General features: G+C 35.6%; 40 protein-coding genes, 1 tRNA gene and 1 pseudogene (1 of these 42 only partly in view). 17 read left to right on the plus strand and 25 right to left on the minus strand.

Features of this window, described 5'->3' with window-relative positions:
• A protein-coding gene (locus ACFINI_RS03405; protein WP_375645814.1) for a homoserine dehydrogenase crosses the window boundary here: on the minus strand, positions 1-431 show its 5' end (the start). Its footprint begins 886 nt before the window's first position; only the first 431 of its 1,317 coding nucleotides appear in the window; it begins with the start codon at positions 429-431; its stop codon lies off the left edge, out of view.
• A 1,343-nt stretch (positions 432-1,774) separates the two neighbouring features.
• Here ACFINI_RS03405 and ACFINI_RS03410 point away from each other — a divergent pair.
• The 3 genes from ACFINI_RS03410 to ACFINI_RS03420 all read left to right on the plus strand — a co-directional run bounded on the left by ACFINI_RS03410 (position 1,775) and on the right by ACFINI_RS03420 (position 5,401).
• Positions 1,775-1,849: transfer RNA gene (locus ACFINI_RS03410), tRNA-Glu, on the plus strand.
• 791 nt (positions 1,850-2,640) lie between these two features.
• Positions 2,641-3,855, plus strand: coding sequence for an NADP-dependent isocitrate dehydrogenase (locus tag ACFINI_RS03415; protein ID WP_375645818.1), 1,215 nt, complete (start codon positions 2,641-2,643; stop codon positions 3,853-3,855).
• Between the two features lie 118 nt (positions 3,856-3,973).
• Positions 3,974-5,401, plus strand: a complete 1,428-nt coding sequence (locus ACFINI_RS03420; protein WP_375621399.1) for an MFS transporter — start codon at positions 3,974-3,976, stop codon at positions 5,399-5,401.
• A gap of 44 nt (positions 5,402-5,445) precedes the next feature.
• Here the strand turns inward: ACFINI_RS03420 and ACFINI_RS03425 are convergent, their stop codons facing one another.
• From ACFINI_RS03425 to ssb, 7 genes are all read right to left on the minus strand, one after another.
• Positions 5,446-6,645 (minus strand): MFS transporter, encoded by a 1,200-nt coding sequence (locus ACFINI_RS03425; protein ID WP_375645822.1) that lies wholly within the window; start codon positions 6,643-6,645, stop codon positions 5,446-5,448.
• 1,290 nt (positions 6,646-7,935) lie between these two features.
• Positions 7,936-9,054, minus strand: coding sequence for a tRNA guanosine(34) transglycosylase Tgt (gene tgt, locus ACFINI_RS03430; protein WP_375645826.1), 1,119 nt, complete (start codon positions 9,052-9,054; stop codon positions 7,936-7,938).
• 1,462 nt (positions 9,055-10,516) lie between these two features.
• A complete protein-coding gene (locus tag ACFINI_RS03435; RefSeq protein WP_375611520.1) occupies positions 10,517-11,029 on the minus strand; it encodes a peptidylprolyl isomerase in 513 nt (170 codons plus the stop codon).
• An 18-nt stretch (positions 11,030-11,047) separates the two neighbouring features.
• A complete protein-coding gene (locus ACFINI_RS03440; protein WP_375645830.1) occupies positions 11,048-11,641 on the minus strand; it encodes a peptidylprolyl isomerase in 594 nt (197 codons plus the stop codon).
• A gap of 2 nt (positions 11,642-11,643) precedes the next feature.
• Entirely contained in the window at positions 11,644-12,150 is a 507-nt protein-coding gene (coaD, locus tag ACFINI_RS03445; RefSeq protein WP_375611518.1) for a pantetheine-phosphate adenylyltransferase, read from the minus strand.
• A 24-nt stretch (positions 12,151-12,174) separates the two neighbouring features.
• Positions 12,175-14,958 (minus strand): DNA gyrase subunit A, encoded by a 2,784-nt coding sequence (gene gyrA / locus ACFINI_RS03450; RefSeq protein WP_375645835.1) that lies wholly within the window; start codon positions 14,956-14,958, stop codon positions 12,175-12,177.
• A gap of 230 nt (positions 14,959-15,188) precedes the next feature.
• Positions 15,189-15,695, minus strand: a complete 507-nt coding sequence (gene ssb, locus ACFINI_RS03455; RefSeq protein ID WP_273791491.1) for a single-stranded DNA-binding protein — start codon at positions 15,693-15,695, stop codon at positions 15,189-15,191.
• Positions 15,696-16,024: 329 nt separating this feature from the next.
• Between ssb and uvrA the strand changes: the two genes are divergently transcribed.
• From uvrA to ACFINI_RS03475, 4 genes are all read left to right on the plus strand, one after another.
• On the plus strand, positions 16,025-18,940 hold the full coding sequence (gene uvrA / locus ACFINI_RS03460) for an excinuclease ABC subunit UvrA (RefSeq protein ID WP_375645842.1): 2,916 nt from the start codon (positions 16,025-16,027) through the stop codon (positions 18,938-18,940).
• Positions 18,941-20,007: 1,067 nt separating this feature from the next.
• Positions 20,008-20,346 (plus strand): P-II family nitrogen regulator, encoded by a 339-nt coding sequence (locus tag ACFINI_RS03465; protein WP_015856528.1) that lies wholly within the window; start codon positions 20,008-20,010, stop codon positions 20,344-20,346.
• A gap of 59 nt (positions 20,347-20,405) precedes the next feature.
• Positions 20,406-21,815, plus strand: a complete 1,410-nt coding sequence (glnA, locus tag ACFINI_RS03470) for a type I glutamate--ammonia ligase (protein WP_273791493.1) — start codon at positions 20,406-20,408, stop codon at positions 21,813-21,815.
• Positions 21,816-21,971: 156 nt separating this feature from the next.
• A complete protein-coding gene (locus ACFINI_RS03475; protein WP_375645851.1) occupies positions 21,972-22,517 on the plus strand; it encodes a hypothetical protein in 546 nt (181 codons plus the stop codon).
• 34 nt (positions 22,518-22,551) lie between these two features.
• On the opposite strand, the gene ACFINI_RS03480 is transcribed toward ACFINI_RS03475, so the two are convergent.
• Positions 22,552-23,334 (minus strand): ATP12 family chaperone protein, encoded by a 783-nt coding sequence (locus tag ACFINI_RS03480; RefSeq protein WP_375645855.1) that lies wholly within the window; start codon positions 23,332-23,334, stop codon positions 22,552-22,554.
• Between the two features lie 896 nt (positions 23,335-24,230).
• Between ACFINI_RS03480 and ACFINI_RS03485 the strand changes: the two genes are divergently transcribed.
• From ACFINI_RS03485 to ACFINI_RS03500, 4 genes are read left to right on the plus strand one after another with little or no spacing between them, the layout of a single operon-like run.
• Positions 24,231-24,542, plus strand: a complete 312-nt coding sequence (locus ACFINI_RS03485) for a prephenate dehydratase domain-containing protein (protein ID WP_375645860.1) — start codon at positions 24,231-24,233, stop codon at positions 24,540-24,542.
• On the plus strand, positions 24,529-25,734 hold the full coding sequence (locus tag ACFINI_RS03490; RefSeq protein WP_375645864.1) for a DUF6421 family protein: 1,206 nt from the start codon (positions 24,529-24,531) through the stop codon (positions 25,732-25,734). Before ACFINI_RS03485 ends, ACFINI_RS03490 begins: the two co-directional genes overlap by 14 nt.
• The gene (locus tag ACFINI_RS03495; protein WP_375645869.1) at positions 25,731-26,678 is read left to right on the plus strand and encodes a DMT family transporter; all 948 of its coding nucleotides are present in this window, start codon (positions 25,731-25,733) and stop codon (positions 26,676-26,678) included. The genes ACFINI_RS03490 and ACFINI_RS03495 overlap by 4 nt, the downstream gene beginning before the upstream one ends.
• Complete coding sequence (locus tag ACFINI_RS03500) at positions 26,675-27,937, plus strand: acetyl-CoA carboxylase biotin carboxylase subunit family protein (protein WP_375645873.1); 1,263 nt, start codon at positions 26,675-26,677, stop codon at positions 27,935-27,937. The genes ACFINI_RS03495 and ACFINI_RS03500 overlap by 4 nt, the downstream gene beginning before the upstream one ends.
• Positions 27,938-28,195: 258 nt before the next feature.
• On the opposite strand, the gene ACFINI_RS03505 is transcribed toward ACFINI_RS03500, so the two are convergent.
• The 9 genes and pseudogenes from ACFINI_RS03505 to ACFINI_RS03545 all read right to left on the minus strand — a co-directional run bounded on the left by ACFINI_RS03505 (position 28,196) and on the right by ACFINI_RS03545 (position 41,168).
• Positions 28,196-30,949, minus strand: coding sequence for an autotransporter outer membrane beta-barrel domain-containing protein (locus ACFINI_RS03505; protein WP_375645876.1), 2,754 nt, complete (start codon positions 30,947-30,949; stop codon positions 28,196-28,198).
• Between the two features lie 945 nt (positions 30,950-31,894).
• Positions 31,895-32,344 carry a hypothetical protein gene (locus ACFINI_RS03510; RefSeq protein WP_375611505.1) on the minus strand — a complete coding sequence of 150 codons (450 nt, stop codon included), beginning with the start codon at positions 32,342-32,344 and terminating at the stop codon, positions 31,895-31,897.
• Between the two features lie 161 nt (positions 32,345-32,505).
• The gene (locus ACFINI_RS03515; protein ID WP_375645879.1) at positions 32,506-32,907 is read right to left on the minus strand and encodes a hypothetical protein; all 402 of its coding nucleotides are present in this window, start codon (positions 32,905-32,907) and stop codon (positions 32,506-32,508) included.
• Between the two features lie 362 nt (positions 32,908-33,269).
• Positions 33,270-33,683 carry a hypothetical protein gene (locus ACFINI_RS03520; RefSeq protein ID WP_375611503.1) on the minus strand — a complete coding sequence of 138 codons (414 nt, stop codon included), beginning with the start codon at positions 33,681-33,683 and terminating at the stop codon, positions 33,270-33,272.
• Between the two features lie 222 nt (positions 33,684-33,905).
• Positions 33,906-34,193, minus strand: a pseudogene (locus ACFINI_RS03525) (hypothetical protein); the annotation flags it as partial.
• Positions 34,194-34,912: 719 nt separating this feature from the next.
• On the minus strand, positions 34,913-36,295 hold the full coding sequence (locus tag ACFINI_RS03530; protein WP_375611502.1) for an amino acid permease: 1,383 nt from the start codon (positions 36,293-36,295) through the stop codon (positions 34,913-34,915).
• Between the two features lie 487 nt (positions 36,296-36,782).
• A complete protein-coding gene (locus tag ACFINI_RS03535) occupies positions 36,783-37,142 on the minus strand; it encodes a hypothetical protein (protein WP_375645883.1) in 360 nt (119 codons plus the stop codon).
• Between the two features lie 397 nt (positions 37,143-37,539).
• Positions 37,540-39,078, minus strand: a complete 1,539-nt coding sequence (hutH, locus tag ACFINI_RS03540) for a histidine ammonia-lyase (protein WP_375645888.1) — start codon at positions 39,076-39,078, stop codon at positions 37,540-37,542.
• A 1,313-nt stretch (positions 39,079-40,391) separates the two neighbouring features.
• A complete protein-coding gene (locus tag ACFINI_RS03545; RefSeq protein ID WP_375645892.1) occupies positions 40,392-41,168 on the minus strand; it encodes a class I SAM-dependent methyltransferase in 777 nt (258 codons plus the stop codon).
• A gap of 420 nt (positions 41,169-41,588) precedes the next feature.
• Between ACFINI_RS03545 and ACFINI_RS03550 the strand changes: the two genes are divergently transcribed.
• From ACFINI_RS03550 to parE, 4 genes are all read left to right on the plus strand, one after another.
• Positions 41,589-42,215 (plus strand): LemA family protein, encoded by a 627-nt coding sequence (locus ACFINI_RS03550; protein WP_375611498.1) that lies wholly within the window; start codon positions 41,589-41,591, stop codon positions 42,213-42,215.
• On the plus strand, positions 42,215-43,066 hold the full coding sequence (locus tag ACFINI_RS03555; protein ID WP_375611497.1) for a TPM domain-containing protein: 852 nt from the start codon (positions 42,215-42,217) through the stop codon (positions 43,064-43,066). The genes ACFINI_RS03550 and ACFINI_RS03555 overlap by 1 nt, the downstream gene beginning before the upstream one ends.
• A gap of 147 nt (positions 43,067-43,213) precedes the next feature.
• On the plus strand, positions 43,214-43,951 hold the full coding sequence (lipB, locus tag ACFINI_RS03560) for a lipoyl(octanoyl) transferase LipB (protein ID WP_375611496.1): 738 nt from the start codon (positions 43,214-43,216) through the stop codon (positions 43,949-43,951).
• 81 nt (positions 43,952-44,032) lie between these two features.
• A complete protein-coding gene (parE, locus tag ACFINI_RS03565) occupies positions 44,033-46,099 on the plus strand; it encodes a DNA topoisomerase IV subunit B (RefSeq protein WP_375632404.1) in 2,067 nt (688 codons plus the stop codon).
• A 17-nt stretch (positions 46,100-46,116) separates the two neighbouring features.
• On the opposite strand, the gene recJ is transcribed toward parE, so the two are convergent.
• Positions 46,117-47,901, minus strand: a complete 1,785-nt coding sequence (gene recJ, locus ACFINI_RS03570; RefSeq protein ID WP_375640501.1) for a single-stranded-DNA-specific exonuclease RecJ — start codon at positions 47,899-47,901, stop codon at positions 46,117-46,119.
• A 296-nt stretch (positions 47,902-48,197) separates the two neighbouring features.
• Here recJ and rplM point away from each other — a divergent pair, with 296 nt between their 5' ends.
• Entirely contained in the window at positions 48,198-48,662 is a 465-nt protein-coding gene (gene rplM, locus ACFINI_RS03575) for a 50S ribosomal protein L13 (protein WP_015856544.1), read from the plus strand.
• Between the two features lie 2 nt (positions 48,663-48,664).
• Complete coding sequence (gene rpsI, locus ACFINI_RS03580; RefSeq protein ID WP_015856545.1) at positions 48,665-49,150, plus strand: 30S ribosomal protein S9; 486 nt, start codon at positions 48,665-48,667, stop codon at positions 49,148-49,150.
• A 311-nt stretch (positions 49,151-49,461) separates the two neighbouring features.
• Here rpsI and ACFINI_RS03585 read toward each other — a convergent pair whose 3' ends face one another.
• The 6 genes from ACFINI_RS03585 to ACFINI_RS03610 form a co-directional block, all read right to left on the minus strand.
• Positions 49,462-49,827, minus strand: coding sequence for a response regulator (locus ACFINI_RS03585; protein ID WP_273724078.1), 366 nt, complete (start codon positions 49,825-49,827; stop codon positions 49,462-49,464).
• A 544-nt stretch (positions 49,828-50,371) separates the two neighbouring features.
• On the minus strand, positions 50,372-50,731 hold the full coding sequence (locus ACFINI_RS03590) for a hypothetical protein (protein WP_375645896.1): 360 nt from the start codon (positions 50,729-50,731) through the stop codon (positions 50,372-50,374).
• 2,436 nt (positions 50,732-53,167) lie between these two features.
• Positions 53,168-53,956 carry an ABC-2 family transporter protein gene (locus ACFINI_RS03595; RefSeq protein ID WP_375645900.1) on the minus strand — a complete coding sequence of 263 codons (789 nt, stop codon included), beginning with the start codon at positions 53,954-53,956 and terminating at the stop codon, positions 53,168-53,170.
• Positions 53,940-54,764: an ABC-2 family transporter protein gene (locus ACFINI_RS03600; protein WP_375629019.1), complete on the minus strand. Its 825-nt coding sequence runs from the start codon at positions 54,762-54,764 to the stop codon at positions 53,940-53,942. The genes ACFINI_RS03595 and ACFINI_RS03600 overlap by 17 nt, the downstream gene beginning before the upstream one ends.
• The gene (locus tag ACFINI_RS03605) at positions 54,739-55,758 is read right to left on the minus strand and encodes an ATP-binding cassette domain-containing protein (protein ID WP_375645904.1); all 1,020 of its coding nucleotides are present in this window, start codon (positions 55,756-55,758) and stop codon (positions 54,739-54,741) included. Before ACFINI_RS03605 ends, ACFINI_RS03600 begins: the two co-directional genes overlap by 26 nt.
• 796 nt (positions 55,759-56,554) lie before the next feature.
• Positions 56,555-57,538 (minus strand): RluA family pseudouridine synthase, encoded by a 984-nt coding sequence (locus ACFINI_RS03610; protein ID WP_375645908.1) that lies wholly within the window; start codon positions 57,536-57,538, stop codon positions 56,555-56,557.
• Between the last annotated feature and the right edge of the window lie 133 nt (positions 57,539-57,671).

The following is a 57,671-nucleotide window of genomic DNA, read 5'->3' on the forward strand; positions in this document are numbered from 1 at the left end:
ATCGCTTTGATAACAGGAATCCCCCCTGCAACAGCTGCTTCAAAATGAAGAAAAACACCTTTTTTTTCTGCAATTATAGCCAGCTCTACTCCATGTCGAGCAAGAAGAGCTTTATTGGCTGTTACAACATGATGTCCCGCCTCAAGCGCTCTCTTAACAGCGGTATACACCACATCCAATTCACCACCAATTAACTCTACAAAAACATCAATCTCATCAGAAGCAGCCAACTCCACAGGTGAATCAAACCATTTTATACCACTAAGATCAATTCCACGATTGCGACCTTTATCACGCGCACTAACAGCAACAACTTTGATGAATCGCCCACATTGACAAGCTAAACTATTCGCTTTTTCAAATAGAGTTCGAACAACTGAAGTACCAACTGTACCAAGTCCCGCAACGCCAACTTTTAAAGCTTCTGCCATATTCTAACCACTGATCCCTATCTTCATTGAAGAATCGTTTAAATGATGTGCCAATCAACACAAAGAATATCTATATCCATAAGAACAAAAGAAATATCCCGCTCTATTCACTTTATTTTCTCCAATAGAATTATCCCCGCTTATTCAATCAACATTCCTAAAAATATAATATTTATTGTCTTCAAAGATTTCAGAATCTTATAAAATATTTAATTCAGAATGAAAATCTGTAAAACTGATAAATGCAAGTTGCCATAAAGAAAAGTTCTAAAAAATAATCAATAACAAGTTAAAGAATATTGAAGACTTAGTAAGAAAGAATAAAAATATCTCTTCTAAATCGACAAATATGGAACAAAAAACATTCTTTCATATGATAAATTAAGAGAATGGATAAAATAAAGTAGTTCAGTCAATAATAACACATTCCTTCCTACCATTCCATAGCTTAAACTATAAATCTTTAATGCAAAAATATTAATGAACCCATATATCAAAATAGAACCTTACATTAAATTAAAAAACAAGAATTAATATGTGTATACCATAATTCTGAAATATTATGAATATGGAGAATAAATTTACAAAACTCGAATATTTTATCTAAACTTATTGCCACCTCTCTGAAAAACTAGCGAATTGAAATGAGAAAAAACTCAATCTACCCTTTATCCACGCTAATTCATTTTCAAATCAAGAACCTTCTCAATATGTAAAAGAGCAAATGAATGGTTTTTAATTTTAAAAATTTTACAGACATGTAAAAGTAAATATAAAAAAATATTTTTTTCATATATTCTATAAAAATTGCTTTAATATTTTCATTTTTATCATACAGATATCTATTTATATTTTGTTAAACTGCAAATAATTTATGGATTATTCATCAAAAAAACTTTTGTATGATTCGTATTATTTATTAATTTTGTAATAAATATTGTATTTCTACTTCAGAAATTATACAGTTTTTGTTTTATGATAAGCTCAAATGAGAAATCTTCTGTATAAAGGCTCTTTCAAGCAAGTTAAATAATATTCTCATGTGGTGAGCAAAGATAACAAGCGATAAAATATGCAAAAAATAAATACATTTAAAATGCTGTTTTGATCATTTTTGCCTACTCCTCAAACTGAAAATATCATTCCCTGAGATAATACCCACATCAAAATTTTCTATCAATCATGATAACTTTATATTTTTTCTACAAAAAATCTTAGAAAATAAAATGATCCAAACAGGAATCGCTCAAAAATTATTCAATAAAACACACTTTTTTCAAAAAAAATGACACAGAGGGCTTGCGAAGTAAAAAGATCCTCTCTATAAGCCTCATCATTGGTTTGCGCCCATCGTCTAGCGGTTAGGACATCGCCCTTTCACGGCGGAAACAGGGGTTCGATTCCCCTTGGGCGTACCATGTTTCTTTTTTATATGTGTAATATATTCATTTTATTTGTGTTTTTAAAAATGAGGGATGCATAAATAAAAATGAGGGAATAAGATTTTAAAAGGAATCTCCTTCGTAAAAAGGATACAAGAATCATTAGGTGATTAATTTCTTTGTTGCATTTCGAGGATAGTGCTTTACTGCACACAGTTAATAACAATAAGAATCGATAAAACATAAGAATTAGAAGATTCTAGCTCGCGATACGGTAATTTATAAGTCATATTTTCGCATCTGCTGTTAATTTTTAAATTAAAACCAGCCGCATCATTTATACGTTTTTTTCAACCTTCAAAATTGAAGTTTATCTCAAACGCATTTTATATGAAGCATTTCTAATTACAGTGCCTTTGTTATCACATTAAACTTTTTATAAACAAACAGACCGTAAGCTTAGAATTGAAATAGCAATATAAAAATAGTTTCTTATTCACCTAACACAACAAATCAAGAAACTATAATTCAGAATACGATCAACTTATTAAATGAAATCTCTGATAATAAAAATGCATAATCCCCGTCCCCCGGTGATCTAACTACCTTATCTATTAAACAGATTCTTCATCAATCATCGAATAATTATAGATTTGCAAACACATCACTTCTTTTCAAAAATTAAACCCTCCAACAAAATTTTACACTCTATTGATAATATATTCTAAAAGCTCATATTTGAATGCTTTTTTCCCTTGTTTTTACTTTTCATTATAAACTTGAAAGTGTTATACAAGTAGTATCGCTTAAAAGAAAAAGGATTTCTAATGGTAAAGATCAAAGTAGAAAACCCCGTTGTTGAACTTGATGGGGATGAGATGACCCGCATCATCTGGAAATATATCAAAGATAAATTAATCCATCCCTACCTCGACATTGATCTAAAATATTATGATCTTTCCGTCGTAAATCGTGATGCAACCAATGATCAGGTAACTATCGATTCTGCCAATGCTATCAAAAAATATGGGGTTGGTATAAAATGCGCAACCATCACACCTGATGAGGCACGCGTTAAAGAATTTAACCTAAAAAAAATGTGGAAATCACCTAATGGCACAATCCGCAATATTTTAGGAGGAGTCATTTTTCGCGAACCCATTATCTGTAAAAATGTCCCTCGCCTTGTTCCTAACTGGACAAAGCCAATTATTATCGGACGTCACGCTTTTGGTGATCAATACAAGGCAACAGATTTTAAATTTCCAGGAAAAGGGAAATTAAGTATTAAATTTGTCGGTGATGATAATCAAGTTATTGAACATGATGTTTTTGATGCTCCAAGCGCAGGGGTTGCCATGGCTATGTATAACCTTGATGAGTCAATTCGTGATTTTGCCCGCGCATCCTTTAATTATGGACTACAACGGAATGTTCCAGTTTATCTTTCAACAAAAAATACCATTCTAAAAACTTACGATGGTCGTTTTAAAGATATCTTTCAAGAAATATTCGATACGGAATTTAAAACTGAATTTGAAAACCGTAAATTATATTACGAACACCGTCTTATTGATGATATGGTTGCTTCTGCATTAAAGTGGTCAGGTGGATACATATGGGCATGTAAAAACTATGATGGTGATGTCCAATCTGATATTGTTGCCCAAGGCTTTGGTTCTCTGGGTCTCATGACTTCTGTTCTCATGACACCTGACGGCAAAATTGTTGAAGCAGAGGCAGCACACGGCACTGTAACACGCCATTATCGTCAGCATCAAAAGAATGAAGAAACATCAACGAACTCTATTGCATCTATTTTTGCATGGACGCGTGGACTAGCGCACCGTGCTAAACTAGATAACAATGAGAAGTTAAAAAACTTTTCCACGACATTGGAAGAAGTTTGTATTAAAACCGTCGAAGAAGGTTTTATGACCAAAGATCTCGCACTTTTGATTGGGCCTAAACAAAAGTGGCTTTCTACAACAGGTTTCCTCGATAAAATTGATGAGAATCTCAAAAAAGCAATGGGCAGTTAAGTTATTACTTAAATTAAAATTCAAAGCTCTAAACAGAGCTTTGAATTTCTCTTGGCAAATTCAAAGAAGTACCTTATAAGTAAAAAGAGGATAGATTTTTATTAAATAGCAAAAAACAGTGAAAAAACAGGGCTGGTCTGCGCTTTTATTGGGTAAAAATGGTCTTTGCTTTTTAACGTTTACAGGTGGAGTTGTGTTACATGCCACCAACGTTTATATTGTTATTACTATTTTACCCTCTCTTATGAATCATATTGGCAGTGAAATATATTATTCTTGGGTGGCTACTGTCTTTATTACAGCTTCACTCGTGGGTACTTCACTTGCAACAAAAATATTAGGGAAATTAGGTCCTCGCAATGCGTATGTTATTTCTGGACTTATCTTCACCCTAGGCACTTTTATGTGCAGCATTTCTTCATCTATGCCATTGTTTTTAATAGGACGATTTATCCAAGGATTTGGAAGTGGTTCTTTGTTATCCCTATCCTATTCCATGGTACGGATTGTTTTCAGCCCATCTTTATGGTCACATGCATTAAGTATTATCTCTGGAATGTGGGGAATATCAACCTTGTTAGGACCAGCAATCGGGGGGCTTTCTGTATATTATGGGCTATGGCGAGCATCCTTTTTGATCATTGGCGTATTAGCTATATTTTTCTCACTCATCGCCTTTAAATTTTTACCAAAAAAGAATGAAAACGATGTTCCAACACCCCCTCTTCCTCTTCTCCAGCTTTTCACACTCACCTTATTGATTTTTATTATTTCTGTTGGAGGGGCTATGGAGTCTACAATAGCAAAAATTTGCGGATTAGTTATCGGACTTAGTCTTCTCTTTGTTCTAGCAAAAATCGAATCATCTACCCCTCATCCTATGTTGCCCCGCAAATCCTTTTCTTTCTCTTCTGAAATCTTTTCTGTTTACGCATTGATACTTGTTATGACAACAGTCGTATACAGTATAGAACTTTATTTTCCACTTTTTCTTCAAGAGCTTCATGGGCAAGCTCCACTTGTTGCTGGTTATATAGCAGCACTTATGAGCCTAGGGTGGACATGTGGAGCCATCTCAAGTGCTGGTGTCTCCACAAAAAAAATTCGCAACATCATTGTATACTCGCCCCTATTAAAACTGTTAGGCATAGTGATTCTTTTATGGCTCATCCCAACAGAAGTTTCCGCGCTTGAATATATTTTTATTATTTGCTTAGCACTGTTTTCTATTGGAATCAGTGCGGGCATAGCATGGCCACATTTGCTCACAAGGATCTTACAATGTGCAAATGATGAAGATGCTCTCCGTGCCAGTGAATCCCTTACCTCTGTACAACTATTTTCAGCGGCCTTAAGTGCAACTCTAGCAGGAGTCATCACCAATCTTGCTGGCCTCTTTAATCCTGGAGGAACAATAGGAATGATCTTAGCAGCAAAAACTCTTCTTATAGTGCTCATGGGTCTTTTATTTTGTCTTGCTATTCCATTAGCACTGCGCATTTCTTACTGCATATTGAAAAATCCAACAGGACATTCCAATAACTAAAAATAAATAGAAAAATTCCTTCTTCATTTAAAAAATGAAAAATATTAAGCATGCTTCTCCATATACCATGAGACGCAAAAAACCATTAATCCACACAAAGTTAGAACACTTCCTAAAACAGCTGTATATTCATAACTATAGCCCAATTTTAAAACTAATGCTCCAGATTCTGCACCAAGAGCGTTGGCAATATTAAAAGCAGACTGCATTAATGCTCCTGCCAAAATCTGCCCCTGTAGTGCAACATCCATAATTTTTGTTTGTATAGAAGGCATAGCAGCAAAAGAAGTTCCAACAAAAAAGCATCCTATTGCCGCTGTTAACGGAGCATAGGATAAAAAGAAAAAAAGAAAAAAAACAAATACGCTCCAAAGCATAGAAAAAAATATCATCGGCGAAATACCAATTTTAACGGCCAATTTAGGCCCCAAGAGATTTCCTACCACCATACCCAATCCAACTAACGGCATGATAAATGGTACCAACTCAAGTGAAACACCAGAAATATGCATTAATGTTGGCTTGATATAAGTGAAAACAGAAAATAATCCTGACGCTCCCACCGACACCATCAACAAAAGAAGCCACACCTGCTTTTGCTTTAATGCACCCATTTCTTGCAAAGGATTCGTTTTTGGAAAACTTGAATTACAAGGAAAAAAATTCCAAACAAGCAAACAACATAATAAAGCGATCATCCCCACAAGGACAAAAGCAATCTGCCAACCAATAAGTTGACCAATCCAAGTAGCACTGGGTGCTCCCAAAACGGTTGCAATTGTTAAGCCAAGCATAACATATCCAACAGCTTTAGAACGTTCTTTCATTTCTACCATTGAAGAGGCAACCATAGCCGCAAGTCCAAAATAGATTCCATGAGGAAGTCCACTGAGAAAGCGTAATACTACTAATATGCTAAAATCAGAAACAAAGGCACTAGCAATATTTGCTAAGGCATAAAAAAGCATCAAGCCTATCAAAACAGTTTTGCGTGATACCTGAGCTGTTGCCACAGCTAAAAGAGGTGCTCCAATCACAACTCCTAATGCATAAGCAGAAATATATTGACCAGCGGTAGAAATATCAACATAGGAACTTCGTGCCATCTCTGGCAGTAGCCCCATTGCAACAAACTCTGCAGTACCAATAGCAAAACTACCCACGGCAAGAGCTAAAATTATTAAACGTCGTATTCTCGAATCAATTCCCAATACAAGAACCTTTTGTTGATAAGAATCCCTCATATCATCACTTCTGAATAGGAGTTTTAACTGTAAATATCTGTAATACACACAAACAAAAATTCAAAACATTGTTATACGCATGCCCAATAGTCCCCAATAAAGTTTTAGAAATATTTTGATATATAAAGCATTTTATGGAGTTTTAAGTAAGATTCTTTAATGGAAAATCTTTGAAAACCTCAAGATCATAGACGTATTCACCTATTTCTATCAGATCTGCCAGATAATAAACTTTGTCTCCTCTTTTCAGCCATTGTAATTTTACAGTGAAAGCTTTATTTTAAAACGATATAATATACCCTATAAATAATTCTAAAATTTGCTGAATAATGCATTTCAAACAAGTGAACAATATCTCATCATTATCTTGATACAAAGATAAAACCTCTCCCCCAATTATTGTTGCTTTATTTTTGCTATCTAAATGCAGATCCCCCAAATCGATAAGTTATAATTTCAACTTTAGGCCATTCTTATAAATTATTATAGAGTCTTTTAAAAATTCTCATGATAATAGTGCTTGGTTTCTAGATTTATTAAATACCCTCTTTTAGACATCTTTACCCCTCCCTCATCTAACAGAGGAATCGCATCAGATATCTAACTCACTATCTGTAAATTAAAATATTCACGTAAATATATTATGATTATTTTCAGATAAATTCTATAAACAAAGCAAAAAACAAATATAACAAATTTTGTATAAGTATATTTATTGATATTTTATAAATAAGACAATTACCGTGATTAATATTTAATTTATTATGACATTATATCTATATTTTTATTATAATTAATAATATTACATAAATCTATTTTAAAGAATATTTAAATTTATATATAAAAACTTAAAAAATAAAATTATAACATTTTAAATGTTGTAATTTTATTTTAGTTTTATTTTAATTTTTCTAAAAATTTATCTGTTCGATTGTATATAACCCATTCTTTACCTTTAGTAATAAAAAACACAAAGTAGCTCATAAAAGTACAATTTTCATACTTCTTTAAGAGTTCGCTAACGCCTCATTAACATTGTTGCTGTAAACAGTCATCAGAAACAGAAAAACTGTTTTTCTCCGGATCAGGTAGCGCGTACCGGAGTAACAGTTTCTGTTTTATATAGTAATTAGAAAAGAATATGTACCCTATAAAACCGCACTGTTATATCTTAAGATAGTGGAATTTTATAATTTTGGAAGATGTTTCTAATTTCATATTTTTAGCTAAATTTGTAAGTGCGAGAATAAATTCAATAAAAAAATGAGGTGCTATATTACGATTAATATTTTAGCGTCCTTGTGCCCATAGAGCACGCGTTTCAGCGCAAAAATCAGCATAACAGCCTTCCTCAATGGCATCACGAATTCCCTGCATAAGTTGTTGATAATAAAAAAGATTATTCCACGTCAACAACATCCCCCCAAGAGATTCACCAGATTTAATCAAATGATGCAAATAAGCACAACTATAATTATGTGCTGCTGGACAAAGTGACTGTGGATCAAGAGGAAGTGGATCTTCTGCATAACGCGCATTACGCAAATTAATTCTACCAAAGCGGGTAAAAGCTAAACCATGACGTCCTGCACGCGTCGGCATAACACAATCAAACATATCAACACCACGAGCAACACTTTGTAAAATATCATCAGGTGTCCCTACTCCCATAAGATAGCGTGGTTTATCCTCTGGTAAAATCGGACAAGTAGTATCCAATACTGCTGTCATAACACTCTGCGGCTCACCAACAGCAAGCCCTCCAATAGCGTAACCTTTTAAATCTATTTCTTTTAATGCTTGAGCAGAACGTTCACGCAGTTTCATATTATCACCACCTTGAACAATCCCAAACAATGCTTTATCTGGCTGATCTCCAAAAGCTGTTTTACAACGCAGCGCCCACCGCAATGAAAGTTCCATAGCTTCTTCCATTTCTTTTTCAGTTGCGGGTAATGCAATACATTGATCCAACTGCATCTGGATATCCGCACCAAGAAGTTCTTGAATTTCGATAGAACGCTCTGGACTCATTTCATAGTAAGCTCCATTAATGTAAGAACGAAAAATCACACCTTGTTCAGTAATTTTACGGATTCCCGCCAATGACATAACCTGAAAGCCACCAGAATCGGTTAAAATAGGTCCGCTCCAGCGTGAAAATTCATGTAATCCTCCCAAACGCGCAACACGTTCAGCTCCTGGACGTAACATTAAATGATAAGTATTCCCCAAAATGATATCTGCACCAAGATCACGAATTTGATCCATATACATAGCCTTAACGGTTCCTGCCGTCCCAACAGGCATAAATGCGGGTGTACGAACACATCCTCGCCCCGTTATAATTTCGCCTCGACGTGCATACCCATCTTGAGCAATTTTTCTATAATGAAATGTCTTTATCATAACTCTCGTCTTTTTGATTCCATCAATGCATATCTCTATAGAAAGAAAAAAGATATCCCCTTACGAGCATTGTCAAAAGCTTTATGAATTAATTTTTGATTCGCTCAATATTGTAACCAGCATCAAAAATTAAACGAGATAAAAGAACATTTCTTGTTAAGAAATCACCATAATAAAAGTGATAATCTAACTCTAGAAAAATAGTAAAATCCTTATAATATCATACCACAAAATACCTACGCTTAACGCACTAAAGCCTTAACAGAACTGCAAAATTATTATCACAATAATTTCATCTTCACATACTTCCATAAGCAGTAACTTTGTACCCATAGAAGAAAATTTTGAACGCATTGTACAGCTTACATATTCTTTAACTTTTACAGATAAAAATTTTTCATCTACTGGACACAGCGATCCTCACGCTTAATAAAAGCGCAAATGAGCATAGTCACTTATCCACTCACAATATTGAGATAGCTCTTAGCATTTAAGATAATTCACAAAAGAAATTAACGTGTAAATAAAAATACTTTAAAAAACTAAAAATGCTTTTTGTAAAGATTCTCAAATACCAAAAGCTCTATCGTACCATTAGAGGCTGAAAAAGCGTATGATGGTACCCGCTTGCTCCGTCATAAGCTTTAAAGAAGGTGGTGCATAATAGATTTTATACTATTTATAGCTTTAAAACTATACATGCCATGAATATCATCGTGGAAGTGAACGTTGATATGTACTGAGAAATGCTTCTTAAAAAAACACGTAAATACGCAACACAAGTGTATTCCGTTTGGAGCATTCCTCTATTAAAAAACGAGAAAAATAAAAGCGTAAGTCCATGCATAATCTTCATTATTTAAAAGATATTGCGTTAGATACTTTTAAAAAAGTAAAGTTGAATTAAAAAGGAGATGGCAAGACTAGCCATTTGTTTCACTTCTGCGCCTTTATTATATTCTTCTAAGATTAAACCGTCTTCTTATTTTAAAGATTACGCCAATATATATAAATGCTGGTTTTCCACCTTGCTAGGAAAACTGGATGAGCTAGTAAAGCTCTTATCCGTCTTAATATGTGTTTCAAACATGCTTCTGCATTAGGATTGGATGTTGATTTACGAGCAGAAACAAAAGCACACGCTCTCTTAGGAAAGTAACATCATAAAACCATTAAGACCGACAATGGATTGAAGAGAAATGCCGAATTTTTTATAAAACACTTTGCCAAACAACAACCATAATACAACAGACTTTGCGTTTTCTTATTCTGACAGGTGTTTGTACAAATCCGTTGCGTTATATTCTTCAGGAAGATCCGATTGAAGAAAATATATGGACAATGCTTAGCTCGAAATTATAAAAGGTAAGCGTGATACTACAAAAGAGTTTCGTGTGCCTTTATTGATCAGAAAAGAGTATTTTTTCTTAGAAACTTACAATTGAAATCAGTATAGTTTATACTATTCTACATCTGCAGCAATAATGGCTTTGGTAATTGAATCTGGATCTGCAACAGGTTCACCACGTTTAATTTTATCAACATTTTCCATACCTTCAACAACCTGCCCCCATATGGAATATTGACGATCAAGCCACGGAGCATCTGCAAAACAAATAAAAAACTGAGAGTTAGCAGAATTTGGATTCTGACTCCGTGCCATAGAAACTGTACCACGCTTATGAGAAAGATTTGAAAACTCTGCTGTTAAATTTGGTTTTTCTGCCCCCCCCATACCAGCACGTGATAAATTGAATTTTTCACTATCCTTCTTTCCAAATTGCACATCCCCTGTTTGCGCCATAAAACCATCAATAACGCGATGGAAAATAACATTATCATAAGCACCTTCCCGTACCAGTTCTTTAATACGTGCAACATGACAAGGTGCCAAATCAGCAAAAAGCTCAATAACAACTCTGCCCTTTGTTGTTTCAAGAATTAAAGTATTCTCTGGATTTTTATTCTCAGCCATATGGAAAGCTCCCTTGATTCATTTCTCAACTTGTAAAGTAGCAGCATTAATAACATCAGGATTTTTTACAGATCCATTATTACTTGTCGTACCTTTTTTTATTTTATCAACAACATCCATCCCCTTTATAACCTCTCCAACAACCGTATACTGACCGTTTAAAAAAGCAGCATCCTCAAAACAAATGAAGAATTGAGAATTCGCGGAATCCGGATCTTGTGATCGTGCCATCCCAACTGTACCACGCTTAAACGGCTGTTTTGAAAACTCTGCCGGTATATTGGGATAATTTGAGCCACCCATACCAACGCGTTTCAGATCAAAATCTCTACTGCCTTTTTTTCCAAATTCTACATCACCAGTTTGCGCCATGAAATTAGGAATAACGCGATGAAACACAACATTATTATAGGCCCCCTCCTCTGTTAATCTTTTGATTTGCGCAATATGTTTTGGCGCCAAGTCAGGACGCAGACGAATAATGACATCACCATCTTTGAGAGATAAAATAAGAAGATTTGCGTCATTTGCTGGGCTAGAATTACCAGCGACAGCGAACAATGAAAAAAAACAAAACACACATATCAAAACAGCAAAAATTCTACGAGACACACTTATTCTCCCCTAAAAGATTGGTATTTCGAGCTTAAAGCTTGTGCAACATTGGGCGGTACAAATGGTGTCACATCACCTCCCATAGAGGCAATTTGGCGTACCAATGTAGAAGTTATCGCGCGCCCAGAAACACTTGCCGGCAAAAAAACAGTTTGCAATTCAGGAGCCATAACACCATTCATTCCTGCCATTTGCATTTCATAATCAAGATCAGTACCATCACGCAATCCACGAATGAGAAATGAAGCACCAACTTCACGCGCCTTCTCAATGAGAAGGTTGCTAAATGAAAGAACCTGCAATCGATTAGAATCTGCACCAAATAAGTCTTTCCCTACCTGCGTAATGAAATCAACACGCTCTTCGAAGCTAAAGAGTGTTTTTTTGTCAGCCTGTATCCCTATAGCGACAACCACCTTATCAGCTAACACAAAACACCCTTTCAAAACATCAAGATGACCATTTGTAAGAGGATCAAAAGAACCCGCGTAAAGAGCAATTTTCATGACTTTACTCCTTCCTCTTAAAAATTATTTTTCTTCGCTCATATCAACTGTATCAGAATGCTTCTCACCTTCATCATCTAATGAACTCGTATCATCTTCAGGTTCAGAAATACGTTCAACCGATACGACTCTTTCACCTTTGGCTGTATTAAAAATTGTGACTCCCTTAGTTGAGCGCCCAGCAGTACGAATTCCCTCAACAGGGACACGAATAAGCTGCCCCCCATCTGATACCAACATAATTTGATCTTGCGCCTTCACCGGAAAAGCCGCTACTAATTTACCAATTTCAGCTGTTTTAGATGGATCTGTTGCGCGAATCCCCTTTCCGCCACGTCCCGAAATCCGGAACTCATAGGAAGAAGAACGTTTACCATAACCAAACTCACTCACTGTCAAAAGCATTTGTTCACGTGCATGAAGTTCTGCATAACGTTCATCTGTTAACTCTGTTTCAGCACCCCCATCTTCTTCATCAAAAGTTATAACATCTTCAACATCAGCATCTGCACCAGAAGCACGCCGTTCATTCATGACACGTTTAATATAAGCAGAACGCTCAATGGACGTCGCCTCGACATGCTCTAAAATTGTCATCGAAATGACTTTATCGCCTTTAGCTAAATTGATACCACGAACTCCCACAGAATTACGCCCAGCAAAGACCCGAACATCAACAACTGGAAAACGGATACATTGTCCATTGGCTGTTGTTAGAACAACATCATCATGTTCTGTACAGGTTTCAACAGAAAGAATTTCATCTTCTTCATCAAGTTTCATTGCAATTTTACCATTACGATTAACCTGAACGAAATCTGATAATTTATTGCGACGCACAGTTCCACGTGTTGTCGCAAACATAATATCTAATGCACTCCAGCTCGCTTCATCTTCAGGCAAAGGCATAATCGTTGTAATACGCTCACCTTGTTGTAAAGGAAGCATATTGATCAAAGCCCGCCCACGCGATTGGGGTGTCCCCAGCGGCAGTCGCCAAACTTTTTCCTTATAAACAATCCCACGTGATGAAAAGAAAAGAACCGGAGTATGCGTATTGGCAACAAACAACCGCGTTACAAAATCCTCATCCTTCGTGGACATACCAGAACGCCCCTTACCACCACGTCGCTGTGCACGATAGGTATTAAGAGGCACACGCTTAATATAGCCACTATGGCTTACCGTTACCACCATATCCTCTGGTGCGATCAGATCTTCACTCTCCATCTCAGCGCTACCAAAACCAAATACGGTACGTCGCGGCGTTGCAAATTCCTCACGAAGAGCACTCAACTCATCCTTAACAATAGACATAATGCGTACGCGTGATGCCAAGATCTCAAGATAGTCAGCGATATCCACGCCAATTTTATTCAATTCATCAGCGATTTCATCACGCCCAAGGGCTGTCAATCGTTGCAAACGCAATTCTAAAATAGCACGCGCCTGTTCTTCAGAGAGGTTATAAGTACCATCCTCATGAATAATATGACGAGGATCATCAATAAGTTTAATCAAAGGCGCGACATCCATCGCTGGCCAGCGTCGCTCCATTAACTGTGCACGTGCTGTCTGCGGATCAGGAGCTTTGCGAATAAGCGCTATAATTTCATCAATATTGGCAACAGCAAGGGCAAGGCCAACCAAAACATGTGCTCGCTCACGCGCTTTACGCAAAAGATATTTTGTTCGCCGACTGACAACTTCTTCCCGAAAAGAAACAAATGCACGAAGCATATCAAGCAACGTCATCTGTTCGGGTTTTCCCCCATTCAAAGCAACCATATTACAACCAAAGGAAGTTTGTAGCGGCGTATACCGATATAATTGGTTTAAAACAACTTCCGCAACAACATCTTTCTTCAGCTCAATAACAACCCGATATCCATCACGATCAGATTCGTCACGCAAATCAGAGATTCCCTCAATGCGTTTATCGCGCACCAATTCAGCCATTTTCTCAATCATTGTTGCCTTATTAACTTGATAAGGGATCTCACTCACAATAATTGCTTGTCGACCACTGCGAATTTCTTCGATCTCAACTTTAGCACGCATAATGATTGAGCCACGCCCTGTTTCATAAGCTGCACGAACACCAGAGTGGCCAAGGATAATACCCCCTGTAGGAAAATCCGGACCAGGAATAATTTCAATTATTTTATCGAGTGTGATATCGGGATTATCAATCAAAGCGATACAACCATCAACGACTTCACCAAGATTATGGGGAGGAATATTGGTTGCCATTCCCACAGCAATCCCCCCTGATCCATTAACCAAAAGATTGGGAAAACGCGCTGGTAAGACAACCGGTTCACGCTCACGCCCATCGTAATTATCCTGAAAATCAACAGTATCTTTATCAATATCAGCTAAAAGTTCTTCTGAAACTTTTTCTAAACGACACTCAGTATAACGCATAGCCGCGGGTGGATCACCATCAACGGAACCAAAATTTCCCTGACCATCAATTAATGGATTTCTTAAAGAAAAGTCCTGCGCCATACGCACTAATGCATCGTAAATTGAAGCATCACCATGGGGATGAAATTTCCCCATAACCTCACCAACAACACCAGCAGATTTACGATACGACTTATTGAAAGAAAGCCCCATCTCATTCATAGCATGAAGGATACGTCGATGAACAGGCTTAAGACCATCACGGACATCAGGGAGTGCACGTGAAACAATCACGCTCATCGCATAATCGAGATAGGAGCGTTGCATTTCATCAATAATACTGATTGGTTCAATACCGGTTAGCACATCACGTTCTGGGTGTGGAGTAAGATCGGTCACAATTTCAAAACTTTCAAAAAAGAATCATTTCACTTTATTTATAGCGAAAAATACACCAAAATGCTAATTTCTCTCCCATGACAAAAAAGAAATTTAACAATATTTTTCAAGATGTTATTAATTTATATTTTAAATTACCAATAATAATTAACAATTTTCACTTCGCTAAACTTCAAAAATCTGAAACAAGCAAACCATAAAATGATCATAATACTGCAATTTAAAGACTCTTAAAAAGGGACATCATCATCTAATTTGTGTGAAAAACTTTCTCCCAATTGATTATTATTTTGACCAAAAGTGTTTCTCTGATTTGAGTGACTATCGGCAAAGCCACCACTATAACTCCCTCCTTGACTTGCTCCTTGCTCCCCGCTCGCAGCTCCCCGCCCATCAAGCATTTGTAATTCGCCACGGTACTTTTGCAAAACAATCTCTGTTGTATAACGGTCATTTCCATTTTGATCTTGCCATTTTCGTGTCTGTAACTGCCCCTCAATATAAATTTTGCTGCCTTTTTTTAAATATTGCTCTGCAACTTTGACAAGGTTTTCATTAAAAATAACAATACTATGCCACTCAGTGCGTTCTTTTCGCTCATTTGTATTCCGATCGCGCCAACTTTCTGAAGTAGCAATACGCAGATTTGCCACTTGATCACCAGAATTCAAACGGCGGATTTCAGGATCGGCACCAAGATTACCAATCAAAATAACTTTATTAAGGCTACCAGCCATCGTATAAACTCCAAAATTTTAATTCGTAAAGTACTCTGTTCTATAACAGTTATAACCATCTTGACCTTCAATTTACATGTCGCAATTGACCATCAATATGGGTATGCTATCCTTTCTCAATACTGTATTGAGTGTAATTATACCAAAAGATGATAAAAACACATAGTTTATTCCACCACGAGAGAATAAAAAGCTGCTCATTTGTATTTTTTTCACAAAACTTATACCTTCCTTTTGCATTAAAGCAGTTAAACACATTGTAATTCTAAAAAAACAGTTTTATTCCATTTTAGGTGCTCAATTTTTGCCACATATGCCAAGGATAAAGTATGACTCATCAAAAATATATCTCCATTCGCGGTGCACGTGAACATAACCTTAAAAATATTGATCTTGATCTGCCTCGTGACAAACTCATTGTTATAACAGGACTTTCTGGATCAGGGAAATCATCTTTAGCGTTTGATACAATTTACGCTGAAGGACAACGTCGCTATGTCGAAAGCCTTTCAGCCTATGCACGCCAATTTTTGGAAGTCATGCAAAAACCCGATGTCGACCGCATAGACGGTCTCTCTCCAGCTATCTCCATTGAACAAAAAACAACCAGTCGCAACCCTCGTTCAACGGTAGGTACCGTTACTGAAATCCACGATTACATGCGTCTTCTCTTTGCACGTATTGGTATTCCTCATTCTCCTGCAACAGGACTTCCTATTGAAAGCCAGACAGTAAGTCAAATGGTGGATCAAATTATGTCCTTACCAGAAGGAACACGAATTTTTATTATGGCACCCTTAGTGCGAGGACGAAAGGGAGAATATAAAAAAGAGCTAACAGAACTTTTAAAAAGAGGATTTCAACGCGCTAAAGTTGATGGAAAATTCTATGAAATCGCTGATATTCCACCTCTTGATAAAAAATATAAACACGACATCGATGTCGTGGTAGACCGCATTGTTGTACAGAAGGATATCACCTCTCGCTTGGCTGATAGTATAGAAACCTGTTTACAGCTAGCAAATGGGCTTGCCATTGCTGAAATGGCAGACCAACCCTTGACACAAAAAGAAACGACAAAGGAATCTGCTCATAAATCAAAAAATGATACACACAAACGGATCATTTTTTCAGAAAAATTTTCCTGCCCTGTATCGGGTTTCTCTATCCCTGAAATTGAACCACGCCTTTTTTCGTTCAATAATCCTTTTGGCGCCTGTCCTCTCTGCGATGGACTGGGCATCAAAAAAGCAATAGATCCACTGAAAATTGTGCCCAATAAAAATCTTACCCTCAAGAATGGCGCCATTGCCCCTTGGGCTAAATCAGATTCACTTTACTATAAACAAACCTTAGAATCATTAGGAAAAGCTTACGGTTTCAAACTCACAGATCAATGGTGTGAACTCTCTAATGAAGCACAACAAGCTATTCTCTACGGTTCAAAAAGAGATGAAATTTCTTTTATTTATAAAAATCATTCTGGTTCGCATAAAACGACCCAACCCTTTGAAGGAATCATCCCTAATATGGAGAGACGCTGGAAAGAAACCGATTCTGCTTGGTCTCGAGAAGAAATCGAACGTTATATGTCTTCTTCGCCCTGCCCAGCTTGTCACGGTTATCGTTTAAAACCAGAGGCACTTGCTGTAAAAATAAACGGAATGCATATTGGGCAAATATCAGATCTTTCTATTCTAAAGGCAGATGATTGGTTTGCCAATGTTCATCAATATCTCACAAAAAAACAACGTAATATCGCCGTACGTATTTTAAAAGAAATTCGTGAACGCTTGGCTTTTTTAAATCATGTAGGATTGGAATATCTTACCTTGTCTCGAAATTCAGGAACGCTTTCAGGGGGAGAAAGCCAACGTATTCGGTTGGCATCCCAAATTGGTTCTGGTCTTACAGGCGTTCTTTATATTTTAGATGAACCATCTATCGGTTTACACCAACGCGATAATGAACGGCTGTTGGAAATGCTGCGCCATTTGCGTAATCTTGGCAATACAGTTATTGTTGTTGAACATGATGAAGATGCTATTCTCACAGCAGACTATGTTGTCGATATGGGGCCTGCCGCAGGCGTTCATGGTGGAGAAATCATAGCGCAAGGAACACCGCAGGAAATTATAGAAAATTCAGCCTCTCTCACAGGCCAATACCTTTCAGGAAAAATGGCTGTTAAAATGCCGACAGAGCGACGCAAAATATCAAAAACGAAAACACTTAAAATCATCGGCGCCAAAGGCAATAACCTCAAAAATATCAATGCGAATATTCCTCTTGGAACCTTCACATGCATAACTGGTGTTTCTGGAGGAGGAAAATCAACATTTCTTATTGAAACGCTTTTCAAAGCAGCATCACATCATATCATGGGCTCTCATCACAGCCCTGCCAGCTATGACAAAATTGAAGGATTAGAATTTCTTGATAAAGTCATCGATATCAACCAGTCTCCTATTGGACGCACCCCACGCTCTAATCCCGCAACCTATACAGGTGCTTTTACACCGATTCGTGAGTGGTTTGCCGATCTTCCAGAATCAAAAGCCCGCGGTTACAAAGCTGGGCGTTTTTCATTTAATGTTAAAGGAGGACGGTGCGAAGCATGTCAAGGTGATGGAGTCATCAAAATTGAAATGCACTTTTTACCTGATGTCTATGTTACTTGCGATGTCTGTAAAGGAAAACGCTATAACCGAGAAACACTAGAAATAAAATTCAAAGGACAGTCTATAGCCGATATTTTGGATATGACAATTGAAAAGGCAGAGGAATTTTTCCAAGCTATTCCCGCTATTCATAATAAAATGGAAACTCTCATTAAAGTAGGATTGGGTTACATAAAAGTAGGACAGCAAGCAACCACACTTTCTGGTGGGGAAGCACAACGTGTAAAACTTGCGAAAGAACTTTCACGTAAAACAACGGGACGTACACTCTATATTTTGGATGAACCGACAACAGGTTTACATTTTCATGATATTTCCAAACTTCTTGAAGTGCTTCACGAACTAGTCGAGCAGGGCAACACAGTTATAGTCATTGAACATAACCTTGATGTTATAAAGACAGCCGATTGGATTATTGATTTAGGACCAGAAGGTGGAGATCGCGGTGGTGAAATTGTTGCAATTGGACGCCCTGAAGACATCATTAAGGTTCCAGCTTCCTATACGGGAAAATTTCTAAAAGATGTTTTACTACGCTCATCTCTCTATAATTCCAATTCTTAAAAACGCTTTTTATTGTAAAATACAGCATACTAACAAAGCCTGTACTTTTATTATTACCTGTAAACCAACACCTAAAATTCCAGTGGTGCAACATGTTTGAAGCAAAGACTAAAAACAATTTAGCGCTTTATAAGCTGTTTTAGTTGTCGTATTGCCAAATAGGAACGCGCACATAATTGCGTATTTATTCTCTGTTTTGTTTATACCTAAAACGACCAGACAGCCTAAACTGGGAAGAATACGAAGTTTTAAGGGTATAAATAAGTTCCTATCTTTCTATTTCCTTTTAATTTATTATGATTTTCAAAGGCATCCACAGCAATATCTTATAATGAAGATTGCCATTGCTTCACGCTTTTGTTTATCGCATTCCTTAATGGGATCATATTCCTCACGAAGGGATAAAACGCCCCAAACGGAATATATTTGCGTTGCCAATTCCCACATCTGTTTTAAAGAAACATTTCTCAATGCTCCCAAGCCCATTTCACAACAGCAGCTATGAATGCTATAATGATAAACTCATTTATTGTACACCACCATTTTTACGTTTATGAAGAAGCATAATCAGCAGCATCACACTCTTTTCCAATATTTATCTCCCCTACTCCCTAATATTGTAAAGCCTTTAGTTATCGAAAGCTTTCATAAAAAGCATTTTATTTTTTTTTCAAATGTTGTTACCCACACACTCGTACTATTTATGATATATAAAGGTATTGTTTTGATTGATTGACGACAAAAAGATCTAAATGAGAAAATCCTACGCTATTAGAGTTTCTCATTTAATGTAGAAAACGTCTAATTATCCTTATAAGTCAATGTGTTATCTAAAAAAAGAAACAAAACTTTTTTATTATATTATTTTAATTTTTGTAAAAAAATTGTAAGGTTTTTTCCCAAAAAACAGTATTTGGCTGTATTCTACAAAAGAAACTCCCCTAAAAGAGCTAGATTGTCATTATTTTCGACTTTTTGTGCACAAAGTATCTGTTGGACATCTTACAGTTGTCAATATAATGTGATGCAGTCTAAAAAGACAAAATAACGTTGGAGATAATTTCAGCATGAAAAAAATTGAAGCCATTATAAAACCTTTCAAACTTGATGAAGTGAAAGAAGCGCTTCAAAAAATTGGGTTACATGGTATTACAGTAACAGAAGCGAAAGGTTTTGGTCGTCAAAGGGAACATACAGAACTTTATCGTGGTACGAAATATGTTGTTGACTTTCTACCTAAAGTAAAGATTGAAATTGTTGTGTCCGATGAAAAACTGGAACAAACTGTTGATGCAATACGTAAAGCAGCTCAAACCAAACATATAGGAGATGGAAAAATATTTGTCTTTTCCATTGATGATGCAATTCGTATAGGCACGGACGAAACCGGTATCGATGCCCTTTAATAAATAACGAGAAAATTCACTTTTTTATCCACCTCAACGCCACATTAAGGAAATTGAATATGACAACCGCATCAGATATTATCAAACAGATTACAGACAACGAAATCCGTTTTGTTGATTTACGTTTTACTGATCCACGAGGAAAATTGCATCACATTACAATGGATATCGCAGAGATCAGCGAGGATACTTTTAGTGATGGTGTCATGTTTGATGGTTCTTCAATTGCTGGTTGGAAAACAATTAATGAATCTGACATGGTTTTAATGCCAGATCCAGAAACAGCACATATTGATCCTTTTTTTGCTCAATCTACTTTGGTCATATTTTGTGATGTACTTGATCCTGTCTCTGGTGAGTTTTATCGTAGAGATCCTCGTTCTATCGCCAAAAGGGCTGAGGTTTATATGAAATCTTTAGGCATTGGAGATACAATCAATGTAGGTCCAGAAGCAGAGTTTTTTATCTTTGATGATGTGCGCTATAAAACGGACCCTTACAACACAGGGTTTAAACTCGATTCAAGTGAACTTCCCTCCAATGATGATACGGAATATGAAACAGGAAATCTAGGGCATCGCCCACGAATAAAGGGAGGCTACCTTCCTGTTCCGCCGATTGATTCCTGCCAAGATATGCGTTCTGAAATGCTCACAGCACTCAAGGATATGGGCGTACAGGTCGAAAAACACCATCACGAAGTAGCAGCAGGCCAACATGAATTGGGTATTCGTTTTGATACACTCGTTCGCGAGGCTGACAAGATGCAAATTTTTAAATATGTTGTACATCAAATAGCAAATAGTTATGGAAAAACAGCAACCTTCATGCCAAAACCAGTTTTTGGTGATAACGGCTCTGGAATGCATGTCCACATTTCCATTTGGAAAGATGGCAAACCCATTTTTGCAGGAAATGAATATGCCGGACTATCAGAAACCTGTCTGTTTTTTATCGGTGGTGTTATTAAGCACGCAAAAGCAATCAATGCTTTTACAAACCCATCCACAAACTCCTATAAACGTTTGGTTCCTGGTTATGAAGCTCCTGTTCTTCTTGCCTATTCAGCACGTAATCGTTCTGCATCTTGCCGTATTCCAATGAGCTCCTCACCAAATTCAAAACGCGTAGAAGTTCGTTTTCCAGACCCAACAGCAAATCCCTATTTGGCATTTGCAGCCCTTTTAATGGCTGGTCTTGATGGCATCAAAAACAAAATTCATCCCGGACATGCTATGGATAAAGATCTTTATGATCTTCCCTTAAAAGAACTCAAAGAAATCCCTACCGTTTCAGGAAGTCTGCGTGAAGCACTTGAAGCACTTGACAAAGATCGTGGCTTTCTTAAAGCTGGCGACGTTTTTGATGATGATCAGATTAATTCCTTCATTCAAGTAAAGATGCAAGAAGTCTTGCGCTACGAAACAACACCTCATCCTGTTGAATTTGATATGTACTATTCTGTTTAAACAATCAATACGCATTCTTTTGATTCTGAAAATGGAGGCAAAAGCCTCCATTTTTGTGGATATTCTTCTCATGCAAAAGCGCAAGAGGCTTTTTGCTCATCCGCTTTTCCTTTATAATGCGTTGAATCTCTTCAAATGAATTAACAAAGGTTTCTAATGCCGCGAATTTGTTTTCTCGTTCCCGTTCTTTTATGCATTGTCTTTATCACATCAACAACTCAAGCACATACAATAACCAACCAAAAACTTACAACTCTTGAAAAAGCGACATCCGCTTATAGTAAAGCACTTAAAAATGCCGATGCAAATGCAATCTTAAATGCTATTCCTCCCCAAATCATCAACCGCTTAACCGCTAAAAAAAATCTTAGTCAATCACAATTTCGACAAATCATGAAAAGCCAAATAGAACGGTTGGCAGAAAGTTACAAGATTGAAACGATCAACATTGATCAAAAACAAAAACGTGAAGGTACCCTTGATAATGGTACCCCTTATTTTGTTATACCCGTGGAGCTTGTAACCACAACAAATGCTGGAAAAAAATGCTCGATTCAAACTGAAATTATTGCCCTACTTCACGATAACCAATGGTATTTTATCCGTGGTAATGACGAAGCGCTCTTAACCATAACCAATGAACTATTTCCTGGACTTGATAAAGTAAAAACCAATCCTCAAAAAGTCACAAAAACACTCTGAGCCGAAAGAATGCACGTAAATAAAAGATTTACCCCTATAAACAAGTTTTAACAATTGTAGCAGCAGCCTTAAATTCAACTTTTTTATGAGCACGACATACCATTGTTTCTTTATCTATTCCCCATTGTTCCATCATCCAATCTTCATCTAAATGGGCAATAGACCAAGCATGATCAGCATCAATGTTTCCCGCAGCAACAGCAAGAGCAATGAGAGCAGATCCCGTTAAGGTTGTCATCATATGAAGTGCAGCAAGCATATAAGCAGACTCAACGCTACGTAAATAATGACTCACAGCTTGAAGTGCTTCTGGTGATTGTTCCACATGCATCAGCCCTTCTGTCAAATAAAACCTTGCACCCAGTTTTTTTTCTGCCCAATCTAATAAAGGATCCCATTGCTCAGATTGTTTTTGCACCAACTCTTTAGGTGTTTGTGCACGATAAAAGATCATATCACATGCAACGAAACGCAATAAATCTTCAAAAACCGCCTGCATATCATCAGCGATACCATCAATAACAGTATTAACCAAACGCGTCATCGGCATTTTTGCAGGATCAACAACGTGCTTTTGGTTCTCAAATTCCTGAGCAACATATTCAGCAAACACTTCTGTTGGCACATGAAAATGACGCCTTGCGGGCGTTTTTACGGGACGTTCATCCAACAAAATCGTAAAGCCGGCCTCCTCACAAGCGATCTTCACTTGCTTATAAAACCGTTTTGGGTGTGATTGACATGAAAGATTTTGAATCTTTTGAACAGAACTCTTCTTATTCAATGGCATATCAAAATGATCCAAAATCTCACGCATATTTGTTTACCTCTGATCTTTTCAAAAAAACGACTGTTTCTTTAGGTTCTGTAGCTTCAATAAGGTTTAATCTGACCTTCTTAACGATTCCAAAGAAGAAAAAAATCTTGCCAATCTCAATCTGATTTAAGAGTTATATTTCATGTTTCTTTTACAAACAAGACAATGATGATTGCCTTTTATATATTTAATACAATCATAATAGTAAAACAATTTCTAAAAGTATTATCTTAATTAAGAAGTTAAATATATTGAGTTTTATGGCAAAGATGTTCACGCCTTACCAATTTGCTTATTATTCACCTATAATAGTATTATCAATATGAACAGATTCAAAAACGCTGCTCATCCAAAAAATGATAGAGCAGTGCGGTTTACGTGTCATTCACCTTCGCTTAACCATTCCAATAATTCTCTACATATCCAATAAATACCCTGCATAGAATTTTTCCTGCTCAATTACTCCCCTAAACGACGATGTTTTACGGCATGATAGAATAATGAACAGACAAAATTATAATTGTAAATTTTCTTTCATATATACATTATTTTATAAAGCACTAAATTATTTAACGCATTGTGCTTGATATACTCTATCATATCACACTAATTTAAATTTAGGCATATAATTATAAAGAATAGAGATCATGCAATCTGAAAATAATACTTTTATCTATACACTTGGCCCTGCAGATACTAACTGTGCAGCAGCAGCACAGTGGTGGCTTGACAATCACAATCAAAATATTTTGTCCACTGACTCGAGATCCCGTATTATCTTATACGCAACTCTTTAAGAAGCATTTAATGAACTTGCTCAGAAAAAGGATGGATATCTCTTAAGCTGTGCTGCTTACCCTGATTTGCATACACTCATATTTACCCGTTTAGGTGATATGCAATTATTTGACAGCTTTATCATGCCTACTCACTCTATGGTTTTAGCTAAACGAAATAACATTGATGAAATTAAAACCGTAGTGACTCATCCTGCCCCGCAAGCTCTGATAGCTCATCAATATGACAAAGTATTTGCCAACAGCAATGCTGATGCAGCAGTTCTTTGTAAGGCTGAAAAAGCCGATGCTTGTATCACAACATCGGTTGCAGCAAATCGCTATAGGCTGAATATTGTTGAAAATTTTGGACCAGTGCCAATGGCCTTTTTGCTCCACTCGCTAAAGTCAACTCATCATGAAAAAATCTGAAGCGCTTCTTTCCATTGTTAACTTGGTTGACAAATTCCGTATGCGCCAAGAACGAGATGGGAGCATTAAAGAACCAACTTCAGCAGATAATAATATGATCAATGAATTGATCACTCTGCTGAACCACCATGCCAATATTCTTGACGGATTATCTCCAAAACTTTTAGCGACCACTTCTGATGATCTTCATCAGTGGATGATCAGCGGTTTAACGACCCCTCCTAAATTTGATAACACTTTGGCTGCTTTCAAAGCCCCATTACCAGATGCGCCCTTGTTTTTCTTGGCTCCAATGCGTGCAACAAATGGACCTGATCCAGAAGGATTCCGGCTGGAATTAGTTACAGGATATCGTCATGAAACGGCCTATCTTGCTGACGCCTCAAAATATACAAATAATTATCTATCACCATTTCAATGTATAAAAATGGGAATAGCATCAAGAGGTTTTTTAGAAGGCAATTGCATTGTTCTATTCCCAGAATCTGTAGCGGCTGCTCAAAAAATTGATAAGCAAGCATTTGCTTTGTTTTTTTTCAGTAAATTCTTTGATATTTACAACAAGCAAACAATTGTGGAAGCTGAACGTTTACTCGGTCGAGATAGTAAATTCCTGTTCGGTCAATTGCATAGTCGTAACTTATCTAAAGAAGACATTTACGATGCTCGCTGTTTGTGGGGCTATTATCATGACTATGCACATCATACTGGACCGCGGCCATTGGATAAAAATCTGTATATAAAATTAAATTGGTTTACAGGTCTTCTAGAAGAAACTAAAGTTGATTTAATTACAGTGCGTATTATGCTACAAAATCATCCAAAATTTTGGAAAGAAATAACTGAATTTGTCCTATTAGAACGCATATTCCGTTATCCAAAAGGTTCTGATCAGCATATGACATTCGATGCTGGTACAGGGATCTTGCTTTTTGAAATATTGATGCGGAACAAAGCATTGATTGAAACAAATCAAGGTTATCTTCAATTTGATTTGGAGCGTCTTGAAAAAGTAATAATATTGATGATAGCAGATATAGAAGCACTTGAAGCATTAGATGATGATTCTTATTTGGCAGGAGCTAAAGATTATATCCAAAATAATCTTGGAAAACCACAGACCTCAAAGTCACGATTTAATTTTTCAACATCATCTTATGCACAGCGAGTGATTAGAGGATTAAATCATTGAGTTTTATAAAAGGACGGTTACTATTATTTACTTTTGCCATTCTAGCATTGTTTTCCATAAGTTGGTTATTATCTAAGAATTTGGTTAGCAATATACCCGTCATGCATGCGGTTGGACTTAGGTTGTTTGCCACCGCTGCCACCTTATGGCTGATTGCAATATTTCGTGAGAAAGCTGTTTTCAGATCCCTACCATTGCTTTCCATGATACCTTCTTTTTTAATTCTCTCAGTGTTAGGATTCTCGCTGTATTTTGTATGCAGCTTTGGTGCATTAAAATCGCTCAAAGCCAGTGATTTAACTATGGTTCTCGCTACTATTCCAGGGATTACTTATATATTAGGTGCATTGACAAATGTCCTTAAATTCTCATGGCTGAAGTTTAGCGGAGTGATAATTGTCAGTGTAGCAGCTATAGCATTTAATATAAACAGTGGAGAAGGTGGATATTATAACCTAATAGGAATAGCTCTTGCTTTAACAGCAGCACTTTCTTACTCTGCTTATGGCTTATTGTCTAAACGTTATCTTAAAAATTTACCTTTGCTCACCTCATTGGCTTGGATCACGACAATTTCTGCAGCATCATTTATGCCATTATTTATTTTTGATCCTGCCCCACTCTTATATCTTAAGTTAGAAGATATATTTAAAATATTGATTTTAGGAACTGTTTGCTCGGCACCAGTTTACGTATTATACCAAAAAGTTTTAGCCGAAGGAGGCGTATTATACGCCAACACTATCGGCGTATTATCCCCTTTTGCAGTGGTTGCATGTGAATGGATAATCGGCTCGAGCCCTTCTCTCAATATGATCAAAATAATTGCTATGATTGTAGTTGTTATAGGGATGACACTCTTATTCATAGATGCATCAAAGGTATCTACATGGCAACATAAACGCCATTCTCAAAACTCCAAATTTAATGAGGAAACAAAATGAAAAAACTCGCGTTAGTTTGCCAGCGCAATGCAAAATTACCATTTATATTTGAAGCAGCACAAGCAGCTAATATCGAATTAATAATGATCTATGATACCGCTGAAAGCGCTCCCACTCAACACCCCGCAGCAGTAACTTCAACTTGGCAACTTCCTGTTTTTGATAACCCAGAGGCAGCTCTAGACACTTTTGCAACGGAAGCAAAAGAACGCAATATTTCTGGGATTATGACCCTTCGCGAAGAAGCTATCCTATGGACAGCTTTGGCTGCAAAAAAAATCAATACTCCAAGTATTGAACCAGAAGTAGCAGCATTAACCCGAAATAAATATCTCATGCGTCAAGCTTTTGCTAAAGCAGGCTTAAGAACACCAGGATTCTTTTATATAGATCATCCAGAAGACCTATCAAAAACACAAGCCTTGGATTATCCAGTCGTTATTAAACCCGTCTCTGGATGGGCAAGTACAGGCGTAATGTTAGCTAAAAATTCCGCTGAACTTTCTGATCTCATTAAAGCCGTATGGAATGTTCAGCATAAAGACATGGCACGTTTTAATGATAAAAGTAAACCTGTAGGTTTAATCGTAGAACAGTATTTGCCAGGAAAAGAGTTTGTCGTAGAATGCTTTGTTGATACAGCAGGTGTACACGTTCTGGCCATTGGAGACAAGGGACAGCCTGAGGGACCATGGTTTGAAGAAACAATTTATCGTCAACGCTGTGATATAGATGATCCTTTAATTATTGCTTTATGTGAGGCTGCATGCTCTGGAGTTAAAGCTCTTGGTATAAATATAGGTGCTGCCCATGTAGAGCTACGCCTAGATGCTCATAATTTACCTTATATCATTGAGATTGGCGCTCGTATAGGTGGATCGGGTGTCTCCCATTTTATTGTTGAGCAAGGTACAGGGATTTCATTTGCAAAACTATGTATGAATGCCGCTTTAGCTGAAAAAAACTTAGACCTTCCCGATATACTCCCAGCTGAAAAAGTGGCGGCAAATTATATTATTCCTCTTCGTGGTCATGGACGGTTTTCTGGATTTTTAGGTCTCGATAAGGTTGCACAGCATCCTCAAACCGCCAGAACTATCATTTTCTTTGAAACCAATCATCTTTCACCACCTCCACCAGCATTTGGTGGATATCCTGGTTTTATTTTCTCTGTTCATAACTCAAACGAAGAAGCACGCAATTACCATAAATGGCTCGATGATACCTTAAGCATCATATGGCAAAACATTGATTTATAATGATAATTTATCTTTATTCATATTGAATAAGAACCCCGATATTGTAGGATTTTCTCATTTTAATCTGTTTATCAGATGGACAAATTTTTTAAAGCATTTGAGAAATGCTATAGTAGATAAAAATAAATCAACATGATATTTTCATATTTATTAAAGCACATGGTACCATTATTAAAAAATTCTGCACAAACAATGGTTTTAATTCCGATAGTAGAACAAGACTTTGAAAATCACATTTATTATTTTTAAAAAGATTGCTTAAAAATGATAGCGCAATCCACCAGAAAAACGAACTCCAGAAAAACCAGCCTTGGTTAACCTATGCTGATAGCTAAGATCACTGTGAAGTGTAACTTTAGAAGAAAACTGTGAATTGACACCCAAGCCAACTTCTAAGGAAGAACCAAAAGAACTCAACTGAAAAACATCTTTAAAATGAACAAATTGTTCTTTACCAAAACAATGAGCAAGATGAATATTTCCATAAAAAGAAATGATACGATCCTTTTCAGAGGCTGTAAATGTTTTACTTAAACGCCCACCAACACGCATAAACCATTGATCTATTTTTTTCATCTCAACATCAAATCCATCAATATCACGAAACTTATCAAATTGAAGATGTTGATAAATAAGCTGAAGTTGCGGATCAAAAATAAGATCTTTATATCCTGTCATAGACACTTTACCAGCAGAAAACGACACGTTCAAAGGATTTGCTTTTAATGTCGCCGTCTTACCCCAAACACGGCTACGCACATCCCCTTTAAACAAACCATAAGATAAAAAACTATCTATATAAAAATCAGTGTAATGTTTCACACTAGCATATGCCGTAAATGACCATTTATTAAATGTACTCTTTTGACTTTGTTCCACGTTATGAGGTTGTAAGGAAAGCTTTCCATAGGTTCCCATAATCCCAAAAGATGTCGTACTATATGCACGCTCTATTGTTTTGAGCAAAATATCTGTTTTTATAGCGTTATAATCAACATGACCATCGTACCCATATTTAAGTGTAGAAAGATCTGAGACATAACGATAACTCCCACCATAACCGTGGACAGATAAAGCAAAGTTCCCTTCAACTTTTAATAATTTACGAGGAATAGACCGCCTAACTTGCAACTGCTTTTGTTGATGACTCATATCCATGAGCCCAACATGAAACAACGCATTTGGTAACAAAAGATAGGTCGGAACTTGTGGAACAACCTCTCTGACCTTTAACTCAGAAAGGGGAATAGCAGACACCTCTAAAGCAGGCTGAATATATTTACTTTCAAGGCGAAAATCCCAAAAATCTCCATCTCCTTCAACCAATCTTTGAGAAGTTTGTGCATTTCCAAGAGCAGAAGCTGGACCATAAGCATGAAGATAATATTGGTAAGGCAAACCCTCTAATGCGATATAAGCACGATTTAACTGAAAAGAATCCTCTGCCGCTTTTCCAGAAACCTGAATAAGTGAAATACTATGAGCATTTTCACCGGTTGCTATCTCACCCTGATTTCCTGCAACAAATTGCACATAAACTGTTGTTTTTCCAGAAACATCACCATGTATTAAAAGCCGATCAGTTTTTGTATTATCGAGCAAACCATCACTACTGAGATGCGTATTGAGATAAATATCTGCCCTATCTTGCGCACTATAAACTTCTTTTTCTCCCTTCCCAATATGAAGTGTCTGATACTCCTGAAACATTGGAGTCTCAAAAGCAATAAAACTATCAGAAACTTTCACAAATGAAATAGACGAACTTGTACGGTTTGCAACTTGCAAATCGATCTCTCTTCTTTTTGTCAAAAACCATTTTGATCCCCCTGTTAAATAAAGCTCAGCAATAGAATCATCGGCAACACGAGTCCCTCCTATCAATGAAGAAGAATTAGCCAAAATCGCTACACTTCCCCCCTTTTCAGCTGTTAATAATAAATCACCAAAAATTTTTGTACCTTCTGTTACTCCAATATAAATACGACTGTTATGACTATGAACAGCTGTCCCATCTGGAACCTCAAAAATCGTCCTTTTCAAAAAGACAAGCCCCTGTTCATATGCATCATTTTCCTCATCCCTCTCAAAATACATACCATGTTTGTTACCTATTGCTTTAATTGTTGAATCTTCAATATTAACCCGCGAAATTAAAATATTTCCTTCCCTGCCGTTATTGGATGGCGTGTTAGAATCTTGTCCAACTGTTAAAACATGAACATCCGTAGAAATAATATTCGTATTTTTTACATAAACAGAACCCTGATGTTTTACATTGAAAACTGTATGTGTAATTTTTTCATTTGTATTTTCTTTGTCTTCTGTTTTTTGATATTTTGAAGCAATGGTAACACCATCTAAAGTCGCACTCCCCCCTCTCCCCACATAAAGCGCAGCAGCATCATTCACATCAATAAATCCACTTTTCATCTGAATACCCGCCTCATCCCTAACGAAAAGAGCACTCTCTTGACCGATACCCAAACCTTCCACTTTAATTTTTGTATTCGTTAACGTAACAGATGCTCCTCGCTTCTCTGCATAAGCAGCAATCTGAGAAGCCTCAATTGTTCCACGATTAACCTCAATCATTCCACTATCAGCTTTAAGACCTATTGATACATTTTTTAAAGCTGAATCGCTCAAAACAATTTTTCCCCCTCGTGATACAAAAACACCATAAATATCTTCTATACCCGCAGTCCCTTCAACCTCTACACGCGTTGCCTGAATAACTGTATTTGGCTCCTGCACTACTATAGCAGCAGGTAACATGAGAGAACGACCCTCCCCATTCTTTTCTTTAACAGGCGCCGTGAATTTATATACTTTATCACTAATTGTATGCTTTGAACCATCACTGCATCCGTAAGGTAATTTGTTTTCATCACATGACAGTGATGTATATGAATGAGAATGTGCCTCAATATTTATATTTAACAAAAAAGAAAAAATAGCTGCTGTAAAAAAGCACGAATACAAGTGATTGTTAGATACCTTGACTATCATTGTTTCTCAAAACTTTCTTTTTTCAACAAAAACAAAAAATGCTGGAAAAAAAATAAACCACAAATTAAACACAATAAGAACAAAACAAACAAAATTATTTTATTTTTTATGATAAGATCATAGCATTTAATAATATGTTTTGTGTTTTATGTAAAGAAAGAACAAAAAGTTTAAAAATACCATTTAGGATGAAAATCCCTTTAAAGAAGGCATCTCAAAAACCGCTGAAAACTGTAATTACAAAAGTCCCAAAAACCAATCTTAAAAAAACGTGAAAAAATGCGAATTTTGAAGAGATATAATATTCAATTTATCTCACCACAAAAAAATAAAAATACAACAACATGAGAATAACTTTTAAGATTAAACGATTAAAACGTTTTAATAAAACACAGCACAAAAAGATACAATATACGAAATCTATAACCGCATCATCTCTTCAACCACAACAAAAAAATAAGAAATTGCACACTAATGTATAAGCTAATGTACACAATTTCTATATTAAAAATGCTAAATATCTAACAAAGAAATTTGAATAAATAAAAAACTTCTCCTAATACCCTATCATCAATGATTTGAATTAATAAATGTAATATTTTAGATCTTTTGATAAAATCTAAAATACAGTAAAACACTCACTATTCTGAACTTAAAAAACACCAAAATAAAATTTCATCAAAATTAGCTCTATGAAAGCTATCTGTTTATTATCGTTAAAGAAGATATTTTAGCAAAGCTATTATTTGACATTCTTTATATGGAATAAATTTCTCTAAACAACAACTCACTATCCTCCGCTAGCATCATCTGACAACAACACTATTGCCAATCTCGTAGCTGATGAATATAACTACATTAGAGAAAAAGAGCTATATCTCTCTTCTCCCGTTTAATATTTTTATTTAATTATTGCTTTAAAAATTAATGTTCTACTGTTGATGATCACTTGTGCAAAGCTTTTTTTATTTTCTGGCGCTTTTTATCATTTTCAAAACGTAACATCAAATCTCGCTCTTGTTGTGTCGAATTGGTTACACCAAAAGTATCATTGTCCATAACCTGCTGATACCCTGCTACCATTAAATTGACTAAAAATGAATCACTTCGCGGCGTTGATGAAAAATAGATTCCCTTTGAATCTTGTAATTTGTACCGATAACCTGCTTTAGTCATGCACTCATAAACTGCTGCAAAATCACTTGCACGCGAATCCATATTTTTAGAAGAAGCGTAGATTGGTTTCCAACCACATTTTGACAGTGCTTGTTGGACCATAGACTTACTGACACCAGACTTTTCCCATAATTCTAACGTCGATGGGGGAGGTTTGCTAATACACCCAGCAGAGCTTAATAAAATTATAGCAATCAATAATTTCAATGTTTTTTTCATTTCCCCCTCCGTCAATATTTACGATAGAAAGACTGATAAGTCTTCTAATATTTTCTCACACGCAAGATGACTTTTGTTAGCATATAGATATTGAAGAAACAATCCCACCCCCCATGCAAAAACAAGAATGGAAGGATTTTTGATTACAGCAGCCTCAATACTTAAGGTTGACATTCAGGTTGTTCTTTATGCTCTTGACAATGAGGACTATTCAAACGCCTCTCTACACTTCGCTGAGGAATAACTGCATCAGGCTGACAAATTGGAAGATTTTTATATTTCTCACACCACTTCATTCTTCCCAATTTATCTTGGAAACCTGCTTGGATCATACATGCATTCACAGACTCCTCAGCATTGAATTTCTCATCCGTACTTGTTTCTGTATCAAGACGACCATCAAAATGCTGTATTCCACATTCTAACAGAGCTTTTTTGATCTCAAGCTGATCAGCACCGGATTTTTCCCATGCATCTACAGCTGTTCGAGAAGGCTGCTCAGGGTAGCATCCAGCCATAACAAATAAGGTTATCCCGCTTAATAATTTTAAAATCTGCTTCATTTTCCTATCCTTGAGTAATTTTGATATTACGAAACAATCTATAAATTATTTTACATACTGTTTTTTATTTCCAAAACAATGATGAACATTATCAACCTATATTATTTTATCTTTCCGAAGATTATGCCATAATTATTATATCAAAAATACGGTAAAATTATTACTAAAATCATCTATCTATCAACGATATGCTTATAATTATTATCAATATTTTGATTACAACCAAAATAGATATTTTATATTATTGCGCCAACAGTTGTGGTACCCATAAATAAATAGCATTGACATGCTGAATTAAGCCCCCCGCGTACGGGTATGAGAAACATGAAGGTAGGGATTGTGATCGTCACAAACAGCAAGACTTAAGGTTTGCATTCAGGTGCATTTTTATATTTTTTACAAAAAGGGCTGTTCAAGCGCTTCTTGACACTGCGCCTCGGGATGACAGCGCCTGAACGACAAATCGGCAAGTTTTCGGCTCTAAAAGTATAACATGGCCCACCCGCTCTTGCTACCTCTTCATCTTTATAGCGGAAACCTGATTGAAGCATGCAAGCATAAATTGTTGCTTTTGCATTGATGCTCTGCTTTCTATTTTCTGGATCGACATCATAAGGAGTTGGCATACCACATTCTAACAAGCCTTTTCCTATCTCTGTAAAATCTGCTCCTGGCTTTTCCCACGCACTCAAATACCCTCCAGGAGTTTTATTAAACTGACATCCGGCTATACTCAATAGAGTTATCGCACTTAATAATTTTAAAGTTTGTTTCATTTTTTACTCCATGATTTAATTCAAGGCTTTTGTTCTAAATGAAACGTGCCATAAAACTTTTGGCATTTATAATCCACATCTCCAAGACAGGTATGGGAATTTATGGGATTTGTAGCCACTCTCTACCATTCTATCAAAAAGTTACTACCAGCAGGTATTGTCTCGTAGGTATAGCCATTACCGCCAATCCATCGGCTTACAAAGTCATATCTATACCCATCAAAAACCTGTTTCATGCGTCTGTGAATGGCTGCTATGATGGTCTGTCATGCCAACAATCGTCATACTTTCCCCCATTACATTGATATCTTGACCAGAAATCAGATGAGAAGCAATAATCGTAGCATCTCATTGTACATCCATATCAACATTGCCTGTTGCCTCAAGGATAGAGAGAATTGTTGTTGTGTGTGTTCAGAGCTATTGGAAGATTTCTCGTGTAAAAAGCCACTTTCCGATGATTTTTTTTTGCTGGTTGTAGTGTTCTTGAGCGCATTTTATGGTAATATCGAATAATTTTTCACCGAAATACAGTTGCGGAGTGCATTTTGTCCGCCTCCACTTGTGATAAAAATTACTCTTGTATCAATATTAAAAAAATAAGTTTGATCCTTCCTCTTGTGAGAGCAATAAGAATCGTAAAACTGTCACACGTTCATTGTTCTCTTTAATTTACTCTTCTATGAAATTTTATTGTAATACCTTGCTGCTGTTTATTAAAGTTTTTGTAAAAACAATGATACAATGCCTCATGTAACTTTGTTATCCACTATTTTCTACCAACGCCAATCCTCTTTGAGAAAAAATACATAAAGAACTTTATCTTCGCTTCTAAAAGCAATAGTAATTTTCTAAACAACAAAATTTAAACAACCAATTTTTTAAAGAGCTAAAAAACAATTCTTACAATAACTTCTTTCGTAAAACAGAACTTCATTAATACGTTTAGAAAAAGATATCTGCCTATAATCTTGTATCTGGTAAAATCTATTTGCGCTGTTAGGCATTTTAACCTGAAAGACTTATATTGATGGCACAGCTCACCATCAAAAAACGTCTAATATTTATATGATTTGGTCGTTACCGTAAGCAATGGCTCACAAAAACTTCCAAAGCAAAATAATAACGAGCAGATTTTTTCAATCTAGATTGTTCTAACCTTTAGAGAAAACAATCAAACACCTGTTCTCCTGATGACATCAGCTATTTATTTTGAGTTTTTTCTCTATTCACATTTTATTCAGCTTCTTTTGCTTAAAATTATAAAGTTTAAGTACATAGAAACAAACAACAAGCCAAGCAATCCAACTAACACCTATAATTAAAACCGGTCGTGTCTCATCAAAATACCATAAGAGAATAAAAATAAAAACCATAAATAAAATAGAAAAAATCGACCCTATTGGCCAAAATGGAATGGGAAATTTTAAACCATTCTGTGCTTCTTTAGGCATCTTAATTCGCATAGAAAATTGTGAAAGTAGAATCATCATCCAAACAAAAACTGTCGCAAATGTTGCCATTGCGGCAATAAGAAAAAAAAGCTTTTCATGATAAAAATAATTAAGGACAGCACCAAGAAGAAAGATACCGAAGATCATCAAAATAACAAAAACTGGTATACCATTTTTTGATAAATATTGAAACTTTTTTAAAGCATAACCTTCCTGCGATAAACCATGGATCATACGACAAGCACCATACATTCCACTATTCATTGCTGAAATAGCCGCTGTAACAACAACAATATTTAAAATATTTGCTGCATACGAAATCCCAAGATTTTCAAAAATAGATACAAAAGGGCTATCCATAAGACCAATCTCATTCCAAGGATAAAGAGACATTAAAATAGCTAACGTCATGACGTAAAAAAGCAAAATACGAACTGGAGTAGAATTAATTGCCTTTGAAATCGTTTGATGAGGGTTTTGAACTTCCATAACTGCCATGCCAATAATTTCTATGCCACCAAAAGCAAAAACAACAACACTAAAGCAAGCTAAAAAACCAAACCAACCATTTGGAAAAAGTCCACCATTTTTCCATAAATTATGAACAGTAACGGTAGAAAAATCTGCACCTTCACCCCACCCCCAAAAAATAATTGCTATTCCTAAAATAATCATCGCAATGATAGCTATAACTTTAATAGAAGAGAGCCAAAACTCTAGTTCACCATAGACTTCTACAGCAGCTAAATTAATACCTGTGATGATTAATGTAATACTCAGTGCCCATACCCAAGGAGCAACATCAGGATACCAAAAACCCATATAAGTCGCAAAAGCTGTAATATCAGCCAAACCAACAAGAATCATCTCAAATACATATGTCCATCCCGTTAAAAAACCTGCTAATGGTGATATGTAATTTGCCGCATAACGAGCAAAAGAACCAGGCAATGGATTATGAAGTATCATCTCTCCTAGAGCCCGCATAACCATAAAAATAGCTAAACCAGCAATACAATAGGCAATCAAAACACTGGGACCCGCAAGCTTAATTGCCTGTGCAGACCCATAAAAAAGACCTGTTCCAATAGCAGAACCAAGAGCTAAAAAAATAACTTGGCGCTTACTCATACCCCGTTTCAGTTCATTTATTGCCATTTCTTTCCTTACTTTTTGAAATGCTGACAATCCACACCACGATAACAGCTCTATGATAAATAAAGCCTTATGTTTCTTTCACAAATATATTTCAAAAAACATCGAAGACCAGCCAGTCCAACACTTTGCTCTAAACAATGAAAAAATACTTTTATTGCGAATTATTCAGCTTTTATAGCCTACAATTTCGTATTATTTTATTCAAATAAAGTGATAATGAATTTTTTCACAATTGTCATTTAATTCATTTCGTATTCTCTAGTTTTTTACAGAGAAAATTAACCTTAATGTAATCTAAACTTTTAGGCTTCTATTTCGGTGCACTGAAATAGAAGCCTAAAAATTCATAACAAACACAAAAATTCATAACAAACACAAAAATTCATAACAAACACATTAACTATGCATACAATTAATTTTTTGTTACTTTAAGCAAACTTTCTTTGAGCCCATAAAACAAACTTTTTATGCCAATTGAATAGCTCAATCAATGATAATACGAATCTCGCAAGTCTTCAAAAGCATGAGAAAATTTATCTACAACCCATCTTTTAAGGACTCCAGCTGCCTTAACGACAAGCTTTCCAATGAAAAAAAAATATACGATAAAAAAAGCATCTTTGATTATTGGTCCGATGATAGCGTTCTCATTACCTCTGGGAATTTGCCCTGAGATAGCAATAAAATCTTTGTTTTTCGCTGAAATAAGAGGCTCTTTCTCTTGAGCCACTATCATAATGAAAACTTCCTCTGGAAAGCTAGCTCTCCTAAAATTTGCATGAATCTCAAGAGTTTGAGAGAAAAAAAGAACTGTTATTGAAACACATAATTTAGCACTTTTAAACATTCTTTTCTCCTTTTTTATTTTAAATATCAAAAATGAACTATAAAATTCATAAAGTATTAAAAATAAGAAGAATATAAAATAAAAATTTTATTTTTACTTGATACAATACATATATCATAATTTATATTTATAAAAATACAATATCACGAATATATAATTCGTATATATTATTTAACTTATATTAAAATTTCTGATATAAATCAGAAAATATAGGTGCTTTAATTTTATAGTTTCTATAAAATAACAAAATATCTAGTTAACTACAAAAATCAGATATATACAGTAATAAATATATAATTTATTAAATAATTCAAATATAGTATTGCTCCTCTATATTTTCATATGAGGAAGTTTCAAAATTCAATATCCCCCTTCAGCATTGACCTTAAAACAAATACTATTGAAAACTTAATGAAGGAAAAATTGTTTCTGGTAAAACAGATAATAAGTGCCCTTCACGCACAAGTATATGTGCTTGATGAAGATCTGGAGCCAGATAGCGATCTTCCTTAAGAGAAGCAACATTTTTTCGTAGACATTCCATAACAGATTGCAAAAAAGTACTTGTTTTTAAAGGTGCACGATATTCAATTCCTTGTGCCGCAACAAGCGTTTCAATGCCAATAAGTGTAAAAAGATTTTCGCTCATGACCAATAACCGACGCGCTCCATGGCAAGCCATTGAAACATGATCTTCTTGATTGGCAGAAGTTGGGGTTGAATCAACGGAAGCAGGATGGGCCATTTGCTTATTTTCAGACATTAAAGCTGCCGCTGTTACTTCAGCAATCATAAAACCTGAATTAAGACCCGCATTATGTGCTAAAAAGGCTGGAAGTCCATAAGAAACTGCTGGATCAACCATAAGAGCAATACGCCGTTGAGAAATAGATCCTATTTCACATAAAGCAAGAGCAATCTGATCAGCAGCAAACGCTACAGGTTCAGCATGAAAATTCCCACCTGATACAACTTCACCATTCCTTAAAATCAATGGATTATCTGTAACAGCATTTGCTTCAATAATCAGTGTTTTTGCTGCTGCCAGCAAAATATCAAAACATGCCCCCATGACCTGTGGCTGGCAACGTATACAATAAGGATCTTGTACACGCTCATCCCCCTGTAAATGTGCTGCACGAATTTCTGAATCCTCTACAAGCTTTTCTAATGTTTTCGATACGGCAATCTGCCCATAATGTCCTCGTAAAATATGGATATCAGGATGAAATGGCGCCGTTGATCCCATGATAGCATCTGTCGTCAAAGCCCCTGCCAACAATCCACCACACAATGCCCGATAACCTCGAAAAAGACCAGCAAGTGCAAGGGCTGTTGATGTTTGAGTCCCATTAATAAGAGCTAGACCTTCCTTTGCCTCTAAAATAATAGGGGACAATCCCGCTTTCTCTAATGCAACCGCCCCACTCATACGAATATTTTGAAAAAATGCTTCCCCTTCTCCTATCATAACAGCCGCCATGTGAGCAAGTGGAGCTAGATCACCTGAAGCACCAACAGACCCTTTTTCAGGGATGACAGGAATGACGCCCTTTGCAAGCATATTTTCCAGCAAATTTACCAATTCTAGACGAACTCCTGAAGCCCCTCTTCCTAAAGAGATAAGCTTTAAGCTCATTATCAAACGCACAATATTTTCTGCTAAAGGTTCTCCCACCCCACAACAATGGGACAAAATAAGATTTCTCTGTAAAACAGCAACATTGTCCGCATCAATTTTAATGGAAGCCAATTTCCCAAAACCAGTATTAACACCATACACTGGCTTACTTCCAGCAGCAATTTCAGAAATGCGCTGCGCTCCTTTCTGGATAGCTAAATGCGTATTATTATGAAGTTTACCCACTTCTCCATTAAAATAAATATCTTTAAGTTCACTAAGCGTTACCTCGCCCGGTTTTAGTGTAATCATCATGATTTTCTTTCTTCGTTCATTAAAGTACAATGCTTAACATTATTGATCTTTCTATAAAACAAAAAAAACTATAACGACTCTTTAAAGCGATAATGCTTTCTTAAAGATATTCCTTACAATGGAGTCATTATCCAAAAGTAGAATAGTTGACGATAAATGAAAATGAAATATTGACAAGCACAACCAAAGTAATGGATTTCAAAAATAGATAACACTTTAATTTATAATCATAATCTATCATGCTTCATATTAAATAAGAAAGCTGAATATCTTAAAACTCTCTCATTCCAAATCTGTGTATGTTGAATAAATCAAAACCATTCGCTTGCACGTCATAAGCGAAATTGGCGTATGGATAAACTGTACAAAAAAGGACTACTCCTCTTATGAGCCGTGTCAAGGGCTGTCGCAACATTGGGAGATGAAAGTGTGGATGGTGCAGGCTTATTCTTTTATGAAGCGTAAAGATGAAAAAATCAATGGATTTATTATCAAGCTATTCTTACTAAACTTATAAAAACCTTAAATAGATAGCTGTCACAATCTATCATGATTGCAAAAATCAAACTCTATAGAAAATTAAAAAACTTATTCAACACATCACAACAGAGAAGAAATTGAGCTTTTTTGCTACTTCTAAAATTGTATTTAAAGCGCCAGATTGAAACCTAAAAAGCACATCTTCAATAAAACCACACAAGACTCGCCCTAACTCGTTATTTAAAATAAAAATAAAAGAAGTTTTCTTATATCAAAAATTTTAATTAACATATTGTTTTTATATTATATCTTCAAAAAAGAGAAATGCTCCATATAACATATTTATATTTTACTTTTTTGTTATATTGAATATGAATTTAGAGATAATTTCAAAATGAGTTGTTTTTTAAAGGTGCTTCCAAGCCATTACCTTTTTTACTACAAATTTCTGATTATGATAATTTTTTGTACTTTTTCAGTTGTTTTTGTCAAAATTTATTAAAAACACTCTCATTTAATAACAAAAAACAATCATAAAAACAAAGAATTATCAAATATTTCTATTCAATCTACCTCTTTCCATTTTATAAAATAATCTGTTGTTAAACTGCAGTAAAGAAAGCGCTTCGATGCTATAATGCAGAGCATAAGTTTTCTATTTAAACTCTCTCATATTAAATGAACAATGAAAATCAGCGGTAATAAGATGTCAATGTGAATGCTGAAGAAGAAAAAACCTTTCTCTCTCAAAGTCTGACTTAATAAGGCGTTAATTTTCTGAATACCGCCCACTCTGATGTGTTAAAAGAGCAAAAGCAATCATCGATATCGGATTATCCTGCATACATATAGAGCTCACTTTGATACAAAAGCTCCAAATTGCCTTGCACTTCATATTTCTTTATCAATGCGACCAATTGCCGCAAATATTCTTCCCCATAGCAAGCAATAGCGCGTTGCACTTGCGTTGAAGAGCGGCTCATTCCAATAAAAGCTTCAGATGGAATCATCATCGTCCAATTGTGCGTATGAAAAGAAATCTTTTCTGGATCTACCCCAAAGCCATCACTCATTTCCTGTAAAAAATCAAAATTACGATAATAACGGGAATAATTTGGACTCATCTTCTCTAACAATGTCTCATAAGCCTCTAGAAATTCGCTATGCTTGAAATAACGATTATTTTGAATAACCGCCATGACACCATTGACCCGAAGTTGATCTGAAATAACGCGAAGCAATTTAGGGCGATCCATCCATTGAAATGCCTGCGCTGCAACGATAAGATCTACCTTGCCTATTTGAGGCAATAGATCTTCGGCTCGGCCCTGATACCACCGCACGTTCGGAAATTTTCTTCGTCCCTGCTTAATCATATCTTCCGATACATCAATAGCATGATATTGGTGCTCGTTGCCTAAAAATTTAACAATCCCCTCTAATGCGATGCCTGTCCCAGCGCCTATATCCACGATGGACAAATTCTTTTTGTTCTTAAAAGGAAAGAGCATGGTCTTAAATAAAGTAAGGGGATAGCGAGGACGATAGCGATTATAATCATCAGCCAATCCGTCAAATTTTTCACTTTGCTGTTGGACACTTTCTATCATAGAACTTTGTCTCTCCTTACAGTTGCTGATATACATAATTAAAAAGTCTTTTTATCCAATACGTTAAGCATAACTTCTAAAGGAAGAAAATAGGAACTGCCCTTACCTTCTATTTTTCTATAAAATTGATCCTTACATTTTTCTCTTTTCCAGTTATTATCTGCACATTTTGAAACCCAAAACTCCTACGAAAATAATATAATTTTCTGTAATAATAATTAATATGAATATTATTGATCTTTTATAAGATGACATCTATATTACTATTATTATTTTAATATCAACAAGTCACTTAAGCGTACCTAAAACGCAGAGAGATATCAATTTATTGATAAATACGCCTGTTTATAAATTTCAAAATACTTTCCACCAAGAAAAAAAACTCTATATAATACATAAAATATCTGTGGAGACATCTTTATGTTAAATGTACAAACTTCTTCAATGTTTAGAATATTAAAACGATTTTCAATTATTATTTTTTTGGTATGGTTAGTGCCATTTTTAAGTGGTTGCGGATTCAATGCGATACCAACAAATGAAGAAAAAGCACATGCAGCATGGAGTGAAGTGCTCAATCAATATCAACGTCGTACAGACCTCATCCCTAATCTTGTAGAAACAGTTAAAGCTTACGCAGCTCATGAACAAAGTGTTTTCACAAATGTAATTGAAGCACGTGCTAAAGCAACACAAGTCAACATTAATGCAGATATGTTGAATAATCCAGAAATTATGCAGCAATATCTCAAAAATCAAGCAAATTTATCAAGTGCACTTTCGCGACTTATGGCTGTTGTTGAAAACTATCCAGATCTTAAAGCAAACCAAAACTTTCTTGCTCTTCAATCACAATTAGAAGGAACAGAAAACCGTATTTCCGTTGCGCGCCGCGATTATATTGAAACAGTACGTGCCTACAATACTGCACTCAAAACAATGCCGACGATGATTTGGGCAAAATTATGGTTTCATGATGCTAAACCTATGCCAACTTTTACCATCGATACTGATAGCCAACAAACACCAAAGGTTAATTTTAATTAATGAAATCATTTCGATACTCTTTGCAACGTATTGTATTTCCAAAATTATGGGCTTTTATCTGCTCTCTGTATTTAGTTGCTGCATTGGGAAGTATCGCTTGTTCGCAAATAAAATTTCCTCATTTAACAGGTTATGTTAATGATGTGGCTCATTTGCTCGATAATGCAACCAAGGAAGACTTAACAAAAAAACTGGCAGCACTCGAAGAGAAAACGGGAGATCAAATTGTTCTTGTAACACTCCCTACTCTTTCGGGCAATGATATAGAAACGTACAGCAATTCTCTTTTTCGTACATGGGGATTAGGCCAAAAGAAGATCAATAATGGTGTATTACTGGTCATTGCACCGAATGAACGCACAGCACGTATCGAAGTTGGATATGGTTTGGAAGGAGAGCTAACAGATGCTCTTTCCTCTGTCATTATTAATAGCTTCATGATTCCTAATTTTCGCGAAGGAAATTATCAAAAAGGAATTGCTGAAGCAGTTGATGCAATTATCAAAGTTATTACAGAAAGTGATTCTGATTTTACTTTTCGCATCAAAGAAAAAGCTAAAATCGTTGAAGAACAACGTAAACAAGCTGAAAAAGAAGAAATGGTAATCAATGCAATTATGTTTTTAGCCTTTTTTATAATGTTTGGTCTTCCTATTCTTGCAATGATTTTTGGTAAAAAAGTGGGGCCACAAAAGTATCTCTGGCTGGGGATCATCTTCACACCTTGGTTTCTTAACTTAAGTGCCGGTGGCAGATATCCTGGTGGAAGGTTCGGAGGTCCTCGAGGTGGAGGGGGATTTAGGGGTGGTGGTGGATCATCAGGTGGTGGCGGTGCAACAGGAAGATGGTAAAAGGAACGTGGATTTTTAAGCGTAGCAAATCTTCTTAAGATAAAATTTTATGAACGTATTCTCTTTTATTCAACAATTCTATACCTTACTCTGTAATCACTTTTATTGATTACAATACAAACTCAAACATCAAGATAAATATTACCCATGACATGTGAATTGAAACATACAGATCGTAATCACTTATCACATCATTTTAATGCAATTCTAGAAAATCCACCCGTCGAATGGAAGATAAGTGATCATCTAGTTGAGTATCCTGAAGCTCTGCGTTATATGCAAGAACGTGTAGAAAAAATTCTTGCAAAAACCGCGCATGAACAAGTTTGGCTTCTTGAACACCCTTCCCTTTATACAGCGGGAACGAGTGCAAATAAAAAAGATCTTTTGGCACCTAATTTATTCCCTGTTTATGAAGCAGGACGTGGAGGTGAATTTACATATCACGGTCCAGGACAGCGTATTGCTTATATCATGCTTGATCTTAAACGCCGAAAACAAGACATTCGTGCTTTCATTAGTGCATTAGAAGAATGGATCATACAGATGCTTGCCAACTTTAATATTAAAGGCGAACGACGAGAAGATCGCGTTGGTGTCTGGATTAAACAGCCTCATTGCCCATCAAAACAAAATGATCTTTCTTCTGAAAATAAAATTGCAGCTATTGGCATTCGAGTGCGCAAATGGATAAGTTTTCATGGAGTTTCTATCAATGTTAATCCTAATTTAGCCCATTATTCAGGAATTGTTCCTTGTGGAATTACAAACCACGGTGTAACAAGCTTTCTTGATCTAGGTTGCCCTGTAGCAATGCATGATATTGATATTGCTCTCAAACACGCTTTTGAAAAAATTTTTGGTCCAACAATCGATGTTTCCTAAGTGCATTGATTTTTAAATAAAAAACAGGCATAAAATTATTTTAATAAATATTTGATTTTATGAGGTGGATAGTTAAACGCTATGAGCGATAACAAAAAGGATCTTTTTAGTGTTTTAAATAAAGCCCAATCTCGGGTAAATACAAAAGAAAACACTCTGCAGTCTCCAATGAAATCAAACGCGATGATTTCAAGAAAAAGTGCAAAAGATACGCAAGAAGATGACTATAATGCCCTCTCTATTCGAGTTCTTGAGGGTTTAGAGCCGGTACGTTTACGCCCTGGAATGTATATTGGTGGAACAGACAGTAAAGCGCTTCATCATTTATTTGCCGAAATTATTGATAACGCGATGGATGAAGCTGTTGCGGGTTATGCAGATTCTATTGAGGTCTCATTAGATAGGAATGGTTATATAACCGTTACAGATAATGGACGCGGTATTCCTGTCGAAAATCATCCTCAAATGCCCGAGAAATCGACTCTTGAAGTTATTATGACACAACTCCACTCAGGGGGAAAATTTGATGGAAAAGCTTATCAAACTGCTGGTGGACTTCATGGAGTAGGAATTTCTGTCGTCAATGCTCTTTCTGATGATATGGAAGTTGAAGTTGCCCGAGAACGAAAACTTTACCGCCAACGTTTCTCACGTGGTATTCCTCAATCTGGATTGGAAGATCTGGGAGATGTTTATAATCGTCGTGGTACGCGCGTTCGTTTTCATCCTGATCATGAAATTTTTGGTGAAAAAGCAGCTTTTGATCCAGAAAAAATCTATAAGATGACATGCTCCAAAGCCTATCTTTTTGGTGGCGTAAAAATTCGCTGGTCTTGTGATCCCGTCATACTTGAAGGCGCAAAAAATATTCCTGAAAAAGCTGTTTTTCATTTTCCCGATGGGCTTAAAGACTATTTACTTTCGTCACTAAAAGATGAATATCGAGTAACGTCAGAAATTTTTTCTGGCAAAACACAACACAATAATGGCCATGGCTCCGTTGAGTGGGCTATCGCTTGGCATGGTGGTGATTCTTGTGTGCAATCTTATTGCAATACGATTCCTACAGGAGAAGGCGGAACACATGAAATAGGATTACGTCAAGCTCTTTTGCGTGGATTGAAATCCTACGCTGAGTTAATAGGAAACAAGCGCGCAACGATTATTACGTCTGACGATATTATGATTTCAACAGCCGCAATACTTTCAGTCTTTATCAGTAACCCTGAATTTGTTGGACAAACAAAAGATCGATTAGCAACCATTGAAGCACAGCGTATCGTTGAGAATGCAATCCGCGATCCTTTTGATCATTGGTTAGCAAATTCCCCACAAGAAGCAACAAAACTTCTCGATTGGGTTATCGAACGTGCTGAAGAACGTGTTAGACGACGCCAAGATAGAGAAATAAGTCGAAAAACTGCTGTCCGTAAATTACGTCTGCCCGGTAAACTTGCAGATTGTAGCCAGAACCATGCTTTGGGTGCTGAACTATTCATTGTTGAAGGGGATTCTGCAGGAGGATCTGCTAAACAAGCAAGAAATAGAGCAAACCAAGCAATTTTACCTCTTCGTGGTAAAATCTTAAATGTCGCCAGTGCTGCACATGAAAAAATGAACTCAAGCCAAACAATTAGCGATCTTATCCTTGCTCTTGGATGTGGAACACGCTCCAAGTATCGTGAAAAAGATCTCAGATATGAACGTATTATCATCATGACAGATGCTGATGTTGATGGTGCTCATATTGCGTCACTGCTCATTACCTTCTTCTTTCAAGAAATGCCTGACCTTATTCATCAGGGACATTTATATCTTGCCGTCCCTCCCCTTTATAGAATATCGCAAGGAGGAAAAGTTGCTTATGCTCGTGACGACATTCATAAGGATGAATTGCTCAAAACTGAATTTACTGGAAAAGCTAAAATCGAAATCGGGCGTTTTAAAGGGCTGGGTGAAATGCGCGCAGAACAACTTAAAGAAACGACTATGCATCCTCAAAAACGTACATTGCTTCGTGTTTCTATTGATGCCGTGGAAATGCAAGAAACAAAAAAGACTGTAGAAAGTCTCATGGGAACAAAACCAGAAGCACGATTTCGTTTCATACAAGAAAACTCTACTTTTGCTTCTAATCTAGACATCTAATATAAAAAATATCCCTTTCAAACCACTGCAGCTGCGTCAATCACGCGCAGTTGCGGATTGATCGTTCCATTCCAATAATTCAAACTAAGATGACCAGCTAAATGAATCATTTCACCAATATTTTCAAAAAGAAAATCACCAAGTGATGTCCCTACAGCACGAAAAGCTATTCCTTGTAGTTTTTTTCCTTCAACATTAGATACAATGAGGCGAAGATGTCCTTTACCAACTTCAGATAGATTCACCAGTCGATGAGAGGGAAGAACAAAAACAGGTGTTGCATTCCCTGCCCCAAATGGCCCTGCTTTTTCAAGCAATTCAAACAGCGCTTCATTAACACCAGAAGCAGAAAGAGAACCATCTATACTAAGAGATTTTTTTGCACGCAACTGTGAAACCATTAAAGAAACTTTTTCTTCTAGCCATTTTCGAAAAATTTCAATTTTTGTTGATTGAATTGTAATTCCTGCTGCCATACTATGTCCCCCTCCTTTTTCTAATAAATTTAATGTAACAGCTTCACGAACGATTGCTCCTAAATCTATACCATTAATTGAGCGTCCCGACCCTACGCCATTTCCATCTTCTTTCAAAGCAATAGCAAAAACAGGACAAAAAAAACGCTCTTTGAGGCGGGAAGCAAGAATACCAATAATCCCCGGATGCCATTCTTTATGAGAAATTACAAGTGACAATGGTATTTCTTGACCTTGATAAAGAGAAGCAATATAGGATTCCGCTTGTGCTAATTGAATATTCTCCATTTCTTGTCGTTCTTGATTAAGCCGATCTAATTGTTCTGCTATTCTGTCCGCTTCATCTTTATTCTCACAGCTAAGCAAACGTGCTCCCAAAGCTTGATCACCAATGCGCCCTCCTGCATTAATTCTAGGACCTAATAAAAAACCTAAATGAAAACTATTAAGCGGCTCCCCTATTCGTGCAACCTTTGTTAAAGCTGTTATTCCTAGATTATGCATAGAACGAGCAACTTGAAGCCCTTTTAACACAAAAGCACGGTTAACCCCCTGTAATGGAACGACATCACATATGGTTGCCAATGCAACAAGATCAAGCATACTTAAAAGATCAGGCAGCGGTCCTTGGAATTGTTTTTTCCGCAGCAAATGATGAACCCAAGCTAACGTAACAAAAACAACGCCAGCTGCACATAAATGCCCCTGTTTAGAAAAATCATCAGGACGATTAGGATTGACAAGAGCAACAGCTTCTTGATGAATCTCTGACATTTGATGATGATCTAAAATCACAACATCAGCACCAGCAAGCCTCGCTGCTTTTACGGCATCAGGACTGTTTGCGCCACAATCAACAGTGATGATTAACCGAGCGCCTTCTTGCACAAGCATCCTCATTGCTTGTTCATTCGGACCATAGCCTTCAACAATACGATCAGGAATATAAATTTTGACTTCAATACCAAAATAACGAAAAAAACGCGCTATGAGTGCCGATGAACAAGCACCATCAACATCATAATCACCAAAAACAGCAACCTGTTCTTGATTGAAAAGAGCCTTAACAATACGCTCTGCAGCGCATTGCATATCCCTAAAACTTTCTGGATCAGGCATAAGCGTACGTAATGTTGGATTAATAAAAGCAACAGCCTCAGCTTCATCCACATCTCTTGCTGAAAGTACTCGAGCTAACTGATCTGGAAAGCCAAATTTTTGAGAAATAGCGCGCGCGTTATTTATCCCTTGAACATCAAGGGCATCTAACCAAGCTTGACCACAAGCAGAAGATTCAACATTGAGAAAATAACGAGACCACTGCATTATTTCTTATTTTATAATGAAGAACGATAAAATACAATCATGCGTTAAAGATAAAATAGTCTTTTGCAACATTCATTTTAAGTTTAAATGGTCTACAAACTTCTTTTAATGGGGTATTATAATACCTTTCTTGTAACATATTGTTTTATAAAGTTTTTATTTTCTCTTGACGTCAATCAAAAGACATTATATCAGAGCAAGTAGTATGCGTTAAATATTTCGCTATGGTAACAATTTTCAACGCAAAACAGTAAAAATTCCCTTATATTAAAAGGGTTCTAATAAAGGATACTTCTATGGCAACTTTTTCACAAAAGCCAACTGAAGTGGTGAAAAAATGGGTTATTATTGACGCAGAAAACCTTGTTTTAGGTCGTCTTGCCACATTTGTTGCTAACCGCTTACGTGGCAAACATAAAGCTACATTTACTCCACATGTTGATGATGGTGACAATGTTATTGTCATTAATGCAGATAAAATAGCTCTCACTGGCAAAAAATATACGGATAAAAAATATTATTGGCATACCGGCTATATTGGTGGAATCAAACAACGTACAGCACGTCAACTTCTTGAGGGGCGTTTTCCCGAACGCGTTATTGAAAAAGCGGTAGAGCGTATGATTCCTCGTGGACCTCTTGGTCGCCGTCAATTGAAGAATCTACGTGTTTACGCTGGAAGCCAACATCCACATGAAGCACAACAGCCTGAATCTCTTGACGTTGGTGCTTTAAACCGCAAAAACAAAAGGATTGCTTGATTATGGCTGAAATTAATTCTCTTTCTGAGCTTAGCATAGTAACAAGTATTACAGAAACACATGAAAATGTTGTTCCTGTTCACGTGCAGAAGCTTGATTCACAAGGACGTGCTTACGCAACAGGAAAGCGTAAAGACGCTGTTGCGCGTGTATGGATTAAACCAGGTTCTGGAAAAATCACGATCAACAATAAGGAATTTGACAAATATTTTGCTCGTCCTGTTCTTAGAATGATTCTTCGTCAACCAATTGTTGCAACAAATAGGGATACCCAATTTGATATTATTGCAACCGTTGCAGGCGGTGGTCTTTCTGGACAAGCCGGTGCAGTGCGCCATGGCATTTCCAAAGCTTTAACCTATTACGAACCAGAACTTCGCTCAATCTTGAAAAAAGGTGGGTTTCTTACCCGTGATAGTCGTGTTGTTGAACGTAAAAAATACGGTAAAGCAAAAGCACGTCGTTCTTTCCAATTCTCAAAGCGTTAATTTCAATTTTTGCAATGCATAAAGCCTCGGACAAAAACGGGGCTTTTTTAAACTGCTAAAACAGACTTTTAGATGAATGTAGGAACAAATCTATACCGATTAGAAAAAACAAGAATGCAAAACAACCTCTTCTCTTAAGATAAAAGGCAAGAAAAATAGACCGAAAAAATTCAAAACTTCAGTTTCAATTTTTTAAATCTGTTTTACTAACTTGTAATATATCGACGTGCTAAAGCACAAAAATATTTACGCGACGACTTTAGCAATCTTATAAGCTTTTCAATATTTTTTCTATCATTACTTAACAAGCTTTAGTCCAAGAAATGCTTTACCATTGTGATAAAATGAGGGACAGAAATAGGCTTTGACATATATTCTTCACACCCACTGGCACGAATTCGCTCCTCATCGCCTTTCATAGCAAAAGCTGTTACAGCAACAACGGGGATTGATCGAAGTTCTTCATCTTCTTTTAATTGTTTAATAACATCTATTCCAGAGACCTCTGGCAACTGGATATCCACAAGGATAAGAGATGGCATTGATGAACGCGCCAAATCTAATGCCATAAGACCATTACGCGTTTCAACGGTTTCATAACCACTCGCTTCTACAAGATCGCGAAACAACTTCATATTAAGCTCATTATCTTCCACGATCATGACTTTTTTTGACATTCGTATAACTCCACCCTTCTCAGATAAAATAGAGAAATAGAAATGAATCCACATTCTCTTTGCTTAAGATAAAATGATAAAATGAATTGTAAACCACAAAGAGATTAAAAGATTCCAATAAAAGCATTTTTGCAAATATTTGTAAGACGCATCGCTATACTTATTCAGTTCATCAACATAAAACCCACAAATAGTCGTAAGATTGTGTGACCTTGTATTTTTTGAGTTGATATACAAAGTTTATGGATATCTCAATTAATGCATTCGCGTTTTCATCATAAAAAAATATCAACCACAAACTTAGCTCAAACGCGTATTTTGAAGAGGAAAAAATTTAAGTAAATTTAAAAAGCAACTGATTAGCTGAATTTAATGCGCCATATACTGGCATCCACAAAACAATATCTTAATGATATAAAAGGATAAACTTATCAAGGTCATTAAGATTAAAAAAAATAAATAAACCGTGATTAAATATCACGGTTTATTTATTATAAAACATTCAATAACAGCATAATTCAAAGTTTATCAAGGATAATATCTTTTAATTCAAAGCCCATGAACTATGAGCAAAAGCATCGAATGTTCTTCCACCTGTCTCTCTGTTAGGACTCGGTGGCTTTCTAGTAAAGAAATATACAAGATATGCGATGAGACCAAAAATCGCTGTCTCCAACCCCATTAAACCCGCAACTTTTTGGACATTTTTCTCAGCCCCTTGTCCTCCAAACTGGCTAATAATCATATCAACAGCTTTAATAACTCTATTTTCCTGTGTCATTAGAGAAATAAAACCAGCATTTTGAAATCTGCCATTTAAAGAATCAGCATTGGCTCTTAAAATCTGTAAAAAGAAAATCGCTACTGCAACAAAACATACTATACAATGCTTGAATATTTTCATCATAACCACCTAATTACAATATTTAGTAAAATAAATTTTCTTTACCGCCCCCTCTAAATAGAAAACATTCCGTTATCTATCTATAAAGTATATTTATCTTCTGATAATAAAAACATAACACAAAATTCAATTAATAATTTTATTTTAATTGTTATTTTTATATTATATTACACTTACAATATTCCGTTACATGTTTATTTAATGATTGTCAATTATTTTATTTGTACTTTACATTGAGTAATTTAAATATAAAAATATATTAAAATAAAGTTATTTTATTGTTTTTATTATAAATTTAGCTTTATTATCATAAATATTATTATGATTTTATAATATAAAAAATATCAATATGTTGTTTTTTTAGTTACACGCAATGTTTTTATTTTTTTGTATAATATATTAAAATAAATATTTTTATAAAATATTTTTCCTTAGTATAGATTGAGAAAAAATATTTGCCCCAGCTACAATTAGCGTAAGAACCAGCTTAACTCTTTGATTGAAAAAGCTAAATTAGATAAGATAAGGGATAACTTTGGTGAATGCGCTAAATCTAATGCCATAAGCTATTACACATTTCAACGTTTTCACAGCCATGCGTTTCTACCAGAACATGGAATAATTTTAATAAAGTTCATTGTCTTCCACAATTATAACTTTCTAACATTAATATAATTCCACGACTTTAAGATAAAATAGAGAAATAAAAATGAGTCCACCTTTTTTCTAACCAAGATAAAATGATTAAAATATAAATCATAAAAAATTTAATAATGTCCAATAAAAGCATTTTTGCACAAACCTTTGTAATGCTAATCGTTATACTTCTTCAGTTTATCAAAATGATAATCTAGAATAGCCATAAAATTATATGATCGTATATTTTTTGAGTTAATACGAAAAATTTATGGATATTTAAATCAGCTCATGCCCCTTTTCATCTTAGAAAAGATATCAATCACGAAAATTAACATAGATATATATATTTTGGAAAAAAATTTAAATAACGTTGATATGGATAGATTATTTGCTAGCAAACAATCTTCTCTATTAAATCAGAGTGTTCACTACTGTGATATTGTAATCTCAATCACGACAACACTTCAATAACAGACTAAAATATAGATTCACTATAAGCTTAAAATAAAAATTTTGGAATTGATCATACATACAATGAATGAACCGTAAAATACAAAAGTAATCATAACACTAGAAAATGAAAAAGCTTATCACTCTTGTTCACTATTCCTTCCTCTCTCATTTTTTCTGTGTTATTTTTAAAGTCTTGTAAAAGATATGAATTACATGCAAAAAAAATTAGCCCTTTGTAATCTCTACGCCATCAATCACATTAGTTTTATTAATGATAAGCAATAACATTTGTATAGCTCTAAGCTTAGAGAGCAAAACCAGATTAAAGTATCATTTTTATTTATTGTAAAAGAGGATGTAAAACTCCATTTTTCTCTTATCATTGTTAAGAAAAATTGAAAAGTGAACTTATTAATATTTAAAAAATAGAAAATAATTTTTTACAAAATAATATCTTATTTAATTAATTTTTAAAATAACCTATTTAAAATAATATAAATATATTATGTTTATATTGTATGTGTTTAAATTGTATATTTTTAATTAAATAATATTATTTACAATAACACTAAAATATTACATAATAATTATCTTTATATTAAATAAAATCATAACATAAAATAAGAAATTCACAATAAAATTAAGTATAATTCTCTTAGTTTACAAGAACAATAAAGAAATATATTTAATTATGTTATTGAACTCAGTTGCGTTGCCATCGTTTTTTCCTGCTTTGCTTAGTGGATCCTTTTATTTCCAAGCAATTATTAACTGAATTTTGACTGCTCAGCATGCTGAAAAATCTCTATGTGATTGTTTTCTTGATAATTGCTATCATGTTGTTTAACGCAGCTCTTAGCTTTCTATCGGGCAACTTAAAAGCTTTATTCTGTCAATTTTCTTATTGTTTAAGCAAAAACTCATCCACGTAATAATATATTGAATGCAGCAACAAAATCCGTACGAATAACCACATTCTGCACATATAAAAATTACCCATCTTTGACAATTTTTTAGCACTATAAATGCAACAAAAATAAATTTTGCTCAGATGAGAAAGCACTACTAATATTGTACACCATCTTACCATTGGCTTGTGTCATCAAGCAGCCATCTAAACTCAAACTAATCTAAAACCAAGAAATTTAATTCTCTGATTTTTATTGTAAATTCTTTGCTCATAGCTATAGAAATACAACCGATTTTATGCATGAATATGTCTAATAAAAAATCCTCATGTGTAAATTTTACATGCCTTATACCGCCAGCATAAATAACGATATTTTACAGTACGATAGAATTTTCACTCAATTTTTTATTTTTATAATCATGATGATTTTTATATCATCCCCCTAATCCATTAAATTTACAAATTGTTTTCTTATAACTTATGAAAGTCATGACCATGGAAAGAAAAGCGCTCAACAGAACATATCCAATATTCCATTCGCCTTTACCAAGCAACAATGACACAGGCAAGGAAGCAGAAAAAGCCATGGGAAGCATAAACAAAAGCCATTTTACGATGCTTAAAGGATAAATTCCTATTGGCACAAATGAAAGCTCGTAAATCATTTCATGAAAATATTCGACAGGCATCTTACGGCTAATAATAAATGTTACAAAATTAAACATCATGAAAAAACAAATATTGACAATAAAAACACAAAATATTGCAACAACAAAAGAGATCCATCTTAGCTTAAGATCAGAAATATTCGGTAATGATACAAATAAATAGGCACTAACATAAAGGACAAAGAGCTTGATCAAATTAAGAGGTTTACACCAACCAAACAACATCAACAACCAAATTGAAACGGGCTTTATCAAGTATGGTTCAATTTTACCATCCGCTACTTTTTCAAAAAACGTTTCAATAGAATTAATAAAAATATTCAAAAATATTCCAAGTAAAACAAAGACAACAAAGATAAAATGGATTTCATCTCTGCTATAGTTACCGATCTTTCCTGAAAAAGAAGATACTCTATCAATAAATATGAATTGAATAAAATAATAGCATAGAGAAAGAATAAACTCCCCAGCCAAATTCTTACCATAAACAATCTGTCGGCGGATATTCAGACTGATAAAATGAAGGATGATTTTCATCTCAACCACCTGCTCCATTATATGCTTTCATCCCTTTATTCCAAGCGATATAAATTAAGAATAAAAAACACAAAATATAAGTAAAACTTCCGAAAATAAACTGCTGAAACAACGCTAAATTTTGCGTCGCGAAAAACTCGGCAGGAGCGGATATCATGAAACGATAAGGATTAAATTGCATAAGCGGAATAAGCCACACCGGCCAAAAAGATGGTGGTAAAAGAACACCCCCAAGAAGCGCTGAACTAAGAATACTAAAAGAGAGTAATATATTGTACTCAATCACCCAAAAGCTTAATAAAGCAATTCCAAAAGAGATTAAAAAACAAAGCAATTGTGATAGAATAACAACCAGAAAAAAGAACAGAAAAGCGATGACCAATCCCAGAATATTTTCATAGGATAAAACAAGCTTAACAATAAAAAGAGCCAATAATGGGATGCTATATAATACACTCTCCCCTAAAAAAGTAAAAAGCATTTGTGTCATATAACTAAAGGGCTTTGTAAGATATACTTCTAATTGGCCTTCTTTAACATGATGAGAGAAAAACTTAATCACATTATAACCATTATTTAAGCGACCTAGGACTAAAGCAAAAGCATAATAATACATCATATCATAAAAGCTAAAGCCATTTATGGTGTTGCCCGTATCAGAGAAAAGTGCATTCCATAATAGAAGTTGAATAACAAATGGCGAAAGTGTCCCAATGATAATATCGGTAAAAAACATTGCTCTATCACTTAGAACAGTGAGTAATCCATTCTTGGCAAAAAGAAACATACCAAAGCAGTGGTTAGATAAATTCTTTAAATTTAACACGGAGCATCTCTTCAAGCGAGGGAGTGGATACAGAGAACGTACAGTTCAATTTGGTTGTAATTTCGCGTACAAAACGCGCAAAATCCTCACGGGGCAGCGAAACCTCCAGCGAGCATTCTTCAGCGTTAAAGTGCTTATCTTTTAAAGAAGTAGATAATTTCAACGCAATCTCATCAATTTTTTCTACAACAGCTGAAGGTACAGCCATGTGTTCACAAAAAAACGTTATTCTCACCAAAGAAGGAATGACATTTTTAAGCGCGTGAAGATTACCATGAAACTGTTTCTTTCCTTTATGCAAGAGAATAATATCATCAACGTATCCATCAATATCTCCCATATCATGACTTGTGATGATATACCCAGTGCCACGCTCCCTTTTCAGTTTTTTAAGAAGCTCCCTGATTTCATGCTTAGATGTAAGATCAAGACCAATACTTGGCTCATCGAGAAACAACAGTTTAGGTCTAAAGGAGAGATTAAATGCCAATTCACTTTTCACTCTCTCACCCAGACTAAGCATCCGCACTGGCTTATCCATAATATGCTCAAGACCCAGTAACTCAGCGATCTCTTTAAGATCACGGGTAAAAGAGGCGCGTTCAAGACCATATAATGGTTGAACCATATCCAGACTGTAGCGTAAGGGCAAATCCCACCATAAACAATTCTTATGACCAAAGACCACACCCAAAGACTTGAACAGATTTTTCTTCGCTTTATAAGGATCAACACCAAGGACTTTAACACATCCCTCATCAGCGTATTGTATACCAGAAAGTATTTTAATCAGTGTCGATTTACCCGCTCCGTTAGGGCCAAGAATTGCTAACGATTGCCCTGAAAAGAGGGTGAAACTCATATCTTTTAACACATGATGATTTGTATAAACCGGCTTGAGGAGAGAAAAGACCTTGTTTTTAAAACCAATTCCTCTGTCAATGTTGCGATATATTTTTGAGACGTTATTAACGTCAATCAATAATGATCCCATCAGTCACTCCTCATTTCAACTTATCACCCCTTTGAATGTTCCCATAATAAATATCTGTTTTTGTTCACTAGAAAAAACAAAAGTGTTCAAGCCCTCCCTAGAGCAATAAAACGCACCTGACGTTTTATCTCCAATTTTTTGTCTAGATATTTTTTCAATGTGATGAGTTCACTTCAATGCAGCATTAAGATACTAAAAACTTATTTCTTCTTTTATGAAAGATAATCTTTTGGATAAACTAAGTAAGTAGAAAAATAATTGGTCATTGAAAGGAGAGCTTTGCTAAGAAAGCTTCATTGTGTAAGCAAAGATACAAAGCATAAATCTATACTATAAGCATATCAAACCACATTGATAATAAAACAAACTTCCTTGACAACAGGAATTTTTGAGAGGCTACTTTTCCTCAGCATTACTATAAAATGCCTCCTTTATCTCCCATGAAAAAACTAAAATCGCCTTCACTATTTTAGTAAATATCTTTCAGATTTTATCTAACTCATCTCCCTCAACAGACACGCCTCCCCAATATATGACCTCTGTAGATAATTCAAAGGAGCAGCTTCATAAACTCAGATTATTAAACGATACACCATATCCAAAAATAACAATACAATCAATTATGGATAAAGATCTGTAGAAAGAAAGCCATGATATTCGAAAATTTCATCACTCAAAAACACAATTTTCTCATAGCGATTGACTTATCAAAAACTTTCTTCAAATGATGCCCTATTCATCTTATCAAATTTATAGACAAAATTTGTATCAATCAAAAAGAACAAATGAAGTTTGTTTAGTCGGTTTCAGCATCACTCTCATTAAAAGATAAAAGATTAAAACTTTGGACCATATGAGGTGGTAAAGGTGCAACAATGTCCAATATTCCTCCTGAAGGATGCGGAATACGAATACGACGTGCATGAAGATGAAGACGATTTTGAATTCCTCCTGGTAATGTCCAATTACTATCAGAAAAAAAATACTTTGTATCGCCAATGATAGGATGATCCATATGGGCTGCATGCACACGAAGCTGATGTGTTCTCCCTGTATAGGGTTCCATTTCAAGCCACGAAAGAGCCCGCCCTCGCGTATCTAAAACGCGATAGTAGGAAACCGCATGATGTGAATCTGGTTCCCCATGTTCACAAACACGCATTTTGTCACCTTGTGCAGTCATTTCCTTAACCATCCACGTTGAAATTTTGTCCTGCTTTTTTTTAGGCACGCCACGAACCAACGCCCAATAAGTCTTTTTTGTTTCTCGCGCTCTAAAAGCAGCTGTTAAGGACTGAGCAGCTCCCCTTGATCGTGCAACAATAAGCACCCCCGACGTCTCACGATCAAGACGATGAACCAAACGCGGCTTTTCACCTTTTTTATTGCGCCATACCTCAAGCATACTATCCATATGACGTGTTAAACCAGAGCCTCCTTGGACAGCCAACCCAGCGGGTTTATTAAAAACAAATACCTTTGGATCTTCATAAAGCAGCATTTTTTTCAAAACGGTCCCATCATCCTGCCCACGAAGTGTTTTATCCGTTATTGAAAAATTTTCCTTGTCATTAATAGGGAGAGGTGGAATACGAACAGCCTGTCCTATACAAAGACGCGTATCGGCTTTAACACGTCCACCATCAACCCGTATCTGACCAGAACGCAACAATTTTTGCAAAGCTCCAAAACCAAGTCCTGGATAATGCACTTTAAACCAACGATCTAAGCGCATTCCATCTTCATCTGCCTCAACTTTTTTTATTTCTACGCCTGCCATGAAAGTTCCCTTGCCTGATAATTTTATTGATCTATTTTTGCGCCTTTATAAGCACAAATATAAACACAAAAATTCATATTTTAGTTGGCTTTATCACACCATATTACAGTTAGTATCCAAAATTGCCTTTTCT

Origin of the sequence: Bartonella sp. AA56HLJMS (assembly GCF_042197145.1) — a bacterium.
Lineage (GTDB): Bacteria > Pseudomonadota > Alphaproteobacteria > Rhizobiales > Rhizobiaceae > Bartonella.

Bases quoted from the DNA above. Each gene is read 5' to 3' on its own strand.
- ACFINI_RS03465 (WP_015856528.1), top strand. From the start codon at position 20,008: ATGAAAAAAATTGAAGCCATTATAAAACCTTTCAAACTTGATGAAGTG.
- ACFINI_RS03505 (WP_375645876.1), bottom strand. From the start codon at position 30,949: ATGATAGTCAAGGTATCTAACAATCACTTGTATTCGTGCTTTTTTACA.
- ACFINI_RS03530 (WP_375611502.1), bottom strand. From the start codon at position 36,295: ATGGCAATAAATGAACTGAAACGGGGTATGAGTAAGCGCCAAGTTATT.
- ACFINI_RS03545 (WP_375645892.1), bottom strand. From the start codon at position 41,168: ATGATAGAAAGTGTCCAACAGCAAAGTGAAAAATTTGACGGATTGGCT.
- ACFINI_RS03500 (WP_375645873.1), top strand. From the start codon at position 26,675: ATGAAAAAACTCGCGTTAGTTTGCCAGCGCAATGCAAAATTACCATTT.
- ACFINI_RS03550 (WP_375611498.1), top strand. From the start codon at position 41,589: ATGTTAAATGTACAAACTTCTTCAATGTTTAGAATATTAAAACGATTT.
- rplM (WP_015856544.1), top strand. From the start codon at position 48,198: ATGGCAACTTTTTCACAAAAGCCAACTGAAGTGGTGAAAAAATGGGTT.
- ACFINI_RS03605 (WP_375645904.1), bottom strand. From the start codon at position 55,758: ATGGGATCATTATTGATTGACGTTAATAACGTCTCAAAAATATATCGC.
- ACFINI_RS03415 (WP_375645818.1), top strand. From the start codon at position 2,641: ATGGTAAAGATCAAAGTAGAAAACCCCGTTGTTGAACTTGATGGGGAT.
- ACFINI_RS03535 (WP_375645883.1), bottom strand. From the start codon at position 37,142: ATGTTTAAAAGTGCTAAATTATGTGTTTCAATAACAGTTCTTTTTTTC.
- ACFINI_RS03555 (WP_375611497.1), top strand. From the start codon at position 42,215: ATGAAATCATTTCGATACTCTTTGCAACGTATTGTATTTCCAAAATTA.
- ACFINI_RS03485 (WP_375645860.1), top strand. From the start codon at position 24,231: ATGCAATTATTTGACAGCTTTATCATGCCTACTCACTCTATGGTTTTA.
- coaD (WP_375611518.1), bottom strand. From the start codon at position 12,150: ATGAAAATTGCTCTTTACGCGGGTTCTTTTGATCCTCTTACAAATGGT.
- recJ (WP_375640501.1), bottom strand. From the start codon at position 47,901: ATGCAGTGGTCTCGTTATTTTCTCAATGTTGAATCTTCTGCTTGTGGT.
- parE (WP_375632404.1), top strand. From the start codon at position 44,033: ATGAGCGATAACAAAAAGGATCTTTTTAGTGTTTTAAATAAAGCCCAA.
- glnA (WP_273791493.1), top strand. From the start codon at position 20,406: ATGACAACCGCATCAGATATTATCAAACAGATTACAGACAACGAAATC.
- lipB (WP_375611496.1), top strand. From the start codon at position 43,214: ATGACATGTGAATTGAAACATACAGATCGTAATCACTTATCACATCAT.
- ACFINI_RS03510 (WP_375611505.1), bottom strand. From the start codon at position 32,344: ATGAAAAAAACATTGAAATTATTGATTGCTATAATTTTATTAAGCTCT.
- ssb (WP_273791491.1), bottom strand. From the start codon at position 15,695: ATGGCTGGTAGCCTTAATAAAGTTATTTTGATTGGTAATCTTGGTGCC.
- ACFINI_RS03520 (WP_375611503.1), bottom strand. From the start codon at position 33,683: ATGAAACAAACTTTAAAATTATTAAGTGCGATAACTCTATTGAGTATA.
- hutH (WP_375645888.1), bottom strand. From the start codon at position 39,078: ATGATGATTACACTAAAACCGGGCGAGGTAACGCTTAGTGAACTTAAA.
- ACFINI_RS03490 (WP_375645864.1), top strand. From the start codon at position 24,529: ATGAAAAAATCTGAAGCGCTTCTTTCCATTGTTAACTTGGTTGACAAA.
- ACFINI_RS03585 (WP_273724078.1), bottom strand. From the start codon at position 49,827: ATGTCAAAAAAAGTCATGATCGTGGAAGATAATGAGCTTAATATGAAG.
- ACFINI_RS03590 (WP_375645896.1), bottom strand. From the start codon at position 50,731: ATGAAAATATTCAAGCATTGTATAGTATGTTTTGTTGCAGTAGCGATT.
- ACFINI_RS03595 (WP_375645900.1), bottom strand. From the start codon at position 53,956: ATGGAGCAGGTGGTTGAGATGAAAATCATCCTTCATTTTATCAGTCTG.
- uvrA (WP_375645842.1), top strand. From the start codon at position 16,025: ATGACTCATCAAAAATATATCTCCATTCGCGGTGCACGTGAACATAAC.
- ACFINI_RS03515 (WP_375645879.1), bottom strand. From the start codon at position 32,907: ATGAAGCAGATTTTAAAATTATTAAGCGGGATAACCTTATTTGTTATG.
- ACFINI_RS03425 (WP_375645822.1), bottom strand. From the start codon at position 6,645: ATGAGGGATTCTTATCAACAAAAGGTTCTTGTATTGGGAATTGATTCG.
- ACFINI_RS03480 (WP_375645855.1), bottom strand. From the start codon at position 23,334: ATGCGTGAGATTTTGGATCATTTTGATATGCCATTGAATAAGAAGAGT.
- ACFINI_RS03475 (WP_375645851.1), top strand. From the start codon at position 21,972: ATGCCGCGAATTTGTTTTCTCGTTCCCGTTCTTTTATGCATTGTCTTT.
- ACFINI_RS03435 (WP_375611520.1), bottom strand. From the start codon at position 11,029: ATGGCTGAGAATAAAAATCCAGAGAATACTTTAATTCTTGAAACAACA.
- ACFINI_RS03610 (WP_375645908.1), bottom strand. From the start codon at position 57,538: ATGGCAGGCGTAGAAATAAAAAAAGTTGAGGCAGATGAAGATGGAATG.
- rpsI (WP_015856545.1), top strand. From the start codon at position 48,665: ATGGCTGAAATTAATTCTCTTTCTGAGCTTAGCATAGTAACAAGTATT.
- tgt (WP_375645826.1), bottom strand. From the start codon at position 9,054: ATGATAAAGACATTTCATTATAGAAAAATTGCTCAAGATGGGTATGCA.